General features: G+C 68.3%; 42 protein-coding genes and 1 tRNA gene (1 of these 43 cut by a window edge). 12 read left to right on the top strand and 31 right to left on the bottom strand.

What is annotated here, in order from left to right; all coding sequences use genetic code 11:
• Nucleotides 1-281: 281 nt before the first annotated feature.
• From ABGB19_RS19040 to ABGB19_RS19025, 4 genes are all read right to left on the bottom strand, one after another.
• Nucleotides 282-1,973, bottom strand: coding sequence for a sodium:proton antiporter (locus ABGB19_RS19040; RefSeq protein WP_347687521.1), 1,692 nt, complete (start codon nucleotides 1,971-1,973; stop codon nucleotides 282-284).
• Nucleotides 1,974-2,067: 94 nt separating this feature from the next.
• Nucleotides 2,068-2,862, bottom strand: a complete 795-nt coding sequence (locus ABGB19_RS19035) for a DNA-formamidopyrimidine glycosylase family protein (protein WP_347687520.1) — start codon at nucleotides 2,860-2,862, stop codon at nucleotides 2,068-2,070.
• Nucleotides 2,862-3,335 (bottom strand): ribose-5-phosphate isomerase, encoded by a 474-nt coding sequence (locus ABGB19_RS19030; protein WP_347687519.1) that lies wholly within the window; start codon nucleotides 3,333-3,335, stop codon nucleotides 2,862-2,864. Before ABGB19_RS19030 ends, ABGB19_RS19035 begins: the two co-directional genes overlap by 1 nt.
• A 43-nt stretch (nucleotides 3,336-3,378) precedes the next feature.
• The gene (locus tag ABGB19_RS19025; RefSeq protein WP_347687518.1) at nucleotides 3,379-3,987 is read right to left on the bottom strand and encodes a DsbA family protein; all 609 of its coding nucleotides are present in this window, start codon (nucleotides 3,985-3,987) and stop codon (nucleotides 3,379-3,381) included.
• A gap of 172 nt (nucleotides 3,988-4,159) precedes the next feature.
• On the opposite strand from ABGB19_RS19025, the gene ABGB19_RS19020 reads away from it, so the two are divergent.
• The 3 genes from ABGB19_RS19020 to ABGB19_RS19010 all read left to right on the top strand — a co-directional run bounded on the left by ABGB19_RS19020 (nucleotide 4,160) and on the right by ABGB19_RS19010 (nucleotide 7,584).
• A complete protein-coding gene (locus tag ABGB19_RS19020) occupies nucleotides 4,160-4,543 on the top strand; it encodes a DUF732 domain-containing protein (protein WP_347687517.1) in 384 nt (127 codons plus the stop codon).
• A 25-nt stretch (nucleotides 4,544-4,568) separates the two neighbouring features.
• Nucleotides 4,569-7,151: an aminopeptidase N gene (pepN, locus tag ABGB19_RS19015; protein WP_347687516.1), complete on the top strand. Its 2,583-nt coding sequence runs from the start codon at nucleotides 4,569-4,571 to the stop codon at nucleotides 7,149-7,151.
• A gap of 82 nt (nucleotides 7,152-7,233) precedes the next feature.
• Nucleotides 7,234-7,584, top strand: coding sequence for an HNH endonuclease signature motif containing protein (locus ABGB19_RS19010; RefSeq protein ID WP_347687515.1), 351 nt, complete (start codon nucleotides 7,234-7,236; stop codon nucleotides 7,582-7,584).
• A gap of 21 nt (nucleotides 7,585-7,605) precedes the next feature.
• Here the strand turns inward: ABGB19_RS19010 and ABGB19_RS19005 are convergent, their stop codons facing one another.
• From ABGB19_RS19005 to ABGB19_RS18995, 3 genes are read right to left on the bottom strand one after another with little or no spacing between them, the layout of a single operon-like run.
• On the bottom strand, nucleotides 7,606-8,091 hold the full coding sequence (locus ABGB19_RS19005; protein ID WP_347687514.1) for a DUF5130 domain-containing protein: 486 nt from the start codon (nucleotides 8,089-8,091) through the stop codon (nucleotides 7,606-7,608).
• Nucleotides 8,078-8,311, bottom strand: coding sequence for a hypothetical protein (locus ABGB19_RS19000; protein WP_347687513.1), 234 nt, complete (start codon nucleotides 8,309-8,311; stop codon nucleotides 8,078-8,080). Before ABGB19_RS19000 ends, ABGB19_RS19005 begins: the two co-directional genes overlap by 14 nt.
• A 25-nt stretch (nucleotides 8,312-8,336) precedes the next feature.
• Entirely contained in the window at nucleotides 8,337-9,005 is a 669-nt protein-coding gene (locus tag ABGB19_RS18995; RefSeq protein ID WP_347687512.1) for an HNH endonuclease, read from the bottom strand.
• Nucleotides 9,006-9,143: 138 nt separating this feature from the next.
• Here ABGB19_RS18995 and ABGB19_RS18990 point away from each other — a divergent pair, with 138 nt between their 5' ends.
• Nucleotides 9,144-9,539: a globin gene (locus ABGB19_RS18990; protein ID WP_347687511.1), complete on the top strand. Its 396-nt coding sequence runs from the start codon at nucleotides 9,144-9,146 to the stop codon at nucleotides 9,537-9,539.
• Nucleotides 9,539-11,101, top strand: coding sequence for a glycoside hydrolase family 13 protein (locus ABGB19_RS18985; RefSeq protein WP_347687510.1), 1,563 nt, complete (start codon nucleotides 9,539-9,541; stop codon nucleotides 11,099-11,101). The genes ABGB19_RS18990 and ABGB19_RS18985 overlap by 1 nt, the downstream gene beginning before the upstream one ends.
• A 22-nt stretch (nucleotides 11,102-11,123) precedes the next feature.
• On the opposite strand, the gene ABGB19_RS18980 is transcribed toward ABGB19_RS18985, so the two are convergent.
• The 10 genes from ABGB19_RS18980 to ABGB19_RS18935 all read right to left on the bottom strand — a co-directional run bounded on the left by ABGB19_RS18980 (nucleotide 11,124) and on the right by ABGB19_RS18935 (nucleotide 28,148).
• Nucleotides 11,124-11,792, bottom strand: a complete 669-nt coding sequence (locus tag ABGB19_RS18980; protein ID WP_347687553.1) for a hypothetical protein — start codon at nucleotides 11,790-11,792, stop codon at nucleotides 11,124-11,126.
• Complete coding sequence (locus ABGB19_RS18975) at nucleotides 11,780-12,193, bottom strand: thioesterase family protein (protein ID WP_347687552.1); 414 nt, start codon at nucleotides 12,191-12,193, stop codon at nucleotides 11,780-11,782. Before ABGB19_RS18975 ends, ABGB19_RS18980 begins: the two co-directional genes overlap by 13 nt.
• Before the next feature lie 8 nt (nucleotides 12,194-12,201).
• Nucleotides 12,202-17,082, bottom strand: a complete 4,881-nt coding sequence (locus ABGB19_RS18970; protein ID WP_347687509.1) for an NAD-glutamate dehydrogenase — start codon at nucleotides 17,080-17,082, stop codon at nucleotides 12,202-12,204.
• A gap of 120 nt (nucleotides 17,083-17,202) precedes the next feature.
• Complete coding sequence (ettA, locus tag ABGB19_RS18965; protein WP_347687508.1) at nucleotides 17,203-18,876, bottom strand: energy-dependent translational throttle protein EttA; 1,674 nt, start codon at nucleotides 18,874-18,876, stop codon at nucleotides 17,203-17,205.
• Between the two features lie 96 nt (nucleotides 18,877-18,972).
• Nucleotides 18,973-19,443, bottom strand: a complete 471-nt coding sequence (gene ssb, locus ABGB19_RS18960) for a single-stranded DNA-binding protein (protein ID WP_347687507.1) — start codon at nucleotides 19,441-19,443, stop codon at nucleotides 18,973-18,975.
• Between the two features lie 171 nt (nucleotides 19,444-19,614).
• Nucleotides 19,615-21,612 (bottom strand): cytochrome c oxidase assembly protein, encoded by a 1,998-nt coding sequence (locus ABGB19_RS18955; protein ID WP_347687506.1) that lies wholly within the window; start codon nucleotides 21,610-21,612, stop codon nucleotides 19,615-19,617.
• Between the two features lie 103 nt (nucleotides 21,613-21,715).
• Nucleotides 21,716-22,603 (bottom strand): MBL fold metallo-hydrolase, encoded by an 888-nt coding sequence (locus ABGB19_RS18950; RefSeq protein WP_347687505.1) that lies wholly within the window; start codon nucleotides 22,601-22,603, stop codon nucleotides 21,716-21,718.
• Between the two features lie 87 nt (nucleotides 22,604-22,690).
• Nucleotides 22,691-25,036: a glycerol-3-phosphate 1-O-acyltransferase gene (locus tag ABGB19_RS18945; RefSeq protein WP_347687504.1), complete on the bottom strand. Its 2,346-nt coding sequence runs from the start codon at nucleotides 25,034-25,036 to the stop codon at nucleotides 22,691-22,693.
• Entirely contained in the window at nucleotides 25,033-26,670 is a 1,638-nt protein-coding gene (locus ABGB19_RS18940; RefSeq protein ID WP_347687503.1) for an HAD-IB family hydrolase/lysophospholipid acyltransferase family protein, read from the bottom strand. Before ABGB19_RS18940 ends, ABGB19_RS18945 begins: the two co-directional genes overlap by 4 nt.
• A complete protein-coding gene (locus tag ABGB19_RS18935) occupies nucleotides 26,667-28,148 on the bottom strand; it encodes a wax ester/triacylglycerol synthase family O-acyltransferase (RefSeq protein WP_347687502.1) in 1,482 nt (493 codons plus the stop codon). Before ABGB19_RS18935 ends, ABGB19_RS18940 begins: the two co-directional genes overlap by 4 nt.
• 131 nt (nucleotides 28,149-28,279) lie before the next feature.
• Between ABGB19_RS18935 and ABGB19_RS18930 the strand changes: the two genes are divergently transcribed.
• Nucleotides 28,280-28,352 (top strand) — tRNA-Arg (locus ABGB19_RS18930).
• 133 nt (nucleotides 28,353-28,485) lie between these two features.
• On the opposite strand, the gene ABGB19_RS18925 is transcribed toward ABGB19_RS18930, so the two are convergent.
• A complete protein-coding gene (locus tag ABGB19_RS18925) occupies nucleotides 28,486-29,064 on the bottom strand; it encodes a hypothetical protein (RefSeq protein WP_347687501.1) in 579 nt (192 codons plus the stop codon).
• Between the two features lie 116 nt (nucleotides 29,065-29,180).
• Nucleotides 29,181-29,588 carry a hypothetical protein gene (locus ABGB19_RS18920; protein WP_347687500.1) on the bottom strand — a complete coding sequence of 136 codons (408 nt, stop codon included), beginning with the start codon at nucleotides 29,586-29,588 and terminating at the stop codon, nucleotides 29,181-29,183.
• Nucleotides 29,589-29,760: 172 nt separating this feature from the next.
• On the opposite strand from ABGB19_RS18920, the gene ABGB19_RS18915 reads away from it, so the two are divergent.
• The 4 genes from ABGB19_RS18915 (at nucleotide 29,761) to ABGB19_RS18900 (ending at nucleotide 33,208) form a co-directional block, all read left to right on the top strand.
• The gene (locus ABGB19_RS18915; protein ID WP_347687499.1) at nucleotides 29,761-30,513 is read left to right on the top strand and encodes an acyl-ACP thioesterase domain-containing protein; all 753 of its coding nucleotides are present in this window, start codon (nucleotides 29,761-29,763) and stop codon (nucleotides 30,511-30,513) included.
• A 102-nt stretch (nucleotides 30,514-30,615) separates the two neighbouring features.
• Nucleotides 30,616-31,980, top strand: coding sequence for a PE-PPE domain-containing protein (locus ABGB19_RS18910; RefSeq protein ID WP_347687498.1), 1,365 nt, complete (start codon nucleotides 30,616-30,618; stop codon nucleotides 31,978-31,980).
• A 112-nt stretch (nucleotides 31,981-32,092) separates the two neighbouring features.
• Complete coding sequence (locus tag ABGB19_RS18905) at nucleotides 32,093-32,422, top strand: hypothetical protein (RefSeq protein WP_347687551.1); 330 nt, start codon at nucleotides 32,093-32,095, stop codon at nucleotides 32,420-32,422.
• A 33-nt stretch (nucleotides 32,423-32,455) separates the two neighbouring features.
• Complete coding sequence (locus tag ABGB19_RS18900; RefSeq protein ID WP_347687497.1) at nucleotides 32,456-33,208, top strand: enoyl-CoA hydratase; 753 nt, start codon at nucleotides 32,456-32,458, stop codon at nucleotides 33,206-33,208.
• 1 nt (nucleotide 33,209) lies between these two features.
• Here ABGB19_RS18900 and ABGB19_RS18895 read toward each other — a convergent pair whose 3' ends face one another.
• Complete coding sequence (locus ABGB19_RS18895; protein ID WP_347687496.1) at nucleotides 33,210-33,590, bottom strand: YchJ family metal-binding protein; 381 nt, start codon at nucleotides 33,588-33,590, stop codon at nucleotides 33,210-33,212.
• Nucleotides 33,591-33,784: 194 nt separating this feature from the next.
• Between ABGB19_RS18895 and ABGB19_RS18890 the strand changes: the two genes are divergently transcribed.
• Nucleotides 33,785-34,891 (top strand): YncE family protein, encoded by a 1,107-nt coding sequence (locus ABGB19_RS18890; RefSeq protein WP_347687495.1) that lies wholly within the window; start codon nucleotides 33,785-33,787, stop codon nucleotides 34,889-34,891.
• Nucleotide 34,892: 1 nt separating this feature from the next.
• Here ABGB19_RS18890 and ABGB19_RS18885 read toward each other — a convergent pair whose 3' ends face one another.
• The 8 genes from ABGB19_RS18885 to ABGB19_RS18850 form a co-directional block, all read right to left on the bottom strand.
• Nucleotides 34,893-36,077, bottom strand: coding sequence for a dihydrolipoamide acetyltransferase family protein (locus tag ABGB19_RS18885; protein WP_347687494.1), 1,185 nt, complete (start codon nucleotides 36,075-36,077; stop codon nucleotides 34,893-34,895).
• Nucleotides 36,074-37,132: an alpha-ketoacid dehydrogenase subunit beta gene (locus ABGB19_RS18880; RefSeq protein ID WP_347687493.1), complete on the bottom strand. Its 1,059-nt coding sequence runs from the start codon at nucleotides 37,130-37,132 to the stop codon at nucleotides 36,074-36,076. The genes ABGB19_RS18885 and ABGB19_RS18880 overlap by 4 nt, the downstream gene beginning before the upstream one ends.
• Before the next feature lies 1 nt (nucleotide 37,133).
• The gene (gene pdhA, locus ABGB19_RS18875; RefSeq protein WP_347687492.1) at nucleotides 37,134-38,234 is read right to left on the bottom strand and encodes a pyruvate dehydrogenase (acetyl-transferring) E1 component subunit alpha; all 1,101 of its coding nucleotides are present in this window, start codon (nucleotides 38,232-38,234) and stop codon (nucleotides 37,134-37,136) included.
• Nucleotides 38,235-38,334: 100 nt separating this feature from the next.
• Nucleotides 38,335-39,153 (bottom strand): CoA ester lyase, encoded by an 819-nt coding sequence (locus tag ABGB19_RS18870; protein WP_347687491.1) that lies wholly within the window; start codon nucleotides 39,151-39,153, stop codon nucleotides 38,335-38,337.
• The gene (locus ABGB19_RS18865; protein ID WP_347687490.1) at nucleotides 39,153-39,653 is read right to left on the bottom strand and encodes a MaoC family dehydratase; all 501 of its coding nucleotides are present in this window, start codon (nucleotides 39,651-39,653) and stop codon (nucleotides 39,153-39,155) included. The genes ABGB19_RS18870 and ABGB19_RS18865 overlap by 1 nt, the downstream gene beginning before the upstream one ends.
• Entirely contained in the window at nucleotides 39,650-40,810 is a 1,161-nt protein-coding gene (locus ABGB19_RS18860) for an acyl-CoA dehydrogenase family protein (protein WP_347687489.1), read from the bottom strand. Before ABGB19_RS18860 ends, ABGB19_RS18865 begins: the two co-directional genes overlap by 4 nt.
• The gene (locus ABGB19_RS18855) at nucleotides 40,807-42,807 is read right to left on the bottom strand and encodes an acetyl-CoA carboxylase biotin carboxylase subunit (protein WP_347687488.1); all 2,001 of its coding nucleotides are present in this window, start codon (nucleotides 42,805-42,807) and stop codon (nucleotides 40,807-40,809) included. The genes ABGB19_RS18860 and ABGB19_RS18855 overlap by 4 nt, the downstream gene beginning before the upstream one ends.
• Nucleotides 42,808-42,811: 4 nt before the next feature.
• Nucleotides 42,812-44,359 (bottom strand): carboxyl transferase domain-containing protein, encoded by a 1,548-nt coding sequence (locus ABGB19_RS18850; protein ID WP_347687487.1) that lies wholly within the window; start codon nucleotides 44,357-44,359, stop codon nucleotides 42,812-42,814.
• An 89-nt stretch (nucleotides 44,360-44,448) separates the two neighbouring features.
• Here ABGB19_RS18850 and ABGB19_RS18845 point away from each other — a divergent pair, with 89 nt between their 5' ends.
• Complete coding sequence (locus ABGB19_RS18845) at nucleotides 44,449-45,078, top strand: TetR/AcrR family transcriptional regulator (protein WP_347687486.1); 630 nt, start codon at nucleotides 44,449-44,451, stop codon at nucleotides 45,076-45,078.
• Nucleotides 45,079-45,082: 4 nt separating this feature from the next.
• Here ABGB19_RS18845 and ABGB19_RS18840 read toward each other — a convergent pair whose 3' ends face one another.
• The 3 genes from ABGB19_RS18840 to ABGB19_RS18830 form a co-directional block, all read right to left on the bottom strand.
• Nucleotides 45,083-45,238, bottom strand: a complete 156-nt coding sequence (locus ABGB19_RS18840) for a DUF6131 family protein (RefSeq protein WP_347687485.1) — start codon at nucleotides 45,236-45,238, stop codon at nucleotides 45,083-45,085.
• A gap of 39 nt (nucleotides 45,239-45,277) precedes the next feature.
• Nucleotides 45,278-45,487 (bottom strand): hypothetical protein, encoded by a 210-nt coding sequence (locus ABGB19_RS18835; protein ID WP_347687484.1) that lies wholly within the window; start codon nucleotides 45,485-45,487, stop codon nucleotides 45,278-45,280.
• 92 nt (nucleotides 45,488-45,579) lie between these two features.
• On the bottom strand, nucleotides 45,580-46,142 hold the 3' portion of the coding sequence (locus ABGB19_RS18830; RefSeq protein WP_347687483.1) for an alpha/beta fold hydrolase. The gene runs 1,279 nt beyond the window's last position; only the last 563 of its 1,842 coding nucleotides appear in the window; its start codon lies off the right edge, out of view; it ends in the stop codon at nucleotides 45,580-45,582.

Below are 46,142 nucleotides of genomic sequence, written 5' to 3'. Positions count from 1 at the left end.
AGATATCTGAGGCCTCCATCGTGGTCTCCAACAACCGCAACGCACGCTGCCGAAACTCCGGCGAATACTGACGGGGCATTCTTCCAATCCTCCTATAGGGATCGGAACAAAACCTGGGGTACTTCAGTCCAAGACAAACTCAACAGCCGACCCCGACCCACCCTGAATCTCGACACTCCAGCCCAACGCCTAGCCGCCCTCCTCGACCAAGCCGCGTAGCCGCATTGCACTAACCACTTGACTTTGAGGCCATTTCTCCGGCAACAAGTTCAGTTTCGGCGTCACAACCGGCTCTCCAGGCGCGCCGACACCCCGGCCTCCTGCAGGTCGAGTCGTTCGAGCATCGCCCGCACGGCCTCGTCCTCGATGCGGCCGGCGTCGCGTTCGGCGATCAGGGCCGCCCGCTGGTTGGCCAGCACGTCGCGGTAGAGCGCCGAGAACACCTCCGCGCGCCTGGTGTGCGACTCCGGGTCGGGCATCTCGTCGGCGTCCTGCGAATGCCGGGCGATCGTCGCGCAGATCTCGGCGAGCACGCGCGGGTCCATGTTCTGCGGCGGGTCGGCGCGAAACTCGGCGAGCACTTCGTCGGCCGCGTCGTGGACGATCCGTAAGGCCTTGAGTTCCTCCTCGCGGTCGGCGGTGTGGTCATCGGAGAACCGGGACAGGTGCAGGCGGCGGATCAACACCGGCAGCGTCCACCCCTGGATCAGCAGCGTGCCGACGCTGACGACGAACGCGATCGCCTGAATGGTCGCGCGTTCGGGGAACGGCTCACCGGTGACCGTCGTCGCCGGAATCGCCGCCGCCGCAGCCAACGTCACCACACCGCGCATCCCGGTCCACGACACCACGACGTTCTCCCGCCACGACAGCGCGCGCCGGTCGATCCGCGAACGCCACTTGCCTGGCGGCTTGCTGCGTCGCCGCGTGCCCAGCGCACCGCGGCCGCCGCTCGCCGGTACCGGCACGCTGAACCGGGTCTCGACGTGGCGCGACAGCTTGTTGCGCCCGAAGATCGCGAACACCGACAGCGGCCGGATCACCAACACGATCAGCAGCACCACGAGCGAGGCGACCGCCACCTGGCTCAGCGACTCGTGCGCCTGGCGCAGATCCTCGAGGACGAACCTCAGGTGCAGGCCGATATAGGCGAACACGAACGCCTCGAGCAGCACGTCGACCGAGTTCCACACGTAGCGCTCCTGCAGCCGGGTCTGGTACCCGGCGCCCAGCGTCCCGTTGCCCACCACGAAGCCGGCGACGACGACCGCCAGCACCCCCGAGGCGTGCAGTTCCTCGGCGATGATGAACGCGGCGAACGGAACCATCAGGCCCTGAACGGTTTCCAGTCCCGGGTTGGCCAGCCGCTTGCGGATCCACAGCGTCACGTAGCCGAGCGCCGCGCCGACGATCGGACCGACGACGGCGCTGTAGCCGAACAGCAGGAACGGGTTCTCGATGAACGTATGGCCACCGGCGACGTGCACCACCGCGATGGTGAACAACGTCAGCGCCGCAGCGTCGTTGATCAGGCTCTCCCCCGTCAGGATCGCCATTACCCGTTTGGGCAGCCCGAGTTTGCGTCCCACCGCGACGGCGGTGACGGCGTCGGGCGGCGCCACGATAGCGCCGAGCACGAGCGCGGTGGTGAACGTCAAGGGCACCACGACCAGCCACGACGAGATCGCCGCGACTGTGAACGCCGTGACCACCACCAGCCCGACGCCCAGGCCCAGGATCGGCCGGATGTTGCGCAGGAAGGCCGGAAACGAGAAGTCCAGCGCCGCCGAATACAACAGCGGCGGCAGCACCACCGTCAGCAGGATGTGCGAATCCAGTTCTGGCGGTTCGAAGTCCGGGAAGAACGACACCACACCGCCGATGACGACGATGATCAGGGCCGGTTCCAGCCCGCGCCGGTGCGCGATCGCGGTGACCACGATGGCGCCGACGACGACGAGGATCAGTTCCACCCGCCGATTGTCTCTGAGCTACCGGCTCTTCGTTGACTCTGCGCTGAGGGCTCGATCCAGCCCCGGATCCACGCCCTGGACGCAGAGTCGACCGCTAGGTCTGGTCGGTCGGGCACCAGAACAGGTTGCGGCCCTCCAGCACGGCGGTGCGGATCTCGGTGCCGCAGATCCGGCACGCTTCGCCGGCGCGGCGGTAGACGTAGGTGCGGGGCCTACCGGGGCGGTAGGACGGCGGGCCGTGGTCGTCCTCGGCGCGGATCGTGATGATCTTGCCGCGCCGGAAGCCGACCTTCATCAGCTCGACGAGATCGGTCCACATCGCGCCGAACTCGGCCTCGTCGATGCGGACGCCCGGCCGGTACGGGTCGATGTGGTGCCGGTACAACAACTCGTTGCGATACACGTTGCCGACGCCGGCGAGCACCGATTGATCCATCAGCAGCGCACCGATGGCCCTGCGCGACTTGCGGATTCGCGCCCAGGCGAGGGATCCGTCGGCGTCGCGGCGCAGCGGGTCGGGACCCAGCCTGGCGACGACGTCGTCGATCTCGGGCTCGTCGATGACCTCGCAGACCGTCGGCCCGCGCAGGTCGGTGCCGTACTCGGCGCCGATCATCCGCATCCGCACCGCACCGACGGGCAGCGGCATGGGGATCGGCGTCTCGGTGAAGGTGCCGTACAGCCCGAGGTGCACGTGCACGACGCGGCCACCCTCGTAGTGGTGGAACAGGTGCTTGCCCCACGCGGTGGCCTTCTTCAAGATGCGGCCGTCGACCGCGGCGGCGCCGTCGAGGAATCGACCCTGCGGGCTGGAGACCAGCACCGGCGCCCGGGCGAAGCGGCGCTGGTGCAGCCGCGCCAGCCGGTGCAGCGTGTGGCCTTCGGGCATCAGGCGCCGGGCACGGGCGGTGCGACGTGTGTGCTCTCGTATTCGGCGAGGATGTCGATACGCCGTTGATGCCGTCCGGCTTCCGACCACGGGGTGCTCAGGAACGCGTCGACGATCGCCAGCGCCTCGGACTCGGTGTGCATGCGCCCGCCGATGCCGATCAGTTGGGCGTTGTTGTGCTCACGCGCCAGCTTGGCGGTCTCCACGCTCCAGGCCAGTGCACACCGGGCACCCGGCACCTTGTTGGCCGCGATCTGCTCACCGTTACCCGAGCCGCCGAGCACGATGCCCAGGCTGCCGGGGTCGGCCACCGTCTTCTGCGCGGCCGCGATGCAGAACGCCGGGTAGTCGTCGTCGGGGTCGTTGACGAAGGCACCGCAGTCGACGGGCTCGTGCCCGCTGCCGCGCAGGTGCTCGATGATGGCCTGCTTGAGGTCGAAGCCGGCGTGGTCGGCTCCCAGGTAGACGCGCATGGCGGTCATTGTGGCAGAGCACGCTGACCGGGCACGCCGGACCTCAGTCGAACTGCGGCGCTTCGGTGCGGGTGCGCTTGAGCTCCCAGAAGTGCGGGTACGACGCGAACGTCACCGACGCGTCCCACAGCTTGCCCGCCTCCTCGCCGCGGGGGATCTTCGACAGCACCGGGCCGAAGAACGCGACGCCGTTGACGTGGATGGTCGGGGTGCCGACGTCGTCACCGACCGGGTCCATGCCCTCGTGATGGCTCTTGCGCAGCGCGTCGTCGTACTCGTCGGCGGTCGCCGCGTCGGCCAGCTCGGCGGGCAGCCCCACCTCGGCCAGCGATTCGGTGATGATCACGTCGAAGTCCTCGATGCCCCGGTTGTGGATCCGGGTGCCCATCGCCGTGTACAGCGGACTCAGAATCTCCGGACCCTTGGCCTGCTCGGCGGCGATCGCCACCCGCACCGGACCCCACGCCTTCGTCATCGCCTCCCGGTACTGCTCGGGCAGGTCGCGGCCCTCGTTGAGCACCGCGAGGCTCATCACGTGGAAGTTCACCTCGATGTCGCGGACCTTCTCGACCTCGAGGATCCACCGCGAGGTGATCCAGCACCACGGGCACAGCGGGTCAAACCAGAAATCGGCGACGGACTTCTCGGGCATGGGGGTCCTCTCGGGCGTGTGGTCGGACTTCGATCGTGACAACCACGGTCACCCGGTCGGTGTTCCCGCCCTAGCGACATGGAGCCGCGGACGCGAATAAGAAACGCCTAAGTGTGCGAACGGTGACCGAACCGTGTTTCCGTTGTGACCAGAGTGGTTGATCGTTACCAAAGTGAATAGATACCTTGATCGACCGTTTCGCGCTCTCGCGGTCGCGGTCGGCCTGACGGCCGGTGCGGCCTCGGTCGCGGCGCCCGCCCAGGCAGACCCGATCGACGACGCCTTCCTCGCCGCGGTCACCGATGCCGGGGTCGGGTTGGCGAACCCGGTGGACACGGTGCGCCTCGGCGAGTCGGTGTGCCCGATGCTCGTCGAGCCCGGCAAGTCGGTGGCGAAGGTGTACGCCCAGGTGACGAACAACGGCATCCCGCCCGAGGTGGCGGCCTTCTTCACCGGCATCGCCATCTCGATGTACTGCCCGCAGATGATGGCGTCGGTGGGCAACGGCACGGTGCTGGACTGGCTGCCCGCGGCCCGGGCCATACCGGGCCTGTAGCCCTCACGGGCTATAGGTTGGGTGCGTGGCACTTCCCAACCTGACCCGCGACCAGGCCGTCGAACGGGCCGCTCTCGTCACCGTCGACAGCTACCGCATCGCACTCGATCTCACCGACGGCGCCGGCAAGCCCGGTGAGCGGACGTTCCGGTCCGTCACCACCGTGGAGTTCGACGCACTCGACGGCGCCGACACCTACCTCGACATCGCGGCCGAGACCGTCCGCGGCGCCACCCTCAACGGCCGACCGATCGACGTGTCGGCCTACGACGAGTCCACCGGCATCGCGCTTGCGGGGCTGTCCGGGCACAACGTCGTCGTGGTCGACGCCGATTGCCGCTACTCCAACACCGGCGAGGGTCTGCACCGCTTCGTCGACCCGGTCGACGGCGAGGTCTACCTCTACTCGCAGTTCGAAACCGCCGACGCCAAGCGGATGTTCGCGTGCTTCGACCAACCCGACCTCAAGGCCGCGTTCGACATCACGGTCACCGCGCCGTCGCACTGGGAGGTGGTGTCCAACGGGGCGACGGTGGACGTCTCCGACGATGGCCCGGCACGGCGCCACACGTTCGCCGCCACGCCGCGGATGAGCACCTACCTGGTGGCGCTGATCGCCGGTCCGTACGCGCGCTGGGACGACGTCTACAGCGACGACCACGGCGACATCCCGCTCGGCCTGTTCTGCCGCAAGTCGCTGGCCGAGTTCATGGACGCCGAGCGGTTGTTCACCGAAACCAAGCAGGGATTCGGCTTCTACCACAACAACTTCGGCGTGCCGTACGCGTTCGGCAAGTACGACCAGCTGTTCGTCCCGGAGTTCAACGCGGGCGCGATGGAGAACGCGGGCGCGGTGACGTTCCTGGAGGACTACGTCTTCCGCAGCAAGGTCACCCGTGCGTCCTACGAGCGCCGCGCGGAGACGGTGTTGCACGAGATGGCGCACATGTGGTTCGGCGACCTGGTCACCATGCAGTGGTGGGACGACCTGTGGCTCAACGAGTCCTTCGCCACGTTCGCGTCGGTGCTGTGCCAGGCCGAGTCGACGGAGTACACCGAGGCGTGGACGACGTTCGCCAACGTCGAGAAGTCGTGGGCGTACCGGCAGGACCAGTTGCCGTCGACGCATCCGGTGGCCGCCGACATCCCCGACCTCGCCGCCGTCGAGGTGAACTTCGACGGGATCACCTACGCCAAGGGCGCTTCGGTGCTCAAGCAACTGGTCGCCTACGTCGGGCTCGAGGAGTTCCTGTCGGGTCTGCGCGACTATTTCCGCGACCACTCCTTCGCCAACGCCACGTTCGGCGACCTGCTCGGCGCGCTGGAGAAGGCGTCGGGCCGGGACCTGTCCGGTTGGGGCAGGCAATGGCTGAAGACCACGGGGCTGAACACGCTGCGCGCGGAGTTCGACCTCGACGACGACGGCCGGTTCACCCGGTTCGCGATCCGGCAGAGCGGTGCGGCCCCCGGCGCCGGTGAGACGCGGGTGCACCGGCTGGCGGTGGGCATCTACGACGACGACGGCGGCAAACTGGTACGCATGCACCGCGAGGAACTCGACGTCGAGGGCGATGTCACCGAAGTGGCTGGCCTGCAGGGTGTTTCGCGGGGCAAGCTGATCCTGGTCAACGACGACGATCTGACGTACTGCTCGCTGCGGCTCGATCCAGACTCGCTGCAGACGGTGTTGAGCCGCATCGCCGACATCGCCGAGCCGCTCCCCCGCACGCTGGCGTGGTCGGCGGCGTGGGAGATGACGCGCGAGGCCGAGTTGAAGGCCCGCGACTTCGTGTCGCTGGTGTCGGCCGGAGCCCACGCTGAAACCGAAGTCGGTGTGCTGCAACGGCTTCTGCTGCAGGCGCAGACCGCGCTGTCGTCGTACGCCGACCCGTCGTGGGCGGAGTCGCAGGGCTGGCCGGCGTTCGCCGACCGGTTGTTGGAGTTGGCGCGCGCCGCCGACGGCGGATCGGATCATCAACTGGCGTACGTCAACGCGCTGTGCGGATCGGTGTTGGCGGGCAGGCACACCGACGTGCTGAACGCGTTGCTCGACGGCGATCCGGACTCGCAGGCCCTGGCGGGCTTGGTGGTGGACACCGATCTGCGGTGGCGCATCGTGACCGCGCTCGCCGCGGCGGGTGTCGTCGACGCCGACGGTACGGACACGCCGTTCATCGACGCCGAGGCGCAGCGCGACCCGACCGCGGCGGGTAAGCGCCACGCCGCGGCCGCGTCGGCGGCGCGCCCGCAGCGGGCGGTCAAAGACGCTGCCTGGGAACAGGTCATCGAGGACGACACGCTGGCGAACATCACCGCGCGGTCGATCATCGGCGGGTTCGTCCGGCCGGGCCAGCACGACTTGCTCAAGCCGTTCGGGGAGAAGTACTTCGCAGCGATCTCGGGGGTGTGGCAGCGGCGGTCGAGCGAGGTCGCCCAGACGGTGGTGATCGGGCTGTACCCGTCGTGGGACATCGGCGAGGCGGGCCTGGCGGCCGCGGACGCGTTTCTCGCCGACCCGGATGTGCCGCCACCGCTGCGCCGTCTGGTGCTCGAGGGCCGCGCCGGCGTCGAGCGATCCCTGCGCGCCCGCGCCTTCGACATCGCCTGATCCCCCGCGGGCGTGCGGGTCTGCGCACGACACGCCGTCCGGGAGCGGTAGTTTGTGCACGTTCGCGCTGCATGCTGAGCGCATGGCGGTCAGCATGAGTCGTCGGGCGAGGGCTGCCCGCAGGCGCAAGCGTCGGCTCGACGCCGTCGACAACGATCTGACCGCAGCTGAATGGGACAGCATCAAGGCCGCCTGGAACGGGTGTGCCTACTGCGGCGCGACGGATCGGCCGTTGCAGCGCGACTGCGTGATGGCGATCAGCCGGGGCGGCCGGTACACGATCGACAACGTCGTGCCCGCCTGCGCGTCGTGCAACACCAGCAAGTGCAACGACGAGGTCACCGGCTGGATGCGGCGCAGGCGCCTCGACGAGCGCCGGTTCCTCGAGCGCTACGTCGAGATCCGCGCCGTGCTGGTGGCCGGCGCACGCTGACGGCGCTCTCGCGCCAGGGGGCTACGGAGCGGAGACTCCTGCGCTCATCACCCGCACCGCGCTGATCAGCCCGTCCATCAGGTTGCCGTCCTTGAACGACGCGGCGGCGGCCGAGACCCCCAGCGGCGCGGACTCCTCGATGCCGCGGCCCTTGACGTCGACGCCGTAGACCACCTCGATGGCGCGCTGGTCCGGCGAGACCGCCAGCAGCACGGCGTTGTTCGGCGTCGGCACCTGCTCCAGGATCTGGCGGGCGGTGGCCGCGGTGTCCACACCGAGGTCACCGATGTACACCGCGAACCGCGCCTTGGCCGCGCGCGAGCCGTACTTCAACGCGTCGTCGAGGACGACGAGGTCCTTGACCGGGAACGGGTAGTCGACCGACAGCGTGCCGGGCTCCGTCACACCCGAGATGCGGCCGCTGGACGTGACGACGAAACCCTGCGGAAGATGGGCACGTTCGACCGCGGCCCGATGACCGGTTACCGCGACATCACCACTTGCCACTGGCGCCGCCTCCAATCGCTACCGGGTGCGAGCCATGCCCTGCGTGGCCATGACCCGCCGGTTCCTCGGACGCCCACAGGATCGGAGCGTGCTTCCAAGGCTCGGACATCTTATAGGTCGCCGGGTGCGGTCCCTTGTGGCGCCAGATCAGCGCGACGAGCACGAACGTCAAGCCCAGCGGCACCAGAACGAATAGCGCATGCGTCAGTGCGGTACTCACGTCGGAAACCGTATACCAGGCCGGATCAGGCCGCGCCTTCGCCCAGATATCGCACCCACGCCGGGTCCATTTCCTTCACGCTCGACAGCAGCCGCCAGTGCTGTCCCTTCGGCGGGACGGGCACCGTGCGCAGGGCCCAACCAAGTTCGATGAGCAGCCGGTCGGCCTTGCGGTGGTTGCACGGCGAGCAGGCGGCCACGCAGTTCTCCCAGGAGTGGGCGCCCCCGCGGCTGCGGGGCACCACATGGTCGACGGTGTCCGCCTTGGACCCGCAGTACGCGCAGCGGAACCGGTCGCGATGCATCAGCGCCGCCCGCGTCATGGGGATACGCGCCCGGTAGGGAACGCGGACATAGGTCCGCAGTCGGATCACCGTCGGCGCCACGATCGAGCGGGTCGCCGAGTTGATCACCGGACCACCCGGGTCGTCGTGCACGACGTCGGCTTTTCCGCACATCAGCATGATGACCGCCCGCCGCAGGGGCAGAGCGGTCAACGGTTCGTAGGTGGAGTTCAGCAGCAGCACGCGGCGACGGCCCCAGAACGAGCCTTCCGTGGTACTCGGCGGATGGGTGTCGACGCTGTGCAGGACGCGAGTCTGCGCGCTCGATACCGCCGGCCCGGATAGAGCGGCCGCGGCACCGTGGTTTCGGTGGCCGGCCCTCGTGGACGGGCCCTTTTTGCGATGCGCCATACGTCCTCCGAACGACAGTTCACCACGAATCGCCGCCGATCGCACGACAATTCTTGGCGTGTTCGCAGGTCAGTCCGGTGAACAACGGGTGACCCGCCCGGCTGACCTGCCCAATCCAGCAACAAGGACAATGGTGGTGTGACACAGCCACAACGGTCGTTCTACGACGAAGTCGGTGGCCACGAGACGTTTCGCGCGATCGTGTCGCGGTTCTACGAACTGGTGCGTGACGACGAGATTCTGCGTCCGCTCTACCCCGACGAAGACCTCGCGGCGGCCGAGGTGCGGCTGCTCATGTTCCTCGAGCAGTACTGGGGCGGTCCGCGCACCTACTCCGACCAGCGCGGCCATCCGCGGCTACGGATGCGGCACGCGCCGTTCCGCATCGGCTACATCGAGCGCGACGCCTGGTTGCGCTGCATGCACACCGCCGTCGCGGAGATCGACGCGGACACACTCGACGACGTGCACCGCGGAGAGCTGTTGGCCTACCTGGAGATGGCCGCACACTCGATGGTGAACTCGCCGTTCTGATGGCGGGCATGTGGTGGTCGCGGGCGTTGTTCTACCAGGTCTATCCCCGGTCCTTTCTGGACAGCGACGGTGACGGCGTCGGTGACCTCGACGGCGTGACCGTCAACCTGGATTACCTCAGGGCCCTCGGCGTCGACGCGATCTGGCTGAATCCGGTGACGGTCTCGCCGATGGCCGACCACGGGTACGACGTGGCCGACCCACGCGACGTCGACCCGTTGTTCGGCGGGATCGAAGCGCTGGACCGCCTGATCGAGGCCGCCCATCGTCGCGACATCAAGATCACCATGGACCTGGTGCCCAACCACACCAGCTCGCAACACGCGTGGTTCCAGGCGGCTCTCGCCGCCGCCCCCGGTAGTCCGGAACGGGACCGCTACCTCTTTCGCGACGGCAGAGGGCCCGACGGTGGCGAGCCGCCGAACAACTGGGTGTCCGTCTTCGGCGGACCGGCGTGGACCCGGGTCACCGAGGCCGACGGCCGCCCCGGCCAGTGGTACTTACACCTGTTCGACGCCCAGCAGCCCGACCTCAACTGGGAGAATCCGGACGTCTTCGACGACCTGGAGAAGACGCTGCGGTTCTGGCTGGAGCGCGGTGTCGACGGCTTCCGCATCGACGTCGCGCACGGCATGGCCAAGGCGCCGGGGCTGCCCGACATGGCCGCTGCCGAGAACAAGTTGCTCTCCGAGATGGACGACGACCCCCGGTTCAACAACGAGAGCGTTCACGAGATCCACCGCTTCATCCGGCGCGTCCTCGACGATTACCCGCACGCGGTCGCCGTCGGAGAGGTTTGGGTCTACGACAATGTGCAGTTCTCGGCATACCTCCGCCACGACGAACTGCACCTGGGGTTCAACTTCCGTCTGGTGCGCGCGGAGTTCGGCGCCGACGCGCTGCGCCAGGCGATCGACAACTCACTGACCGCGGTCGCACTCGAGGGCGCGACGCCGACGTGGACGCTGTCCAACCATGACGTCGACCGGGAGGTCACCCGATACGGCGGGGGCGAGCTGGGCCTGGCGCGGGCCCGGGCGATGCTGCTGGTGATGCTGGCGCTTCCGGGTGCGGTGTTCGTCTACAACGGCGAGGAACTGGGCCTACCGAACGTCGAACTGCGCGACGAGGTGCTCCAGGACCCGGTGTGGGAGCGCTCGGGGCACACCGAGCGGGGTCGCGACGGGTGCCGTGTACCGATGCCATGGTCCGGTGACGCGCCGCCGTTCGGGTTCTCCGACAACCCCGACACCTGGTTGCCCATTCCGCCGGAGTGGGCGGCGCTCACGGTGGAAAGGCAACTCGACGATCCGGCGTCGACGCTGACGTTCTTCAGGCGGGCGATCGAATTGCGGTCCAGCCGAGCAGAATTCGACGGAGCGACCTTCGAGTGGCTCGACTCGCCCGCCGGCGCCCTCATGTTTCACCGCAGCGGCGGGTTGGTGTGCGTGCTCAACGCGGGCTCGCAACCGATACCGCTTCCCGAGGGCGAGGTACTGTTCGCCAGCGGCCCTCTGGTCGACGGTGCGATACCGCCCGACACCGCCGCCTGGCTGGTTTAGTTCTCACCGCGGGCAGACCGGGTCAGCGCAACACCAGCGCTGGGTCGCCGCGGCGGCGGTAGACCGAGCCGAACCGTGCGTCGATGCGCAACCACGACGGCAGCACACGCACGCGCACGATCTCCTCGTCGCCCACCGCGGCACCGGACTGCGGCAGGAAACCCATTGCGGTCAGGACGAATACGCACCGCATGGGAACACCTACGCTGTCGTCGCCGGAACTGACCTTCACGACCTCCGAATCCAGCAGCGACGCCGGTGGGCCTTGGCTGCTGGAGTGCTCCCTGGCCAGCGCGGTCCCCCGCTCGGCCAGGTCGAGCACGACGCGGGCGGGCACGTCGTCGAGGTGCACGAAGCCCGTGTCGGGCGGTAGGACTCCACGCCACGCCGAGTCCATCGCGAAACCGGGCTCGACACGACCGGTGTCGTCCATCGCACCCAACCCGGCCGCCAGCGCGTCGGCACCGGCGGACAGGTCCGGCGGGGTGATCCGGCCGCCGACCACCCGGCTGGCCAGCACGTCGAAGCCGGTTGCCACCCAGGCCTCCACGAGTCGGCCCGGCCGCCGGCGCAGGCGGATCACCGCGGCGTCGTCGAGGCGCAGCGCGCGCTCGGTGAAGGTCGCCAGGTCACTCCGCTGGGCGGCATCGGTCAGCCAGATACCGCGTTCGGATCCGGTCATCGCGTCCAGCGCTGCAGGTACTCTCGCTGCTGCTCGGAAAGCCGCTGCAGCCGTTGCTCCTTGATGTGCACTGCGGCCAGTTGCGTCTCGGCGATCACCGACGGCTTGGAGTCCGGATCCCGCCGCACCGAGCGCACCTCGTAGCCGATGGTGAAGTCCACCGCCCGCACCCGCTTGGACCACATGGTCACCTGTAACGGCGAATCACGCAGCCGCAGTTGGCCTTTGTACAGAATCCTGACCTCGTGGATCAGTAACCCGATCTCCTCGATCACGGACTCGAACGGCTCGCGCAGGAACGGGATTCGAGCCTCCTCGAGAATGGTCACCATCGTGGCGTGGTTGATGTGTTGGTACATGTCGATGTCCGACCAGCGGACGTGGACCGGCGCCACAAACCCGTTCGTCACAGCTTCGGTCACCGAGAAGTCCCCGTTCCACTGGTTCGCGTCATGCTGCGGATCTGGCGGGACGCCACCGAGAGCGTCGCCAGGTCATGCTCGCCGCTCTCGTAGATCTCGGTGAGGGTGCGACGAGCGCGGCTCACGCGTGAGCCGTTCGTCAGCTCCCACTCCTCGATCTTCTCCTCACCGGTCTCCTCCGGTTCGCCGACGGCCAGCACGTCGAAGCACAACGTCCGCAGCGAGCCGTAGATGTCGTCACGAATGGCCAACCGCGCCAACGAATGCCAGCGATCGTCGCGCTCCAGCCGCGACACCGCGGTCAGCAGGTTGTCGGTGTTGAGGTGATCCATCAGCGCGAAGTAGGTGTCGGCGACCTCGGCCGGTTCCCGGTCGACGATGTCGGCGATGTCGATGATGTCGAGCAAGCTGAACTGGTAGAGCCCGGTTGCGACCATGTACGCGAGGTCGTCGGGGGCTCCGTGCGAGGTGAAGTCGCGGGCCTCCTTGGCGACGATCGCCTCGTCGTCACCACGCAGCCACTCCGGCATGCGCGGCGTCAGGGCGGCGACCTTGGCGGCGAAACGGTTGATCTCGGCGCCCACCGCCAGCGGCTGAGGACGGTAGTTGAGCAGCCAGCGCCCGGCCCGGTCGACGAGCCTGCGCAGATCCAACGTCATCCGGTCCGACACCGCCACCGGCACGCTGGCGGCCCGGATCTGGCGCCAGACGTCGTTGATCCGGAATATCGCGTTGGCGGCGGCGTAACTGCGGACCGCGTCCACCGGTCCGACGCCGGCGTCCTCAGTGATCCGGTAGGCATAGGTGATGCCGCTGGTGTCGACGAGGTCGTTGACCAGCATGGTGGTGACGATCTCCCGGCGCAGCTGGTGCGCACGGGTCTCGCCGCTGAACTGCTCGCGCAGCGTCGCCGGGAAGTACCACGGCAGCCTCGAGGCGAACGCATCCTGATCGGGCAGCTCGCTGGCCAGCACGTCGTCCTTGAGCGCCAGCTTCACGTGCGCCATCAGAGTCGCCAACTCCGGTGAGGTCAGACCGATTCCGATCTCGGCGCGGCGCCTGATCTCCTTCTCCGAGGGCAGCGCCTCGAGTTCACGGTTGAGCCCGCGGTCGGCGGCGAACGCCCGGATCATCCGCGCGTGCACGGTCAGCAGGCTCGCGGCGTTGGCACGACTGGTGCCCATCAGGTCGTTCTGGTCCTCGTTGTCTTTGAGCACCAGTCGGCCGACCTCGTCGGTCATCGACAGCAGCAGGTCGGTCCGGTCGTCGGCATTGACCTTGCCCGCGGTGACCAGCGAGTCGATCAGGATCTTGATGTTGACTTCGTGGTCCGAGCAGTCCACGCCCGCGGAGTTGTCCATGGCGTCGGTGTTGATGCGGCCGCCGGCGAGGTCGAACTCGATGCGGCCGCGCGAGGTGACACCGAGGTTGCCGCCTTCACCGATCACCTTGGCGCGCACCTGGTTTCCGTTCACCCGAACCGGATCGTTGGCGCGGTCGCCGACGTCGGAGTCCGACTCTGTCTCCGCCTTGATGTAGGTGCCGATACCGCCGTTGAACAGCAGGTCGGCAGGAGCCTTGAGGATCGCCTTGATCAGGTTCGGCGGGGTCAGCTCCTCGAGGCCTTCCTCGATGCCCAGCGCCGCCCGCGCCTGCTTGCTGATCCGCACCGACTTCTGCTGACGGCTGTACACCCCGCCGCCCTCGCTGATCAGTGAGGCGTCGTAGTCCTCCCAGCTGGACCGCGGCTGGTCGAACAGGCGCTTGCGTTCCTCCCACGACCGCGCCGCGTCGGGGTTGGGGTCGATGAAGATGTGCCGGTGGTCGAATGCGGCGAGCAAGCGGATGTGCTTGGAGAGCAGCATCCCGTTGCCGAACACGTCGCCGCTCATGTCGCCGACGCCGACGACGGTGAAGTCCTCGGACTGGGTGTCGATGCCCATCTCGCGGAAGTGGCGCATGACGGCTTCCCACGCGCCCTTGGCCGTGATCCCCATCGCCTTGTGGTCGTAGCCCACCGAGCCGCCGGAGGCGAACGCGTCACCGAGCCAGAAGCCGTAAGACTTGGCGACCTCGTTGGCGATGTCGGAGAACGTCGCGGTGCCCTTGTCGGCGGCGACCACCAGATACGCGTCGTCGCCGTCGCGGCGGACCACATCCGGCGGTGGCACGATGTCGCCGGTGGCCTTGTCGACGTTGTCGGTGACGTCGAGCAGCCCGGCGATGAACAGCTGGTAGCAGGCCACCGCCTCGGCGCGCGCAGCGTCGCGGTCGGCGGTCGCGTCGCCGGTGGGCGACGGCGGTCGCTTGAGCACGAATCCGCCCTTCGCGCCGACCGGCACGATCACCGCGTTCTTCACGGCCTGGGCCTTGACCAGGCCCAGGATCTCGGTGCGGAAGTCCTCGCGCCGGTCCGACCAGCGCAGGCCGCCGCGCGCCACGTGCCCGAACCGCAGGTGCACCCCCTCCACGCGCGGTGAGTAGACGAAGATCTCGAATTTCGGTCGAGGAAGGGGAAGTTCGTCGATCAGCCCGGGATTGAGCTTGAACGACAACACGTTCTGGTGCCGGGCCGATTCCTCGCGGCCGACGAAGTAGTTGGTGCGCAGCGTGGCCTGGATCATCGAGGCGAACGCCCGCAGCACGCGGTCGGTGTCCAGGCTGACCAGCGCGTCGATGTCGGCGGCCACCGCCGCGGCGGCTGCCTGTGCGTCCCGACGCTTCGGGCCGTCCTGTTCCGGCTGCGCCGACGGAAAGAACAGTGCCTCGAACAGCTCGACCAGCGACCGCGCGGTCTTAACGTTGTCGTTGACGACTGTCTCGATGTGCGACTGACTGTACGGAAAACCCGCCTGCCGCAGGTACTTTGCGTAGCTGCGCAGAACAGCGACCTGCTGCCAACTCAGCCCGGCACGCAGCACCAGTTCGTTGAACCGGTCGATCTCCACGCGGCCATGCCAGATGGCGGTGACCGCGTCGGCGAAGCGCTCCGCCGTCGCGTCACGCTCCTCGTCCGGCACCGCCGCAATGGATTTGTGCGGGGAGATCTTGAACTGGTAGATGAACACCGACAACCCGTCGGGCCGCACGACCGTGAACGGCCGCTCCTCGAGGACGACGACGCCCATGGACTGCAGGATCGGGAGCAGATCGCTCAGCGAGGCGGACTGGCCGCCCAGATACAGCGTGAGCTGCGCGGTGCCCTCGCTCTCGGTGTCGACGAGAACGGGCTGAATCGACTTGTCGCGCAGTGCTTCGATGATCGCGATGTCGCCGATCGCATCATCCGGCGAGACGGCCTGCTTGTAGGTCTCGGAGAAGGCTGTCGAGTAATGCTGCGCGGTGGCCTGGTCGATCGACCCGGTCTTGACGGCACCGATGAGCCGGTCGCCCCACGTCCTGGCCGCCTCGGTGAGCAGGTTCTGGATCCGGGTCTCGTTGCCGATGGAGGTGTCGATGTCCTGGGCGCGAGACGAATCGGGCATGCGCACCGAGAAATGCACTACCGCCCAGGGTGATTCGCTGACCCGCGCGGTGTAATCGATGCTGACGCCGCCGAGTTCGCGCACCAGGATGTCCTGCATCGCCAGTCGCACCGCGGTGGTGTAGCGGTCGCGCGGCAGGTACACCAGACACGACACGAAGTGGGCGAGGGAGTCGGCCCGCAGGAACAGCAGGGTCCGCCGGCGTGAGCCGAGGTCGACGACGGCCTTGACCATCGCGAGCAGGTCGGGCGCGGACAGGGCGAACAACTCCGACCGCGGGATGGTCTGCATGATGTCCAGCAGAAGCTGGCCGGGATGGCTCGGGTCGCGCTGCGCGATCGCCAGCGCCTCCTTGACCCGGCGTGAGATCAACGGAATCTCAAGCACATTGGCGTTCATCGCCGCGACGGTGAACAGGCCGACGAACCGGTGTTCGACCGCGGTGGACCCGGGATGCTCGCGGACGACGACGATGTACGGGTAGGCGCCGTAGCGCAGGTAGCTCGGCATGGTGGCCTGCGCGAGCACCAGCAGGTCGCCGCTGTCGGTCAGCTGGGGCAGCACATCCTGGCGCAGCCGCAGCACGCCGAGCTTGCTCGCCGGGTCCACCGACGACCGCCCGTCGCGCACCGGGCAGCGCTGATAACCCAGCAGCACGAAGTGGCCGTCGGCCAGCCAGCGCAGCAGCGCCGCGACGTCGTTGCGGTCGCGGCCGGGGAATCGGCCGCCGGCATCGGTGTCGAGGTCATGGGCCAGCCCCCGCAGCGTCGACGACAGGGCCGTCGAGTCGAGCGCGACCTGGCGAGCGTCGGCGAGCACGCTCGGCAGCATCGAGGCGACCTGGGCCGTGGCCTTGGCGTCCGCAGTCGGGGCCAGCTGCACATGGATCCACGTCTCGGTGAGTCCGCCGCGGGTATGCGCGGCGTCGGCGACCGGCGCGACGTCGAGCAGTTCACCGGCGGGTCCGCGGTGCACGCGGAACACCGGGTTCATGATCGCGGTGTAGGCGACGCCGAACCGGTGCAGCAGCACCGTCACCGAATCCATCACCATCGCGGTGTGGTCGGTGACGATCTGCAGCGCCGGCCCGAACCCCGCGGGGTCGTCGGCGGGATACACCTCGACGCGGGTGTCCCCGATCGCCCGGCGATGACCGAGTCGACGGTGAGCCGACACCAGATCCGGCGTCACCGTCCGGTGAGCGGTCACATCGACCGGCAGCGTCACGGACGAGTCGGCGGGCGCATCGGCGTGCGGACCGCGGTAAGTGGCCAGATAGGCTCGCCCCAGCCGGGCCATGATCTCGCCGTCGCCGGCGGACGAACCCTGCGGCCCGGCGACGCTCGGCCCGGTGCCACCCGGTCTCCCGACGGCTCCCGGATTCACCGACATGCGACGCTCCTGCCCTCATCTCGCGGGCCACCGGCGTGGAATGTCACGGCTTCCGCGGCTCCGGTGCCCCGCAAGATGACACTAGTTGTCCCCCAGTCCCTCCGCTCCTACCCCGCCGGATCAGTCGCGGGTGAGCTTGCGGTGGGTCACCCTGTGCGGACGGGCCGCCTCGACGCCGAGACGTTCTACCTTGTTCTCCTCGTAGGCACCGAAGTTGCCCTCGAACCAGAACCACTTGGCCTCGTTGGTTTCGTCGCCCTCCCACGCCAGGATGTGCGTGCAGGTGCGATCGAGGAACCAGCGGTCGTGCGAGATGACCACCGCGCAGCCGGGGAACTTCTCCAGCGCGTTCTCCAACGACGACAGCGTCTCCACGTCGAGGTCGTTGGTGGGCTCGTCGAGCAGGATCAGGTTGCCGCCCTCTTTGAGTGTCAGCGCCAGGTTGAGCCGGTTGCGCTCACCGCCGGACAGCACGCCCGCGGGCTTCTGCTGGTCGGGTCCCTTGAAGCCGAACGCCGAGACGTACGCCCGGGACGGAATCTCGTTCTGGCCGACCTCGATGTAGTCGAGCCCGTCCGATACGACTTCCCACACCGTCTTCTTCGGGTCGATGCCGGCGCGGCTCTGGTCGACGTAGCTCAGCTTGACCGTCTCGCCGACCTTCACCGTGCCGCTGTCCGGCTGTTCCAGCCCGACGATGGTCTTGAACAGCGTGGTCTTGCCCACGCCGTTGGGGCCGATGACGCCGACGATCCCGTTGCGCGGCAGCGTGAACGACAGGTCCTTGATGAGCGGGCGGCCGTTGAACCCCTTGTCGAGGTGCTCGACCTCGACGACCACGTTGCCCAGCCGCGGCCCGACCGGGATCTGGATCTCCTCGAAGTCGAGCTTGCGCGTCTTCTCCGCTTCGGTGGCCATCTCCTCGTAGCGCTGCAGCCGGGCCTTGCTCTTGGCCTGGCGGGCCTTGGCGCCCGAGCGGACCCACGCCAGCTCGTCCTGCAGGCGCTTCTGCAGCTTGGCATCCTTGCGGCCCTGCACCGCGACGCGCTCGGCCTTCTTCTCCAGGTAGGTCGAGTAGTTGCCCTCGTACGGGTAGGCCCGGCCGCGGTCCAGCTCGAGGATCCACTCGGCGACGTTGTCCAGGAAGTACCGGTCGTGGGTGACCGCGAGGATGGCGCCCTTGTACTCGGCGAGGTGCTGTTCGAGCCACTGCACGCTCTCGGCGTCGAGGTGGTTGGTCGGCTCGTCGAGCAGCAACAGGTCGGGCTTGGACAGCAGCAGCTTGCACAGCGCGACCCGGCGGCGCTCACCGCCGGACAGGTGCGTCACCGGCTCGTCGGGCGGCGGACACCGCAGCGCGTCCATCGCCTGCTCGAGTTGGCTGTCGATGTCCCAGGCGTCGGCGGCGTCGAGCTCCTCCTGGAGCTTGCCCATCTCCTCCATCAGCTCGTCGGAGTAGTCGGTGGCCATCAGCTCGGCGACCTCGTTGTAGCGGTTGAGCTTGCCCTTGATGGCCACGCCGGCCTCGACGTTCTCCCGCACCGTCTTGGTCTCGTCGAGCTGGGGCTCCTGCTGCAGGATGCCCACCGTCGCGCCGGGCTGCAGGAACGCGTCGCCGTTGTTCGGCTGGTCCAGGCCGGCCATGATCCGCAAGACGCTCGACTTGCCCGCCCCGTTGGGACCGACGACGCCGATCTTCGCGCCCGGAAGGAAGTTGAGGCTGACGTCGTCAAGGATCACCTTGTCGCCGTGCGCCTTGCGGACCTTCCGCATCGAATAGATGAATTCGGCCATGCCGTGTGGTTGCCTTTCGAAAATCGCGAGTATTCCGGTATTGCTCGCGGACCATCGTAGGCGTGGCCTCGCCGGCGGCGCCGACCGTGTGCCGTGCTAAGCCGTCAAGGGCAACGCCTTGTCCGACTGATCCGCTTCGTCCTGATCGGCGTCGTCGTCGGCGCTGTCCGCGGACTGGTCGCCCAGCTCCGTGGCCCGCTGGTCGGTCTGCTGCCTGGCCCGGTCGATACGTGCACTACAACGCGCCAGATCGGGGCCGACGGACGTCGCGCGCACCTCGACCGACGAGCGGCGGTTGCCGTCGCGGTCGTCGTACTCGCTGGTGTGGACGTGTCCGACGACGATGACCGGGTCGCCCTTGACCAGCGCGGCGGCGGCGCCGGCCACTACCCTCCCCCAGCAGCTCACCGTGACGAACAACGAGTTGCCCGGCTCCCATGTTCCCTCGGCGGTGCGCCGGCGCGAGTTGCTCGCGACGCGGAACCTGACCATCTCCTGATCACCGACCCGGCGGTGGATCGGGTCGGTGACGATGTTGCCGACGATGGTTAACGGTGTCTCGAACATGATGTTTCCTCCGACTTGTTTCCTGGCGACGGCCGGGGATCCCGGTTCGTCGGTGACACCGCCATTGAGCGCCGGGGCGCCGACACCGACGGGCCGGGCAGGGCAGCCGGGGCCGGGCCCTGTGGATGAATCGGGCGTTGGGGATGAACGGCGACGCCGGGCGTGCGGCCGCTACCTGTTGTCGCGGCGAGCCAGCTCGGCAAGCATCGCGTTGTAGGCGGCCAGGTCCGCGTCGTCGTCGCGGTCGGCGGCCCTATCCAGCCGCTTGGCGGTGCGCTGGTCGCTGCGCCGCCATTGGATCAGCAGCGCGAGCATCACGATCACGAGCGGGACTTCGCCTGCGGCCCAGGCGATTCCGCCACCCGTCCGTTGATCGTCGAGCAGGTCGGTATGCCAGCTCAACTGCAGAGACCGGTAGAACGTCTCGCCGAGGACTGTCTTCATGCCCATCAACACCACCCCGAAGAAGGCGTGCAGCGGCAGCGATGCGAACACCATCGCCAGCTTGCCCAGCGGCGGTAGCTGGCGCGGCGCCGGGTCGATGCCGATCACCACCCAGTAGAAGAGGTATCCGCTGAGCAGGAAGTGGACGTTCATCAGCACGTGGGCGGCGTGGTTGTCGACCGCCGCGTCGAACAGACCACCGAAGTACAGACCGTAGAAGCCGGCGACGAAGACGACCGTCGCCACGATCGGGTTGGTCAGAAACCGCGACACCCGCGAGTGCAGCGCCGCCAGCAGCCACTCGCGCGGGCCCGGCGGCTCACCGCGGCCCGCGGTCGGCAGCGCCCGCAGCGCCAGCGTCATCGGCGCACCGAGCACCAGCAGGATGGGCACCAGCATAGACAGCAGCATGTGCGCGATCATGTGCATCGAGAACATCGCGGGCACGTAGCGGCCCAGGCCCGACGACGTCGCGAACAGCAGCGCGGCACATCCGCACAGCCAGGCCAGGGTCCTGCCGACCGGCCATGCGTCGCCGCGACGGCGCAGCCTGCGCACACCCAGCAGGTAGACCGCGGCCAGCACGATGGCGGCGGTGCCGAAGATCAGGTCGAACCGCCAGTCGAGCAGGATCCGCGCGGCCGTGGGCGGTCCGGCGAAGTCGTAGCCGATCGCGACCTCGACGGGACTGGGTTGCTCCCGAAGCGGCGGCGGAGGCGTGCGACCCAACCCGACGGCGATGCCGAACGTCGCTCCGAACACCGCCGCCTCGACCAGGGCGAGCCGGATCAGCGGGCCGCGAGCGTTGGGGTCCGTCTTCAGCATGCTGACGGCGGTGCACCGCTGCCACCAACCGAGCGCCCCGAGCGTGCCCAGCGCGACGGCCTTGGCGACGATCAGCCAGCCGTACTCCGTGCCGAACAGCTCGGCGGGCTGAATGCGCACCAGCGCGTTGACGACACCGCTGGCGGCCATCACGACGAAACACCACAGCGCCAGCGCCGAGAAGCGGCGGGCGGCGACATCGGCATGGGCGCTTCCGCGCATGGCGTGCGCCAGCAGCGCGAGCAGGCCGCCCGCCCACAGCGCTCCGGCGCCGAGGTGGAAGAGCAGGCTGTTGGTGGCCAGGTCGTGGGCCCCGCCGGTCGACGAGTGACCGGTCAAACCGAGCGGGGCGAGCGTCGCGACCGCGCCGGCCAGCAGCACCGGCGTCCAGGACCACCGCAGCACGGGAAGGCTGGCCACCGTGACGGCGGCGGCGATGAACGCGGTCCACCGCCATGCGCTCGCGGTCTCGACCAGGCCGGCCGCCGCCCAGACGTCGACAGGGTTGAGGTGATTGCGCAGCGGTTGGCCGGACACGTCGGACACGGTCAGCGGCACGAGCAGCGCCGCGCACACCGTCCACACCGCCGACGCCCCGGTGCCCAGGCGCAGGGCGCGGTAGCCGCTCGCGTCGAGGACGCCGTTGCCCTGCGGCGGGGTCAGGAACGCCGCGAACAGAAAGCACCCGACGGCCGTGACGGCGGCGATCTCGCCGGCGGCCCGGACGAACGGCAGGCCGTAAGTCGTCACGGGGCCGGGATTCGGCAGCCCCGTCGCCGTGAGCGCGTCGGCGAGCGACAGCGCCGAGATGCCCGCGGCGACGGCGCCCGCCAGGAACGCGACACCGACGACCACCGGCCACACCGGGCCGCTGCGCACCGCCGATGCCGTCGCTGTCATACCTACCAGCGTATGGCGAGCCCCCAAGCTGACCGAGCGCACGGCTGTTTGCAGCCCTTCTCGCGATTTACGTACACGAACCGTGCACTCGGCGAGAACTCGGCTACCCGACAGGCGTCAGCCGGAACCGGGGGCCGTCGCGGTTCACGGTGACGCCGGTCGGTGTGCCGAAGTGGGTCCCAATGACGAGTGTGCCGGTGTCGGCGAAGCGCTCGAGGAAGGCTCGGCGGGTGACCGCCGATGCGTCGGGGTCGGTGTCGTATACGGACGACCACTCGGGGTGGCCGATCTGGCACGGGCTATGCATAAGGTCCCCGGTGATCACCGCGCGCTCGCTGCGTGACTCGACGACAACGGACACGTGGCCAGGGGTGTGACCATGTGACGGCAGCAGCCGCACCTCGGGGGTAAGTGCCGTGTCCGATGCGACGAACCGAGCTAGCCCAGCGGCGTCGATCGGGCGTACCGAGTCCTCGAACACGGCCACCACGTCGAGAGTGGCGTTGACGGGATCGTTGTCGTCGGCAAACCGCTTCCAGTGCCTGTACTCCTGCTCGACGAAGCAGTAGTCGGCGCGATCGAACCTCGGGATCCATTCCCCGCCGACCAGCCAGGTGTTCCATCCGACATGGTCGACATGCAGATGCGTCGACACGACGAGGTCGACGCGGTCGGGGTCCCACACCGCCCGGAAATTCGCGTCGTAGTCCGTCTCGAGCCGATTGAAGTCGTCGTACGTGCGCGACTTGGCGTTGCCGACGCCGGTGTCGACGACGATCTTCGCGACCGGGGTCTCGATGAGGAAGGAGTAGTACCCGACATTTGTCAGATCGTTGTGGACATAGTGTGGCTCTAGCCAGCGCAATTCCTCGATCTGCGCGAGCGAGGCGCTCGGCATCATCTGGGTGAGGATCTGCACCGGAATCGACAACTCCCGCTCGACCACTTTTGTTATCGAGACATCACCGATGCGCCAATGCTCAGTCGGCATGCACCGACGCTACGACGACAGCACGGTTGTTTGCCGCCCTTCTCGCGATTCACGTACACGAACCGTGCACTCGGAGAGGACGAGCCGCTAGGCCGTCTTGCTGCGCTCCACCCGGCGCCGAGCCTCCCTGGCGATGAACTGTTCGCGCGCGATCTGCTCGACCTTCTCCATGTCGCGCAGCACGCCGCGAAGCTCGTCGCGAAACGCCGTGCGCCGCTCAGCCAGGTCGGGACCCGGTCCGAGGAGCCCCTGGTCGGCGACCACCTGCCGCGCCGTCGCGAACAGCAGTGCAGACACCGACTCGTTGGTGCGCACCCTGCCTTGGGCGACGTACTGGTTGCCCACGCCCAGCGCCCGTTTCGTCAGTTCCTTGTCGTCGATGTCGGCGGGGGCGTCGCGCAAGACGTCGGCGACGATCTCGTACGCCTCGAAGAACGGCCGCAGCATCGCCCCCGCCATCAGCGGTTGTTTGCTCCTCAGCAACGCATCGACGGCCTCGTCACCCGCGGACACGTCGTCCTCCCAGCCGTTGTGCCAGGACATCTCCTCGGCGACGTGCTCACGGAACGCCGCCGAGTCGGCGAAGTAGAAGTCGAACTTGAGCAGGTCGCGCAGGCGCATCACCTGGGACCAGAACGCCTCCAGCCGGTCGGATACCGCGCGCCCGGCGTGGACGAGCGCCAACTCGACGAGCGAGGTCTCCAGGAAGGCGTCGATGAGCGTGTTGCGGTAGAACGCCGCTTCGTGTTCGTCTTCGGGAGCGATCCGCCACACCGGCTCCCGTCCGCCCTCGACGCACGTGACCGGATGGCGGTTCGACAACGCGTCGAGCGCCGCACGGACGCCGTCGGGAGTGCGTAACCGCAACGCGCTGTTGGTCATCGGCGTCTGCTTGCGCTCCAGATAGTCCAGCGAGTCCTGCAGGGTGTGATGAATCTGGTCGAGCGTCAACGCGACTCCGCGGGTGGTCAGCAGCAGCGCCGAAACCAAAGCCGTCGCGTTGACCGGGGTCGCTCGCAGAATCCGCCACGACACCTCGAACGCCATCTTCTGCAGCGCAAGCCGTTTCGCCGCCTCGTCACTAGCCATCGGTCCGTGCGATTCGCCGAGGTACTCGCGCATCGACACCGCTTCGGGGAAGCGGACATAGATCTTGCCGTAGTTGCGCTCGCCCTGCGCCTTGATGAAGTTGTACATCCACGACAAGCCTTCGGGCGTCTTCTCACCGCCGCGCGCGTAGGCGGCGTACTCGGCCGTCTCGTGCAACTGGTCGAAGCTGATCGACACCGGCTGCAGCAGAATGTCCTCGCTCCGGCCGTCGAGGTAGGCGTCGGCGACGTAGGCGAGCAGACCGAGCTTGGGCGGCAACATCTTTCCGGTGCGCGAGCGGGTACCCTCGATCGACCAGCTGAGGTTGAACCGCTTCTCGACGATGTAGCCGACGAACTGTCGCAGCACGTACTTGTACACCGGGTCGTCGAGCTTGCGGCGCAGGAAGATGACGCCGGAGTGGCGCATCAGAGGACCCATGAACCCGAACGACAGGTTGATGCCGGCGAAGGTGTGCACCGGCGGCAACCGGTTCTCCTGCATCGCGACCGGCACGATCACCCCGTCGAGGTAGGACCGGTGCGAGAACAGCAGCACCGCCGGGTGGTTCTCCAGGTTGCGGCGCATCGACTCGACCTCGGCACGGTCGTAGTCGACGTTCGGATCGAAACCGCGGCTGAAGATCGCCCGCCCGAGCGACGGGATCAGGTCCACCGAGAACCGGCTCCACCCGGTGGACAATTCGTCAAGCATCTCTCCGGCCTGCTCCAGCGTCGCGCCGGGCAGCTTCTCGAGCCCGTCGCGGAACCGCGCCGACGCCAACAGTTCCGGCTTGATCAGGCGCGGGGACTTGTATTCGGGCCCCAGTAGACGCAACTCGACCCGCTCGATCGCCAGAATGGCGCGGCGGATCACGAATCGGGCGAATTCGCGGGCGTTTTCGGCCGTAGTGGTGTCCGCCCACTGTTGTCGCAGCTCGGAGACCTTGGCGGGCTCGCCCGCGACGACCCGGGCCCGTGCCGGGTCCTTGCGCAGGATGCGCCGCTGCAGGATCTCCGGCGGACGGTAGGTGTCTCGCCCCGAGATCAGCGAGACCACTTTCGAGCGGGTCGGCAGTCCCCCCGGTACCCAGAACACCCGCACCGGGACGACGAAGCGGTCCTCGTCGGCCTCGAGCTCGGCCACGAGTTGGGCCAGCACCCCCGGCGGCGGGTCGTCGTGGGGCAGCTGCAGCACCTCGACCTTCGAGCCGGGGTTGTCACGTCGCTGCCGGTCCAGCCAGTCGTCGAGCAACTCCTGCTCGGCGGGCGAGGACACCGACGCCAGCACAAGCGCGTCACCGGCCGGCGTGAAGGGCGCGTAGTGGTCGACGGAGGCTTTCACGGCCGGCCCTTCGCGGCTTTCTTCGGCGTCGACTTCGACGCGGTCTGCTTCGCGGCGGCCTTCTTCGCGGGCGGCTTGTCCGACGCGGTCTTGGCGGCCTTCCTGGACGTCTTGGCGGCCTTCTTCGCCGGCGCCCGCTTGCGGGTGTACAGCTCCGGGGTGGGCAGTTCCTCGTGCGGCCAGTCCTTGAGCGTGTCGAGGTAAAGCTGGCGGACCTCTTCGATCCGCTCGCCGAGGTCGTCGTGGGTCCAGTCTTCGACCGGTATCGGCGGATACACCACCACGTCGACGGTGCCGGGGTTGAAGGTGCTCGAGTCGCGCGCCGCCACGACCTCGGCGTTGCGGATGACGATGGGCACGACGGGGATTCCGGCCGACATCGCGATGCGGAACGGCCCCTTCTTGAACGGGCCCACCTCGGTGGTGTCGAGGCGGGTGCCTTCCGGCGCGATCAGGATCGACAAACCCTTGCGCGCCAACTCCTCGACCTTCTTGAGCCCCTCGACCGCCTTGCGCGGATCCTCCCGGTCGATGAACGCGGCGTCCATGATCTTGCCGAGTGTCCCGACGATCGGGTCCTTCTCCAGCTCCTTCTTGCCGACCGAGGTGAAGTCGGTCTCGACCAGCCGGCCCGCGATCAGCGGGTCGGCCTGGTTGCGGTGGTTGAAGATGAACACCGCCGGGCGCTGCTTGGTCAGGTTCTCCCTGCCGAGCACGTTGATGTTGACACCGATGGTATTCAACAGCGTCCTGCCGAACGTGGAGGTGAAGAAGTTGACCCCGGTGCGCTTGTTACGGGTCAGCAGGCCCAGCCCGACGGCACCGGCCGCGATCGGCGCCATCGACGCGATGCCCGCGGCGGTCCGCAGTTGCGAGATCGGGCTGGAGCCACTGCGACTGGTGAACCGCAGCACCGGCCAGCCCCGCTTGGCCGCGACCGCGGCGAGCTTGCCGCCCGGGTTCGTCGGCCGCGGATTGCCCACGAGATACATCAGCGCGACGTCCTCGTCGCCGTCGGCGTAGAAGTAGCTCCTCGACAGGTCGACGCCGTTCTTGGCGGCGAAAGCCTGCACCGCCCTGGCCTTTCCCGGCCCCCAGATGATGGGTCTGAGCACCTCGCCGGTGAGCCGCCCGTTCTCGTCGATCTGAAACTTGTTGCTCAAGACGTTCTCGATGCCCAGGAATCGCGCGACGGGTTCGACCTGAACGGTGAGCGCCGACGAGCTGAGCACCACCGTGTGCCCGCGAGCCATGTGCGCGCGCACCAGTTCTCGCATCTCGGGGTAGATCCGGCTGACGATCTTCTGCACGAACAGTCGCTCGGCCAGTTCGTCGATGTCGTCGAGCGAGTTGCCACGCAGCATGCGCGCGCCCTTGCCGATGAGGTCCTCGAACTCCGCTCGGCCGAGTTGGTGGTTGAGGCCGGCCTGCACCATCCCGATGAACTCACCCACCGACATCTGCCTGCGGCGGAACCGGTCCTGCGTCATGACGATACCGGTGAAGCCCGCGACCAGCGTGCCGTCGAGGTCGAAGAACGCCCCGACCCCGGGCCCGGGCGGGCTCGCTTCGATCTCGGCGACCGAGCCAGGCAGCCGCAGGGTGCGTCGGGGCTGGCCGTTCTCCGAAGTCATTGTGCTGCACTCCCATTGGGTGACGGAGCCGGTGAGACGGCGTCGACGGTGAACGAGGCGGGCTCGGCGCGGCCCTCGCCGCCGAGAGCGAGCACCTCGTCGAAGCCCGACAGGAGGGACCGCGCCCAGAGCTCCTGGTCGGTGATTGCGGCCCGGTCATAGCGTGTGGTCACCGTGCAGTAGCCCGAGCGGGAGATCAGCACCACCATCATCGCGACCCCCGGCAGCGGACCGAGGCCGTACTGCCGCAACACCTTTGCGCCCGCGATATAGGTGTCACCGGCATACACCGGCACGTTACTGGCCTGCACGTCGGAGTTGACGATGGAGCCGGCCATCGACTCGAGCACCGCGTCGGGCAGCAGACCGAGCACCGGGGCCACGGCACCGACCATGTCGATCGCGCGCTCCTCGCGCTTGCTGGTCATCTGCGAGCGGATGTCGCGGATGCGGATTTCCGGATCGGTCAGGCCGATCGGGGCGGCGAGGTTGATCCCGGCGAACCGGTTGCCGCCCGCGGGATCGGCGTCCGAACGCAGGTTGACCGGCACGGCCATCGGCAGCGCCTCGATCGGCACGCCCTTGGCGTCGTGATAGAGCCGCAGCGCGCCGCACAACCCGGCCAGGTACGCGTCGTTGATCGAGCCCTCGGCCGCCTTGGCCGCCCGGTGCAGGGCGCCGAACTCGATGTCGATGGATTCGCTGCGCGTCGACAGGCTGCGGCGACGCAGCACCGGCGACGGGTCGGCGACGGGTCCCATCACCCGCGCCCCGGACATGGCGTACTCGACGATGCTGCCCAGCCGGGAGATCGGGTCGCGGATCACCTCGTTGGCGACGTGTGCGGCGCCGAACAGGGCGTGGCGCAGGCGGCCCGCCACCGTGCCCGGTATGCGGTTGATGCCTTGGCGCATCAGGTCGTTCGGGGAGAGATCCTGCGGGATCGGCAGCGGCGGAACCTCCTGCGACGGTGGCTCGCGTTCGAGGTCGTAGAGGTTGGCGAACATCTCGACGCCGCCGACGCCGTCGGTGACGGCGTGGCTGAGATGGACCACCAGCGCGGCGCGGCCGTCGGCGAGCCCCTCGACCAGCGTCGCCGTCCACAGCGGCCGCGAGATGTCGAGCGGCGATTGCGCGGCCACCTCGGCGAAGTCGAGCACCTGCCGGAACGTGCCGGGCTGCGGAACGCGGATCCGGCGCAGGTGAAAGTCGAGGTTGAAATCGGGGTCGATCACCCATCGCGGCGCAACGGTCGGCAGCGTCGGCGTGACGACCTTCTGCCGCAGCCTCAACACCTTGCGCGAGGCGTTCTCGAACTTGGCCCGGAACACTTCCCAGTCGGGGGCACAGTCCAGGATCTCGACCGTCATGATGCCCGAACGGGTGCGTGGGTTGGCCTCGCCGCGATGCAGGATCTGGTCGAGCGGACTGAGTTCCTCGGGCAGTCCCGCCACGTCGAGTTCCGGCACGTCGCTCATAGGCCTCCCAACCTCCTCACCCTCGCGTCGTTGATCACCACGCTAGTCCGCTGTCTGTCGGCGCGAGAGCCCTTTAGTAGCGGTCGGCGACCCGTCGAGCGGGTAGACGCAGGGATACACTTCGCACCGCTGCCTCCGTAGCTCAGTGGATAGAGCAGCCGCCTTCTAAGCGGTTGGTCGCAGGTTCGAGTCCTGCCGGGGGCGCTGCGAGCGGTACGCCCGGGGCGCTGAGAAGCGGCCCCGGCCTCGTCGGCGCGCGTCGGACGACGTGGGTGGTCGACGAGTTGTGACGTCGGCCGCGCCGCAGACGCTCGCAATGTCAACCGCGGATCGCGTACTACACGCCCAGAGCCGTCTTCCGCGCACCAGCGATCACGGCGGCGGTCTGCGGATCGCTGACATCACACTGCGGGATCGCGTCGTTCGGGTACCCGATGCCGACGTTCCAGGCGGTGCCCGGGTCGTTCTTCTCAGAGCCGCTTGTCACGCAACTCTGGAGACGCGCTCGCGCGATTGCCTCGAGGCAGCGCCATTGCTGATCGCGAGGATCCGCCTTGTCGGCCTCGGTGTTCAGCCACTTGCTGTAGTCGTCCAGGTCGGTGAAGAGTCGGTCGTCGAACAGAGTCCCGCGCCACATGAAGTCGTTCACCTGCCCCACCTGCTTGTCATCGGCGGCGAGGTCACCGGCGGCAATTGCCGCCGGCAGAAACTTCTCCTTGAAAAGCTGCTGCGGTAGGGCATAGGTCGAGGTGAAACCGTTGTAGGAGAGTTCAAGGACGACGATCTGCTTGTCGTTGTCCACCGTGTACTTGGCGTGCATCAACGAGTCCGGGGCGTCCGGCGTGTCATCGGAACTACCAGGTGTCCGTACCGCGTCGCCGGCCGGCGGCCCTCCGGCCCCGTTGCCCAGCGCCATCAACGGATAGGCGGTCCAGCCGTCGTAAAGTTCGTCGTTGAATCCGGCCTGCCACGGTGAGTTCCAGGGCACGACCTCTCGCGCATCGCCGACGTCGAAGCCGGTGCTGCCTGCGGTCAGCTCGAAGTTGAAACCGCCGTTGGCCCACAGGGTCTTCGTTCGAACCCGCAATAGGTCGGAGCCACATCGGAGAAGACGGGCATAGGTTGCATGATGGTCATCTGGTCCCAGAGGCTCTGCGCATCGTGGATCGCGGGCAGAGCACTCCGGGTGACCGGCAAGTCGAAGGAGATCTCCTCGAAGTTGTTCTTCGCGAACATATTCGGGCCGTCGCAGTAACGCAGCCAGACTGGGGGCCTGCCGTCGCTGGGACACTTGCGCGCCTGCAGCCGAAATGCGTCGGTCCTGCGGGTGGTGGTGAAGGCCGGATCGCCGATGATGCCGATCGCGTCACCTTCTTTGGTGATGCAGACCGCGGCCTGATTCCCGTTTTCGCTGTCGCAGCTCGGGGCGGTAATGACCATCAACCGCCCATGGTTATGGTCGCGCAGTGCCAGATGGCGGTGACCAGCAATTCCGGACGCTGCAGGGCGCAGAGGGGGAATCCGCCCGCGCGCATGGCGAAAACCGCCGGACTGCTGGCAGGAGTCGCGCCCGCTTACGGGCGCCGCTGTCGGAGGAGGTACACATGACCTGATGCCCGCCAATGACGTCGATCACCGACTGAGCCCGCTGCCGGAGACCGGCTACATCTATCGCACGGCGTGGCGGGTGGCGACCGGCGACATCGACGGCGACCTGCATCTGCGCCTGGACAGCGTGGCGCGCTATATCCAGGAGGTCGGCGCGGAGAACCTGGTCGACGCCGGCGAGGCCGAGGACCATCCGCACTGGCTCGTTCAGCGCACCGTCATCGACGTCATCGAGCCGATCGAGTTCCCGAACGAGGTCTCGTTCAGCCGGTGGTGCTCGGCGCTGTCGACCAGGTGGTGCACGATGCGCGTCGACCTCGTCGGCAGCGACGGTGGCCGCATCGAGACCGAGGGCTTCTGGATCGCCATCAACAGCAAGACGCTGACGCCGCAGCGGGCCTCGGACAGCCTGATCGCGCGGTTCGCCACGACCACCGACGAACTCCGCCTCAAGTGGCGCCCCTGGCTGACGAACCTCGACGGCGCCGACGAGGTCACGCCCTTCCCCCTGCGTCGCACCGACATCGACATCTTCGAACACGTCACCAACACCGCCTACTGGCACGCCATCCACGAGGTGATGGCCCAGACCCCCGACGTGTGCCGCGCCCCGTACCGCGCGGTCGTGGAATACCGCAGGCCGATCCGTTACGGCGAGGACGTCGGCATCCGGTGGGCTCGGCACGACGACGGCGTGCACATCGCACTGGTCGTCGACGACGATGTGCGCGCCGCCGCGCTGTTGCGCAAGCTGTAACCGCCGCACGACCGCCACTGTCGATCAGCTCACACCCTCGCGTACCATTTCCGTCATACACAGTGCGTTTGCTGCACGACGGCGCGGGGAGGGGACGGCGCGATGGCCAAACCCGAAGACAAGCGGGTGAGACGGTTCGCGATGACGCTCGCCGCGGCCGGCGTCGCGACCAGCGTGACTGGGCTCGCCGCCACCCAGCCGGCGTCCATCTCCGCCTCGCTGGTCGACCTGACCGCCCTCATCGTCGTTGGCTCGTCGACCAATCCGACCGGAGCGGGCGTCGAGGACTTCTTCGGCGGCAAGTTCAACGATCCGCTCTACACCGGGCCGACCGGCGACGACATCGTCTACGTGAACTTCCTGACCGGTCCGTTCGGCATCCAGCAGGCCCTCGACGCCAATGCCGGCGAGCCGAACGCCGTCCTCGCCTCGGGCTGGGGCGCCGCCAACGCGAGTTTGCTGGCGCTGCGGGACCGCACCGACCTCGGCCAGACCGTGCTCATCCTCGACAACGACGTCGCCCGTCCCGACGGCGGCTTCGGCACCCGCTACCCATGGTTCGCGCTGATCGGGGTGAACCCCATCCCCACCCCGAGCGATGTGCCGGCGCTGGCAGCCGTGAACATCGGCTACCAGTACGACTACAACTCCAACGCGCCCGCCGACGTCCTGAATCCGATCGCCGCGGTCAACTCGCTGGTCGGCTATCTGTACACCCGGCTGAACCAGTCCGCGCTCGACCTTCCCGTGAATGCCGACGGCTCGCCATCGGTGTCCTGCAACGCGAACACGTGCGCGATCACCGCCAGCGGTGCCGTGCTCGATTGCGCCGACGCCCGGTGCAGTTCCCCCGCCGACCGGATCACCGCCTACGTGACCACCCGCGCCAACACGACGTACGTCACCTATACGGCCGACGAGCTGCCGTTGACCCGCCTGATCCGCGACGTCTTCGGCGACCAACTCGCCGATCTCACCGGCCCCCTACTGAAGTTGGCCGTCGACTCGGCCTATTACGGCGGTAACCCGATCCCGAAGGACCCCAGCGCCTACCGTCCCGCCCGGCTCTTCCCGTCTCCCGGCGAGCTGTGGACGACGGTGACGAAGATCCCCGCCGCCATCCAGCAGGGCCTGGCGGCGATCGCCCCGCCCAGCCAGTCGAAGAACACCACCGACACCAGCTCCACCGCCGTGACTTCAGCAGCCGCGGCGCCAGAGCAGGACGACGACTCCGACGAGCAGTCGGGCCCGCAGCTCAACGTCGTCCGCGACAGCGAGAAAGCCGAACCCGGCAAGATCGGCGACACCGATGCGGCCGGTGACGATTCGAATACCGCTGCCACAGAGCAGGATCCAAGCGCTGAGCTGACCGAGGCCGACGTCGACACCTCCGACGTCGATTCGACCGCCACCGATACGGACACCGGCGACTCCGACGCGGACGCCGGTGACGCCAGCGCCGCATGATCGCCGCGGACGGCAACGACCGATATCTCCTTCGCTGGACCAACCGCTCGATACACTCAGCCATGTGAACACCCGGCGCACAGTCACGGCCATCGCAGCCAGTGCCGTGCTGATGGGAACCCTCGCCGCGCCCGTCCACGCCGGCCCGCCGAGCTACGGCAGCAACGGCGTGTTCGGGGTGGCGACCAATTCGCGCCCAGGCTGGACGACGGCCTCCATCGAACCCGGGCGGTATCGGGTCGACCAGGCGCCGAGCATGCTGCCCTACCAGAGCGCGCAGGGATTCTGGTACCGCTGCCACAACTTCCCGTGCAGCCCCAGCTATCCCGGCAATGTGATCGCCTCCGCGCCCGCGGACCGCAACGCCCCCACCTTCGTCGACGTCCTGCCCACCGACGTCGCCGTGGCGTTGCACAACGTCACGCTCACCGTCGCCAACTGAGGACCCGCCGACACCGGTCACTAGGCTGAGCGGGTGTCCGATCCGGTACTGGTCCACATCGAGGACCGCATCGCCGTCCTGACCGTCAACGACCCCGAGCGCCGCAACGCGGTCACCTTCGAGATCTCGGCCGCGCTACGCAGCGCCGTCGACGCCGCCGAAGCCGATCCCGACGTGCACGCGCTCATCGTCACCGGGGCGGGTAAGGCGTTCTGCGCGGGTGCCGATCTGTCCGCGCTCGGCGAGGCCACCGAGGACGGGCTGCGCAAGATCTACGACGGTTTCCTCGCGGTGGCGCACTGCACGCTGCCGACCATCGCGGCGGTCAACGGCGCGGCCGTCGGCGCCGGGCTGAACCTGGCGCTCGCCGCCGACGTGCGCATCGCGGGTCCGGCGGCGCTGTTCGATCCGCGCTTCCAGAAGCTGGGTATCCATCCCGGTGGCGGCGCGACGTGGATGCTGCAGCGGGCCGTCGGTCCGCAGGTGGCCCGTGCGTCGCTGCTGTTCGGCATGCGCTTCGACGCCGAGGCCGCTGTGCGGTTCGGGCTGGCCCTCCAGATCGCCGACGATCCGGTCGCCGCGGCGCGCGAACTGGCCGCGGGCCCGGCCGGTGCGCCCCGCGACGTCGTCCTCGCGACCAAGGCGTCGATGCGCGCGACCGCCAACCCCGGTGTCGTCGACACAAACCAGCACCGCATCGCCGTCGACACCGAACTCGGTCCGCAGGCCACCTCGATCACGTCGCCGGAGTTCCAGCAGCGGCTCGCCGCCGCGAAGCGGAAGTGACTCAGCCGCCGTCGAGGTAGAGCCAGCGGCCCGCACGGCGCTCGAACCGGCTGCGCTCGTGCAGGGCGTCGAGCCGACCAGCCCTGACGTACCGCGCCGTGAACTCGACCTCCCCACGCTCATCGCCGGCGTCACCGGCCACCACGTCGCTGATGTCGAGCCCGCTCCACGTCACGTCGGAATCGACCGTCACCTCCGGGGGCCGCGTCCGCGGATGCCAGGTGCGAAAGAGGTAGTCCGCGATGCCCTTCGCGTACGCGGAGTAGCGCGACCGCATCAGCTCCTCGGCGGTGGCGGCGTCACGCACTCCATCGTGCAGTGGTTCGCAGCACGCGGCGTACTCCACTCCGTTGCCACAGGGACAGGCGCTGCCCGGCATCATGGCAGTGATTATGCCGTCGCTGCGAGACTCCTCGACGACTGCCCGTGAATTAGCTGCCGCACAACGGAAGTGATTCCGGGCAAAGTCGGGCCGGCGGGCGATGACGCGAGCGTGCCTGGTCCGTTGGCGATTTCGCTTCGTTCAGCCACGAGCGGCGGTACTTTGAAGCGTCGTTGATTCGGAGGGGGTCCGTAATGCTCGGCGTCATCGCCACGATCGCGGTCGGTAGCGTGCCGACCTCCGTAGCCGTCAGCCCGACGAAGCCCCGCGCTTACGTCACCAACTTCGACGACGACACCGTTTCGGTCATCGATACGAGTACGAACACGGTGGACATGACCGTCCCGGTCGGCAACGGACCGAACCTGTTGGCGGTCAGTCCCGATGGCAACCGGGTCTATGTCAGCAATCACGGGGACGACACGGTCTCGGTGATCGACGCGAACGACAACTCCGTCGCCACCACCATCGCGGTCGGTAACGGACCGGCGGGTGTGGCTGTCAGCCCCGACGGCGCGACGGTCTACATCACGAATCCCCTCGCCGACACGGTCTCGGTCATCGACACCGCCACCCACGCCGTCGCCAGCATTGCGGTCGGCGACACACCAGGAGGCGTCGCCGTCACCCCCGACGGCTCAACTGTCTACGTCACCAACATCGACGCCGACACGGTCTCGATCATCGACACCGCCACCCATGGCGTCACCGCCATCACCGTGGGCGACCGGCCCGGCGGAGTGGCGATCAGCCCCGCCGGCGACTTCGTCTACGTCGCCAACCTCGAGAGCGACACGATCTCCAAGATCCGCACCGCCACCCATTCCGTCGAGATGACCATCATGGCCAGTGACGGCCCGGGCTTCGTGGCGGTGAGCCCGGACGGCGCCACCGTCTACGTCTCCAACCTTTTCGCCAACACGCTCTCGGTGGTGCAGACCGGCTCGAACTCCATCGAAACCGTCCAGCTCGGCAATATGTCAACCGGCGTGGCGGTTTCGCCGGACGGCAAGCGGATCTTCGTCACCAATCAGGGCGACAACACGGTGTCGGTACTAGCCAAGGTGATAAGCCGGCCGCCGTGGCGGGACTTCCTCCTGACCGGCCGGGTGTTCGGCGGTGTCGCGAGCGGTGGCGGCGGCTGGCTGGTGATCGGCAACCGCTTCTATCCGATCCCACCACGACCTCACGCCATCGTCCGCATCGCGCGGGCGGCTGCTCCCTTCCTCGGCGCGCCGGTGGAGAACGGCGAACTCGGTCAACGACTTCGAGACCTTCAGAGCAGAACCCCCAAGACCTGAGCTACAGCTCGAGCAGCGCCGTCTCCGGCGACTCGATCAGGCCGCGCAGTTCACCCAGGAACGCCGCCACCTGTGCGCCGTCGGCGATGCGATGGTCGAACGCACACGTCAGCGACATCGTCGGCCGGGCGACGACCTCACCGTCGACGACGACCGCCCGCGGTCTGAGCGAGCCGATGCCCAGGATCGCCGCCTCGGGGTAGTTGATGACGGGCACACCGTCATCGAGGCCCAGCGCGCCGAAGTTGGACACGGTGAACGTCGAGCCCTGCAGTTCGGTCGGTTTCAGCGTGCCCGCCCGCGCATCGCGGATCAGCCGGGCGACCCCGCCCGCGAGTTCGCGGGTGGTCTTGGAGCCCGCGTCGCTGACGACTGCCACCAGCAGTCCCCGCGGCGCGGCGACGCCGAAACCTAGATGCACCGTCGAATGCTGGTGGATCTGCGGGCCGTCGGCGGTGTCCACCCAGGTGGCGTTGAGGCGCGGGTGGCGGCTCAGCGCGATCGTCAGCAATCGCAGCGTCAGCACGAACGGCGTCACGGGCGCATCCTCGTCGGCCCGGTCGCGCAGGAGATCCCGTACCCGCAACAGGTTGGTGCCGTCGACCTGCACGCTGGCGTGCGCATCGGGTATTTCCCTGCGCGACAGTGACATTCGGTGGGCCATCTCGGCGTGCACGCCGCGGACCGCCACCATGTCGGGCGTCGGCGCCGACCCGCCCGCGGCAGCCAGGACATCGTCGCGGGTGATGACGCCGTCGGGACCGGAGCCGCGGAGCGTCGCCAGATCGACGTTGAGCTCGGCCGCCAGTCTGCGCACCGGAGGTTTCGCCCGCGGCCGGTACGGCCGGCGTGGCGGATGCGCCGCCGATCGTCGGCTGGTGTCCATCGCATCGTCGGCGCCGTACCCGACCAGCACCGGTCTGCGCTTCTGCGCGGGCGGTTCGGCATCCGTGGCGATGCGCGCGAGCACCGTGCCGACCGGCAGCGTGTCGCCCTCCTCGCCGCCGAGTTCGACGATGCGGCCCGCGTAGGGGCTGGGGATCTCGACCTCGGCCTTGTTGGTCTCGACGGTGCACAGGGTCTGGTTCAACTCGACGGTGTCGCCGACCGCGACGCTCCATCCGGTGATCGTCGCGTCCTCGAGTCCCTCCCCGAGGTCGGGAACCAGGAAATCCAGGACGCTCATGGCTGCTCCAGCGTGCGCTGCACGCAGTCCAGCAGCCGGTCGACGCCCGGTAGCCAGAGCTTCTCCAGCCGCGCGGGCGGGTAGGGCGTGTCGAAACCGGTGGCGCGCAGCACCGGTGCCTCGAGGTCGTAGAACAGCTCTTCCTGCAGACGGGCGGCGAGTTCGGCGCCGAAGCCCAGCGTGCGCGGACCCTCGTGCATGACGACAGCCCGGCCGGTGCGGCGCACCGACTCGGCGACCGTGTCGAAGTCGAGCGGGTTGAGCGAGCGCAGATCGAGCACCTCGATGCTCCAATCATGGTGCTGGTCGGCCAGTTCCGCGGCACCCAGGGCGGTCGCGACCAGCGGGCCGTAGGTGATCACGGTGACATCGGCCCCGCTGCGCCGGATCGCGGCCCGCCCGATCGGCAGCGTCGGCGCGGCGGTGTCGACGGGTTCGCGCGCCCAGTACCGTCGCTTGGGCTCGAGGTAGACGACGGGGTCGCGACTCGTGATCGCCTGACGCAGCAGCCAGTACGCATCCGCCGGGGTCGACGGGCACACCACCTTCAGGCCTGCGGTGTGCAGCCAGTAGGTCTCCGTGGACTCGGAATGATGCTCGACGGCCCCTATCCCGCCGAAGGACGGGATGCGGATCGTGACGGGCATGTCCACGTCGCCGCGGGTGCGCATCCGGTACTTGGCCAGATGGCTGACGATCTGGTCGAACGCCGGCGCGGCGAACCCGTCGAACTGGATCTCCGGCACCGGGACCAACCCGCGGATGGCCATGCCGATCGCGATCCCGACGATGCCCGACTCCGCCAGCGGGGTATCGAAACATCGTTCTGCGCCGAAGGTTTCGGCCAGCCCCTCGGTCACCCGGAACACGCCGCCGAGCGTGGCGACGTCCTCACCGAACACCAGCACCCGGTCGTCGGAGGCCATCGCGTCGTGCAGAGCGCGGTTGATCGCCTGTGCCATCGAAAGGGCAGGCGGCGCGGGCACTTCGGTGAACAGGGGGCGGCGCGGCTCGTCCTCACCGTGGACGGCGGGCCGTTCGACGATCTGCGTCATCTCAGGCCTCCCTCGCCAGTTCGGCCCGAAGCCGATCGCGTTGGGCGGCCAGATCGGGCGTGATGTCGCGGTAGACGGTGTCGAACACCTCGGTCACGTCGATGTCGTCGGCGCCGACGACCGCGTCGCGCAGTTCGTCGCGCAGCCGTTTCGATCGCGCCCGGACCCGTTCCTCGAGCCGGTCGGTCCACACCCCGATCGATTGCAGATAGGCGCGGCAGCGCGCGATCGGATCGCGGGCGGCCCACTCCTCGACCTCCTGTGCGGACCGGTAGCGGGTCGGGTCGTCGGAGGTGGTGTGCGGGCCCATCCGGTAGGTGACCGCCTCGATCAGCGTCGGGCCGCCGCCGTCGCGCGCCCGTTGGGCGGCTTCGGCGGTCACCGCAAAGCACGCCAGCACGTCGTTGCCGTCGACGCGGATGCCCGGCATGCCGTAGCCGATGGCGCGGTGCGCGATCGACGGCGCCGCCAGTTGCCTGCTGACCGGCACCGAGATCGCCCACTGGTTGTTGGTCACGAAGAAGACGCACGGCGCCCCGTACACCGCGGCGAAGTTCAGCGCCTCGTGGGCGTCGCCCTCGCTGGTGGCGCCGTCGCCGAGATAGGCCAGCGTCAGCGAGTCCTCGCCGAGCCGTTGCGCGGCCATCGCCGCCCCGACGGCGTGCAGCCCCTGCGTGCCGATGGGGATCGCGATGGGCGCGACGCACTTCTCGGTGAACCCCATGCCGCCGTGCCAGGTGCCGCGCCACACGGCGCCGAGCTGCGCGGGGGTGATGCCGCGCATCAGGAAGGCGCCGAGTTCGCGGTACTGCGGGAACAGCCAGTCGGTCTTACGCAGGCACGCTGCGGCGCCGATCTGCGCGGCCTCCTGGCCGCGGCACGACGCGAACAGCGCCAACTCGCCCTGCCGTTGCAGGTTGACGAACTCGCCGTCGAGGTCACGCGTGACGACCATCGACTCGTAGAGCCAAGCCAGTGTCTCGGGCGGCAGGTCTCGGCGGTATCGAGTCTCGGTGGTCGGCGTCCCGTCCGGGCCGACCAGCTGAACCGGCTCCAGCTCGACGTCGCTCAACGTCAAGGGTGCCTGCACGGACCCTGCCATACCGCCTCCTGGGGTCACTGACGGCGGGTCGCGCCGTCAGGCGACTGAGGTGCTCAGCACGGAGGCGGTCGGAGCAGGTCCTCTGGTGAGAGGCTGTCGGCTAGGCGCCGGGGTGGGGCGCCAGCGCGACGATGCGCTCCGCTCGCCGCAGTACTGGGGCATCCACCATTATGCCTTCGAATTGGAAGACGCCCCGGGCATCGCGGGCGGCGTCGAGCACGTGTCGCGCCCAGCGCACCTGCCCCTCGGTCGGCGTATAGCCCTCGCGGATGACGGCCACCTGGGAGGGGTGGATCGCGACCTTGACGTCGAAACCGACCGCGACCGCGTCGTCGACCTCCGCGCGCAGGCCGTCGAGGTCCTTGATGTCGAGGTACACCGAGTCCAGCGCGAGCCGGCCGTACGCCTTGGCCGCCAGCAGCGTCTGCGACCGCACGTGGCGGGCCACGTCGCGGTAGCTTCCGTCGGGATAGCGGTTGGCGGTGCCTCCGGTGACGGCGAACAGGTCCTCGGCACCCCACATCAGCGCGAGCGCGTTGTCCATGCGGGCCAACTCGGCGACGGCCAGCGCGCCCAGCGGCGTCTCGATAAGCACCACCACCTCCAGCGGGGCCAGATCGCGAACCTGTTGCGGATCTTCGGTTTTCGCGAGCATGACGGTGCTGTAGGCCGTCTTCGACAGCGCCTCGAGATCGAGTTGGTGATCGGCGGTGGCGCTGGGGTTGATCCGCACCACCGTGCGGGCGGGGTCGAGCGGGGTGTCGATCAGCGCGACGCGCGCGGCCTCGCGGTCCTTGGCCGCGACGCCGTCCTCGAGGTCGAGGATGACGACATCGGCTGCCGCAGCCGCCTTCTCGAACCGCTCGGGGCGGTCGGCCGGGCAGAACAACCACGCGACGCCGGGTTCGTCGAGCGCCATCAGCTCTCCCCCGCCGGCTTCTTGCGCACCATCGTCTTGCGCGACGCCGTCGCCACCACGTCGCCGTGCTGGTTGCGCCCGGTGTGGGCGAACGTCACGATGCCCTCGCCCGGGCGGCTCTTCGACTCGCGCTTGTCGGTCACTTCGGTTTCGGCGTACAGCGTGTCACCGTGGAACAGTGGTTTGGGGAACGCCACTTCGCCGAACCCGAGGTTGCCGACGATGGTGCCCTGCGTCAGCTGCGCTACCGACAACCCGACCAGCGTCGACAGTGTGAACATCGAGTTGACCAGCCGGGCGTGAAACGGCGGCAACGCGTCCGAGAACGCCGCGTCGAGGTGCAGCGCCTGGGTGTTCATGGTCAGCGTGGTGAACAGGACGTTGTCGGCCTCGGTGATGGTGCGTCCCGGCCGGTGCTGGTACAGCACGCCGGTCTCGAACTCCTCGAACCACAGCCCGCGCTGGACTATGACCTTTCGCGATCCTTCTTGTCCACTCACAGGCCTGCCTCACGCGCGATCAGCATCAACTGCACTTCGGTTGTGCCCTCGCCGATCTCGAGGATCTTGCTGTCGCGGTAGTGCCGCGCCACGGGGTACTCGTTCATGAAACCATAGCCGCCGAAGACCTGGGTGGCGTCGCGGGCGTTGTCCATCGCCGCCTCGCTGGCCACCAGTTTGGCGACGGCTGCGGCCTTCTTGAACGGCTTGCCTGCCAACATCAGTGCGGCGGCGTCGTAGTAGGCCGTGCGCGCGCTGTGCGCGCGGGCCTCCATCCGGGCGATCTTGAACGAGATCGCCTGGTAGGTACCGATCGCCGCGCCGAACGCCTCGCGTTCCTTGGCGTAGCGCACGCATTCGTCGACGCAGCCCTGGGCGGCGCCGACCGACAGCGCCGCGATCGCAATCCGGCCCTCGTCGAGGATGCGCAGGAAGTTGGCATAGCCGCGGCCGCGCTCACCGAGCAGGTTCTCCTGCGGCACACGCACGTCGTCGAAGCTCAACGGGTGGGTGTCCGAGGCGTTCCAGCCCACCTTGTTGTAGGCCGGTTCGGCGGTGAAACCCTCGATCGGCACGGGCACGAGGATCGAGGAGATCTCCTTCCTGCCACCGGTTTCGCCGGTGACCGCGGTGACGGTAACGAGCTTGGTGATGTCGGTGCCGGAGTTGGTGATGAACTGTTTGGAGCCATTGATAACCCAAGTTGACCCATCCACCCGGGCGGTGGTCCTGGTGGCGCCCGCGTCACTGCCACCCCCGGCCTCGGTCAGACCGAACGCGCCCAGGGCCTTGCCGCTGGCCAACAACGGCAGCCACTCCCGCTTCTGCTCTTCATTGCCGAAGCGGTACACCGGCATCGCGCCCAGCGACACGCCGGCCTCGAGCGTGATCGCCACGCTCTGGTCGACCTTGCCGAGTTCCTCGAGCGCCAGGCACAGCGCGAAGTAGTCGCCGCCCATGCCGCCGTACTCCTCGGGGAACGGCAGGCCGAACAGGCCCATGTCGGCCATCCCGGCGACGACCTCGTACGGGAACGAGTGCTCCTCGTCGTGCTTGGCGGCGACCGGAGCGACCACGCTCTTGGCGAAGTCGCGGACCGTCTTGGCCAGTTGCTCGTAATGGTCCGGCAGCATGCCGGTGGCCAGAAACTCGGTCATGACTCTTCCTCCTGCGCTGAGGTGGCCTGCGCGATGACTCGTGCCACCGGTTGGCCCACCTTGACCTGATCGCCGACGGCGACCAGCAGTACCACCACGCCGTCGACCGGAGCCGCCAACGCGTGTTCCATCTTCATCGCCTCGATGGTGACCACCACGGTGCCCGCGGTCACCGCCTCTTCGTCGGCGACCCCCACCGCGACCACCGAACCCGGCATCGGACTGGTCAACTCGGCGTCCCCGCTGTGCTCGTCGTCGGGACGCACCGGCGCCTCCCGCACCTCCTCGACGGCCACGGTGCGCCCGCCGCCGGCAAGCCACAGCTGCCCGTCGCTTCCCGCGACCAGGTAGTCGGTGCGCACTCCGGCCAGGGTGACCGACAGCTTGTCCGATGCCAAAGACGCTGTCAGCGAGTACGATTCGCCGTGCTCGACGACGGCGGTGGCGGCGCTGGGACTGCCGGTGAGGTAGACATGGTCGGTGCGGTCGCCGGATCGCAGCCGATACGTCGTCGGGGCCCGCTCGCCGACCCGCCAGCCCGACGGGACCGCCCACAGGTCACCGGCCGGATCGGGCCACGCGCGCAGCCACTTGTAGGCGGCCGCGGCGATCAGCTCGGCGTCGCCGGCCGCCGCCGAGACGAAGTCGGGGTTGCGCCGGTCGAGCAGTCCGGTGTCGAGCCGACCCGCGGTGACATCGTCATCGGCGAGCAGGAACCGCAGGAACTCGACGTTGGTGGCAACCCCGAGCACCACGGTGTCGGCCAGCGCACGATCCAGGGCACGCAGCGCAGCCGCCCGGTCGTCGGCGTGCGCGATGACCTTCGACAGCATCGGGTCGTAGTCGCTGCCGATGACCGACCCGCGGGCCAGACCGGAGTCGACCCGTACCCCGCGGCCCTCGGGCTCGGCGAGGGCCAGCACGGTGCCGCCCGTCGGCAGGAAGCCGCGAGCCGGATCCTCGGCGTACACGCGCGCCTCGATCGCGTGGCCGGTCAGCACGATCTCGTCCTGGGTGATCGGCAGTTTCTCGCCCGCGGCGATGCGCACCTGCTGCTCGACGAGGTCGACGCCGGTGACCAGCTCGGTCACGGGGTGCTCGACCTGCAGCCGGGTGTTCATCTCCATGAAGAAGAACTCGTCGGGCCGGTCGGCGGACACGATGAACTCGACCGTGCCCGCGCCGGTGTAGTCGACGCTGCGCGCCGTGTCGCAGGCCGCGGCGCCGATTCGTGCCCGAGTCGCCGCGTCCAGCAGCGGTGACGGCGCCTCCTCGATCACTTTCTGGTGGCGGCGTTGCAGACTGCATTCCCGCTCGCCGAGATGCACGACGTTGCCGTAGCCGTCGGCAAGGACCTGCACCTCGATGTGGCGCGGATTGAGCACATACCGTTCCAGGAACAGGGTGTCGTCGCCGAATGCGGCGGCCGCCTCGCGGCGGGCGCTGGTCAGGGCGGCGGGCAAGTCCGCCGCGTCGTGCACGACGCGCATCCCCTTACCGCCGCCACCGGCCGACGGCTTCACCAACACCGGGAAGCCGACCTCGCCGGCACCGGCGATCAGGTCGTCGTCGGTCAGCCCGGGACGCGAGATACCGGGCACCACCGGCACGCCGAACGCCGACACCGCCGCCTTCGCGGCGATCTTGTCGCCCATGGTCCGGATCGCGCCGACCGGCGGCCCGATGAATACGATGTCGGCGGCCTGCAGTGCAGCGGCGAATTGGGCGTTCTCCGAGAGGAATCCGTACCCGGGATGGATGGCCTGCGCGCCGGTGCGCTGTGCCGCGGAGACCACCGCATCGATGTTGAGGTAACTCTCCCGCGCGGGGGCGGGCCCGATGTGCACGGCGACGTCGGCCTCGGTGACGTGACGGGCGCCCGCGTCGGCGTCGCTGAACACCGCGACCGACCGAATGCCCATGGCCCGCAGGGTGCGGATGACGCGCACCGCGATCTCGCCACGGTTGGCCACCAGGACGGTGTGGAAGGTGGGCATCTCATCACATCCGGAACACGCCGTAGGAAACCGACTCGAGCGGTGCCTGGCCGACCACCGAGAGCGCCAGCCCGACGACCGTTCTGGTGTCGGCCGGGTCGATGACGCCGTCGTCCCACAGCCGCGCGGTCGAGTAGTACGGGTTGCCCTGGTGTTCGTACTGGGCACGGATGGGCGCCTTGAATGTCTCTTCCTCCTCGGCCGTCATCTCGCCGCGTACCGTCGCCAGCACGGCTGCGGCCTGCTCGCCGCCCATCACCGAGATCCTGGCGTTGGGCCACATCCACAGGAAGCGCGGCGAGTACGCCCGCCCGCACATCGAGTAGTTGCCCGCTCCGTACGACCCGCCGATCACCACGGTCAGCTTCGGCACCCGCGCACAGGCCACCGCGGTCACCATCTTCGCTCCGTGCTTGGCGATGCCGCCCGCCTCGTAGTCGCGGCCGACCATGAACCCGGAGATGTTCTGCAGGAAAAGCAGCGGCGTCATCCGCTTGTCGCACAGTTCGATGAAATGCGCTCCCTTGAGCGCTGATTCACCGAACAGCACCCCGTTGTTGGCGATGATGCCGACCGGATGGCCGTGGATGCGGGCGAAGCCGGTGACCAGGGTGCTGCCGTACTCGGCCTTGAACTCGGCGAACTCGCCGCCGTCGACGATGCGGGTGATCACCTCGTGCACGTCGTAGGGGGTGCGTGAGTCGACCGGCACGACGTCGTACAGTTCGGTCTGATCGGCGACCGGCTCGACCGTCGGCAGCACATCCCACGGAAGTTTCGCCCGCGGGCCCAGCGTCGCCACGATGCGCCGCACGATGCGCAGCGCGTCCCGGTCGTCGTGCGCGAGATGGTCTGTCACACCGGAGGTTCGGGAGTGCAAATCGCCGCCGCCGAGTTCCTCGGCGGACACCACCTCGCCGGTTGCGGCCTTCACCAACGGCGGCCCGCCAAGGAAGATCGTGCCCTGGTTGCGCACGATCACGGCCTCGTCGCTCATCGCCGGGACGTAGGCGCCGCCGGCAGTGCACGAGCCGAGCACCGCCGCGATCTGCGGGATGCCCTGTGCGCTCAGGGTGGCCTGGTTGTAGAAGATGCGGCCGAAATGCTCACGATCGGGGAACACCTCGTCCTGGCGCGGCAGGAACGCCCCGCCGGAGTCCACCAGGTAGATGCACGGCAGCAGGTTCTGCGCGGCGACCTCCTGGGCACGCAGGTGCTTCTTGACGGTGATCGGATAGTAGGTGCCGCCCTTGACCGTGGCATCGTTGGCCACGATCACGCACTCACGCCCGGACACCCGGCCGATGCCGGTGATGATCCCCGCGCCGGGGCACTCGTCGTCATACATGCCGTCGGCGGCTAGCGGTGTCAGTTCGAGAAAAGGACTGCCGGGGTCGAGCAGACCGTCCACCCGGTCGCGCGGCAGCAGCTTGCCGCGGCTCACGTGGCGCTCGCGGGCGCGCGCCGGGCCGCCGAGCGCCGCAGTGGCCAGCTTCGAACGCAATTCGTCGACCAGCGCGAGGTGCTGCTCGCGATGTGACCGCGGAGTCATCGCAGAACCGTTCAGTTGAGTTAATGACGACTAACTCGTAGTATGTTAGTCACGATTAACTCAGTTGTCGACAGCGGGTGGGGGGCGCGATGGCCACAGCTTCCGCGCCCGATCCCACCGCCACGCGCCGCGGCAGGGCGAAGTCCGATCGTCGCTCACAGTTGATCGCCGCGGCTGAGCGGTTGGTCGCCGAGCGCGGCTACCTGGCCGTGCGACTCGAGGACATCGGCGCGGCGGCCGGGGTGAGCGGGCCCGCCATCTACCGCCATTTCCCCAACAAGGAAGCGCTGCTGGTCGAGCTGTTGGTGGGCATCAGCACCCGATTGTTGGCCGGCGCCAGCGATGTCGTGGCGGCGGCGCAGGATCCGGCGTCGGCGCTGGACGGGCTCGTCGACTTCCACCTCGATTTCGCGCTCGGCGAGTCGGACCTCATCCGCATCCAGGACCGTGACCTGAACAACCTGCCTCCATCGGCCAAACGGCAGGTCCGCAAGGCGCAACGGCAGTACGTGGAGATCTGGGTCGACGTGCTGCGCGAGGTCAACGCGTCGCTGCGCGAGGACGAGGCCCGGCTGATGGCCCACGCCGCGTTCGGATTGTTGAACTCGACACCACATTCGGTGAAGCCCGGGGCAACGAGAACGGCCGAGGCCAGCTCGCGAACCGTCCTGAAAGCGATGACGGTCGCGGCGCTGACCTCGGCCGCGGGAAGCGCCTAGGGCGCTAGTACCAGACTTTTCGTCCGCCGACGGGCCGTCCGACGGACCCGAGGATCCAGAAGATGGCGCCGATGACGAGCAGCACCACACCGATGTAGGTGAGGATCGAGACGTTCAACAGCAGTCCCAGGATGAGCAGAATCGCACCAAGGACGATCATGGCAACTCCATTTCTCTTGAATTATTCACTGCCAGTGGGTTACTGGCTGGGTTCGGGCAGGTTGCAGTCGGTCACCTTCGGGTTGACACCCGCATAGTTCAGCGGGCCGGCGACCACAGTGAGGGCAATGCTCCCCGCTGTCCCACAATTGGTTTCACTGTTGGTGAAGTAGTCACGCTGATAGGCGGCAACCACGCCTATCAGCAACCAGACGAGCACGATAACGCCGAGAATTCCGCCACCTCGCATGCTGCGCCTCCTTTATCAGCGTGAACTGGCGCGTGCGCAGCGAGTTTACCCGGCAGACAATTCGTCCAAACCTGGCTACGGCGACGATTCGGTTACGACTGCGAGCGGCCGCTGAACGCCGCAATCAGCCACTCGCACATGGCTTTGACCAGCACCGCCCGGTTCTCGCGCTTGTCGATCTCGTGGCCGTCGTCGGAGAACATCAGCAGTTCGACTCTCCGGTTAAGAGATTGCAGCGCTTCGAACATTTGCTGGGACTCGCCGGGCGGGACGTTCGTGTCGTTGGCCCCGTGCACGAGTAACAGAGGGGCGGTCAAGTCGTCGACCCGCTGCAGCGGCGATAGCTGCTCGAGCAGGTCTCGATCGCTGATCGGGTGACCGTACTTCGGATACGCGGCGGCGGCGATCCACGGTTCGGTGTTGCGGTACCACGTGTTCAGATCGCTCATCCCGCAGATGCTGATGCCCGCCGCAAAGCAGTCCGGGTGGAAGGTCAGCGCCGCCTGCGTGAGATAGCCGCCGTAGGACCATCCGCAACATGCCACCCGGTCGGCGGGGACGACGCCACGGTCGACGAGATAGGCGACGGCGTCCGCGACGTCGTCGATCGCCGCGAACCGCCGCTCCTTGTCGTCGGCGTGCATGAAGCTGCGGC

This window comes from Mycobacterium sp. B14F4 (genome assembly GCF_039871645.1).
GTDB lineage: Bacteria > Actinomycetota > Actinomycetes > Mycobacteriales > Mycobacteriaceae > Mycobacterium.
This window is presented reverse-complemented; position numbering and strand designations above follow the sequence as displayed.

Bases quoted from the DNA above. Each gene is read 5' to 3' on its own strand.
- ABGB19_RS19035 (WP_347687520.1), bottom strand. From the start codon at position 2,862: ATGCCCGAAGGCCACACGCTGCACCGGCTGGCGCGGCTGCACCAGCGC.
- ABGB19_RS19030 (WP_347687519.1), bottom strand. From the start codon at position 3,335: ATGCGCGTCTACCTGGGAGCCGACCACGCCGGCTTCGACCTCAAGCAG.
- ABGB19_RS19025 (WP_347687518.1), bottom strand. From the start codon at position 3,987: ATGCCCGAGAAGTCCGTCGCCGATTTCTGGTTTGACCCGCTGTGCCCG.
- ABGB19_RS19010 (WP_347687515.1), top strand. From the start codon at position 7,234: ATGGCGGTCAGCATGAGTCGTCGGGCGAGGGCTGCCCGCAGGCGCAAG.
- ABGB19_RS18995 (WP_347687512.1), bottom strand. From the start codon at position 9,005: ATGGCGCATCGCAAAAAGGGCCCGTCCACGAGGGCCGGCCACCGAAAC.
- ABGB19_RS18985 (WP_347687510.1), top strand. From the start codon at position 9,539: ATGGCGGGCATGTGGTGGTCGCGGGCGTTGTTCTACCAGGTCTATCCC.
- ABGB19_RS18970 (WP_347687509.1), bottom strand. From the start codon at position 17,082: ATGTCGGTGAATCCGGGAGCCGTCGGGAGACCGGGTGGCACCGGGCCG.
- ettA (WP_347687508.1), bottom strand. From the start codon at position 18,876: ATGGCCGAATTCATCTATTCGATGCGGAAGGTCCGCAAGGCGCACGGC.
- ssb (WP_347687507.1), bottom strand. From the start codon at position 19,443: ATGTTCGAGACACCGTTAACCATCGTCGGCAACATCGTCACCGACCCG.
- ABGB19_RS18955 (WP_347687506.1), bottom strand. From the start codon at position 21,612: ATGACAGCGACGGCATCGGCGGTGCGCAGCGGCCCGGTGTGGCCGGTG.
- ABGB19_RS18950 (WP_347687505.1), bottom strand. From the start codon at position 22,603: ATGCCGACTGAGCATTGGCGCATCGGTGATGTCTCGATAACAAAAGTG.
- ABGB19_RS18940 (WP_347687503.1), bottom strand. From the start codon at position 26,670: ATGACTTCGGAGAACGGCCAGCCCCGACGCACCCTGCGGCTGCCTGGC.
- ABGB19_RS18935 (WP_347687502.1), bottom strand. From the start codon at position 28,148: ATGAGCGACGTGCCGGAACTCGACGTGGCGGGACTGCCCGAGGAACTC.
- ABGB19_RS18925 (WP_347687501.1), bottom strand. From the start codon at position 29,064: ATGGCGCTGGGCAACGGGGCCGGAGGGCCGCCGGCCGGCGACGCGGTA.
- ABGB19_RS18920 (WP_347687500.1), bottom strand. From the start codon at position 29,588: ATGGTCATTACCGCCCCGAGCTGCGACAGCGAAAACGGGAATCAGGCC.
- ABGB19_RS18915 (WP_347687499.1), top strand. From the start codon at position 29,761: ATGCCCGCCAATGACGTCGATCACCGACTGAGCCCGCTGCCGGAGACC.
- ABGB19_RS18910 (WP_347687498.1), top strand. From the start codon at position 30,616: ATGGCCAAACCCGAAGACAAGCGGGTGAGACGGTTCGCGATGACGCTC.
- ABGB19_RS18905 (WP_347687551.1), top strand. From the start codon at position 32,093: ATGGGAACCCTCGCCGCGCCCGTCCACGCCGGCCCGCCGAGCTACGGC.
- ABGB19_RS18895 (WP_347687496.1), bottom strand. From the start codon at position 33,590: ATGATGCCGGGCAGCGCCTGTCCCTGTGGCAACGGAGTGGAGTACGCC.
- ABGB19_RS18890 (WP_347687495.1), top strand. From the start codon at position 33,785: ATGCTCGGCGTCATCGCCACGATCGCGGTCGGTAGCGTGCCGACCTCC.
- ABGB19_RS18885 (WP_347687494.1), bottom strand. From the start codon at position 36,077: ATGAGCGTCCTGGATTTCCTGGTTCCCGACCTCGGGGAGGGACTCGAG.
- ABGB19_RS18880 (WP_347687493.1), bottom strand. From the start codon at position 37,132: ATGACGCAGATCGTCGAACGGCCCGCCGTCCACGGTGAGGACGAGCCG.
- pdhA (WP_347687492.1), bottom strand. From the start codon at position 38,234: ATGGCAGGGTCCGTGCAGGCACCCTTGACGTTGAGCGACGTCGAGCTG.
- ABGB19_RS18870 (WP_347687491.1), bottom strand. From the start codon at position 39,153: ATGGCGCTCGACGAACCCGGCGTCGCGTGGTTGTTCTGCCCGGCCGAC.
- ABGB19_RS18860 (WP_347687489.1), bottom strand. From the start codon at position 40,810: ATGACCGAGTTTCTGGCCACCGGCATGCTGCCGGACCATTACGAGCAA.
- ABGB19_RS18855 (WP_347687488.1), bottom strand. From the start codon at position 42,807: ATGCCCACCTTCCACACCGTCCTGGTGGCCAACCGTGGCGAGATCGCG.
- ABGB19_RS18850 (WP_347687487.1), bottom strand. From the start codon at position 44,359: ATGACTCCGCGGTCACATCGCGAGCAGCACCTCGCGCTGGTCGACGAA.
- ABGB19_RS18845 (WP_347687486.1), top strand. From the start codon at position 44,449: ATGGCCACAGCTTCCGCGCCCGATCCCACCGCCACGCGCCGCGGCAGG.
- ABGB19_RS18840 (WP_347687485.1), bottom strand. From the start codon at position 45,238: ATGATCGTCCTTGGTGCGATTCTGCTCATCCTGGGACTGCTGTTGAAC.
- ABGB19_RS18835 (WP_347687484.1), bottom strand. From the start codon at position 45,487: ATGCGAGGTGGCGGAATTCTCGGCGTTATCGTGCTCGTCTGGTTGCTG.